Source organism: Sphingobacterium sp. KH_072 (genome assembly GCF_057837975.1).
In genome coordinates this window covers 3,767,501-3,823,562 of the sequence record NZ_CM174457.1, presented here as the reverse complement: position 1 = coordinate 3,823,562, position 56,062 = coordinate 3,767,501, and the positions used below count along the sequence as shown (strand labels likewise).

The window sequence follows — 56,062 nt, the reverse complement described above, 5'->3', positions numbered from 1 at the left end:
CGAATCGTACTGACAAACTCAGGAGAAATACCCAAATAAGAAGCAATATAATATTGCGGCACTCGCAATGGCACGGTTGGGTATAATTTAATAAAATCGAGATAGCGTTCAGTCGCCGTTTTAGAAATTGTATTGATCAATCTGTTTTGCACGGTAGAGAGATTTCGTTGTACCAACATTCGAAAAACGCGTTCGAATTTTGGTATAATGGAAAGCAGCTCTTCTTTGGTTTTTGGTGTCAGGACAAACATTTCTGTTTTTTCCATCGCTTCGATATAGAAATTGGATGGTTTTTGTTCGTGGAAGGACGCGATATCACTTACCCACCAGTCTTCCGCAGCAAATGATAATATCACTTCGATTCCCTTCTCATCTAGGTAATAGATTCGGACACATCCTTTGCGGATATATCCTTCAAATTGGCAAACTTCTCCTGCTCGCAGTAGGATCGTTTTACTCGGAACGGTTCTGCTTTCCAAGAGCTGGGTGAACGAGGACATCTCCTCGTCGGTCAGCGTGATCCATTTATTTACGTTCTGGACAATATTTTCAAACATCTAATCTGATTTTACGAACATCTGTTTTTGTATTTGTAGGGCACAAGCCAATAATGGCTAAGTTGCGGTACAATACGAGCTAAATATAGCTAGAAAACGGATAAACAGCATCAGATTACCCGCAGCGGATGCAGCACTACGGTCTTTGAAAACAGCAGAATATCTAATTGACCAGAAGAATTGAGCGAATTAACCTTACGTAAAAACTAATTTGTTGGCCCATGCAATCTCTTCTTCGTTGATCGAATGGCCAAAGTTTTCATACACTTCTACCGTTACGTCAGCATTCATTTCTGTCAAAATGCTAGCTGAATCATGCACCCGTTCTACAGGAACGTGCATATCAGGATCGCTCGTGCCGATGAATATCGGCGTTTGTGCAAAATCACCTTGATAGTTAACGCTATTTATTTTTTCTCCGATGACGCCGCCGATAATGGCTACAGCTCCACCATAGCGCTGTCCATTTCTAGCCAAGTACTCTAATGTAAGACACGCGCCCTGCGAAAAGCCAAAGAAATAAATGTTTTCCGCTTTTATTCCGTTATCCAAAACTTTTTTTGCTGTTTGTCCAACAATCCCTAGCGCCGAGCTCAGCCATGGTTCGTTTTGATCTACAGGTGCAATGAATGAATACGGATACCAAGTATGATTAGTAGCCTGGGGAGCCAATAAGGCATACTCTGAGACATTCAAATGCTGCGACAGACTCAAGATGTCTTGTGCTGAACCACCACGACCGTGCAGCATGATCAACGCTTTCTCAGCAGTGTCCAATGGCAAGCCGGCAGTCGTAATAGCTAAATTATGTGTCATTTAAGATTTTTATCGTTTGTACCAAACATCCTCAAATTCTTCGGGACGTTTTTTGAACTGTGCATTTACAAAAGGGCAGATCGGGATAATCTTTAAACTGTTTTCTCGAGCGAATGATACCAGTTTGTCGAGCAACAATTTAGAAAACCCTTTGCCAGCATACTCATCGCGCACCTCAGTATGAAATATACGTAACAAATCTCTGGAAATGGCGATGTCCATTTTACCCGCTTTTTTGTCGTTGGAGAATAACTGTATTTCTCCGCCGTTTTTTTCGTCTAATACTACTTCCGTTCTTTCCATAATGATACTTTATAATTTTGGTAAATTTTCTTCAATATCGCTTCGGATCCCTTCGTATTGTTTCGGTAATTTGAGATCTAGACCTAATTCTGCCAATGCTTCATCTTTGGTGAATCCAGGATTATCGGTGGCCAATTCGAAAAGCACCCCTCCCGGTTCGCGGAAATATAGGGAATAAAAATAATCGCGATCGATTTTTGGCGTTATTTGTAAGCCAGCAGATAGTATTTTTTCTCGAAAGTCCATCAAAATGTTGTCGTCTTTCACACGAAAAGCAATATGATGATTCGTTCCAGCCGCACCTCGTCCGTAAGGAATCGTTTCGTCGGCAATGATATCCACGATATTTGCTGTTTCTATGGCATCTGTGGATAAACGGAAGCGATTTCCTGCTTGCGTTTCGGTGCGATATCCTAAGATATCCGTCAGCACTTTGATCGTTGGATCGGCATTTTTGAGCGTCAAGATGACGTTATGAAAACCTTTCAGACCATTTTCAGCGGAAATTTCATCCGTAATCCAAGCGGTACGATTATCGGTTGTTTTTGGGGCAATGAATTGCAGCTGCAGGCCATCTGGGTCCGTGAAAGAAAGTGTTTTTTCGCCGAATATTTCTGTTTCCTCCCACGACACGTTGTTTGCGGTTAATCTATTTTTCCAAAAATCATAAGCTTCAGGATTGATTGCATAACCAATATGTGTGGCTTGTCCCGCTCCGTTGACGCCTTTTCCAATCCCTTCCCAAGGGAAGAAAGTAAGTATGGTTCCCGGAGCTCCTGTTTCATTCCCAAAATAAAAATGATAGGTGCCTGGATCATCAAAATTTACCGTTTTTTTGACCAAACGAACGCCTAATACACGGGTGTAAAAGTCTAAGTTCCTTTTCGCTTGATTGGCTATCGCGGTAATGTGATGCAATCCTAATATCTTATTTTCCATGATTTTTTCCTTTGTTATTTATACAAAGTTATGTGATTCCCAAACGCCAGAAATTGAACTGGATTAAGAAATATCTCAAAATTTATGATTAAATATTAAGAAATAAAAACTAATATAATCGAAAAAAAGTGTTTTTGAAAATGCTTTTCTAACGATGAAATCGATTTAAGAATTAGGTAGTTGTGACGGACAGAAAAATCCTACGGTCGCAAATGGCTAACAATAGCTTTGAACTTAGTGATATTTACTGAATCCAGATCATTTTCTGGATTCTCGATGTACTCTTTCATGGCATTGATATAGCTTTTACGAAATTCGTCTGTTTCCGGACTGAATTCGTATTTCTTTTTCTCCTTCTCCACCACTTTTAAGTTTTCGTTGTTAATACGGCGCTTGCCGTATTCGGATTCGTCCGACATGATCACCATATTTTTTTCGTAGCCTGGAATATACCGAACTACAAATGTCTGGTTTGGTGATGGGATCTGAATACTGTTGCGTATTGGATAGATGGATACATTGCTCGTCGTAAATTGACTTTCGACCGCTTTGCCTTCTGCAGTTTTCATCACGATGCCGTATTCCCAGATGTATTGCTCATTCATCATCGAGCTAGTTTGCTCTGCCGAAGTGATGATGGCTGTACCATTTGTGCCAAATTTTGCTAAAAACCAAGCATTTAAAATATTTCCGGCGAAGAAGTTGAGCATAGATAGGATGAAGCTAAAGACGAGGATCCTGATCTTGAATCTCCAAATAACTAGCAAAAAACCAATCAAATTGATCACCAGAATAGCGATCACCGAATGTTGGGCTAAGAAATATAATAGAGCAGATAGTACTTGCATACTGCAAAATAGTTATATATTAATGATAAATAAATATCGAGAGCATATTTTTTTGGGTCAGATGTCATTGATCTGATTGTGTTTTGAAGCTATCTATCATAAATAATATAAAGATGTTAAAATTTCTACCACTTCTATTTCTGGCTGTTGGTTTCATCAACCTTCCGGCATTACGTGAGGGTACACACGCCGTTACCCATCAGATGATCAGCTGGGATGCGCCAGGCAAGGTCACCATTAAGAAATTGGCAGATGGGCAATACAGCGTTGCGGGAGGCCAGAAAAGTAAGAAGAATGGAGACTACTTAAAGATCAATGGAACGCTGCAAGTAATGAATAGTAGAGAGCTGATCTTTCAGGGGGAGATCTTGACCAAGATTACTGGAATTAATAAAGACACGGAATGTAAAAGATCTGGAGAGTATCATTTCAAAGCCACGGGCAAAAGAAAGTATTATCGCTTGCAGGAGATGACTAATTGTGAAGGAGGGATGACCACCGAGTACGTCGATATTTACTTCTAAGAATTTACTTAATATGCGCCCATTATTGACTGTATTCGTATTTCTTTGCTGCTGCGCAAAGTCGTTTTCACAAGGGGAGCCTGCTCCTACAACAAGACTAAGCTCAGAAGAAACGACAACATTATTTCCTGCTGCTATCCGGCAGGCCTTGGATATCACATATCCCATCTTTCGAGTATATAAATATACCGATGAATTGGGCTGCTTATATACCGTTTTGACAGAAAGCAATGACCAAGTTACCGAGGAAGGCGACACGTTGAATACGAAGATTAAAGCACTGCAGCTTTTGGAAGAGCATGGTACACTCAGAAAACTATGGGAGGTGAAGGATGAAATTGGCCCCGAGGAATCTTCCATTCGATTTTGGACTAAATTTATTGATTTTGTAGATCATGACCGAGATGGTATAGTAGAACCCCTACTCATTTATGGTACATCTGCTGAAAACGGTTACGATGACGGTCATGTAAAGATTCTGATGTATTTCAAAGGGCAGAAGATCGCTATCAAGCATCAAAATGGTATTTTAGATTCCGAAAGAATAACTGTGGTCGATCGTGCATTTTACAATTTGCCAATGGCTGTACAAGATGCGGTCAAAGACAAGATAGAAATGTTGCAGGATGATAATTTAGCTATCTTTCCGTATGGTTGGCAGCAAGCCTTGAAAAAGAAAAAGTTAAGGTGGACGGAATAGTGGCAATGACGGCGACGGTATTTGAATAGATCAACGAAATCAAAAATAAAGCAAAATGAAATCATGATTAGAAAGGCTATAGAAGGTGATGTGTCGCTTTTGCAACATGTTGGAAGAAAAACTTTCTATGAGACATTTGCCTCAGCAAACTCGGAGAAAGACATGGTCGAATACTTAGAGAATGGTTTTTCTGAAAGTAAGATACTAGAGGAGTTACACGATGATGAATCGGCATTTTATCTAGCTTACGATGGGGAAATTGCGATGGGATACCTTAAATTGAATTGGGGGCATGCACAAACAGAACTTTCTAGGGAATCCTCTGCATTAGAAATTGAACGTATTTATGTTTTGCAAGAGTTTCAAGGCAAGCAGGTAGGTCAGGCCTTATATGCAAAAGCGGTGGAGATCGCGCAACAGAAACGTGTTCACTTTATTTGGTTAGGGGTTTGGGAAGAAAACTCAAAAGCGATCCGTTTCTATGAGAAAAATGGCTTTGTTGCATTCGATAAACATATCTTCCGTTTAGGACGGGATGAGCAGACAGACATTATGATGAAAAAAATGCTATAGAATCATGTTATTAGACTTACAACCAACTTTAGAAAATGATCTGATCATACTTCGGCCTTTGAAAGCAACGGACTTTGAGGAGCTGTATGCAACGGCTAACGATCCTGCTATCTGGGCAGGGCATCCTAATAAGAACCGCTGGCAACGAGAAATTTTTCAGACTTTCTTCGAAGGTGCTATGCAGAGCGGTAGCGCATTTCTCATTATAGACAAAGAGACAGAACAGGTTATTGGTAGTACACGCTATTATGATTATGATGCAGAAAGTAGAAGTATATTTGTGGGATATACTTTTTACGCTACCGCCTATTGGGGGAAAGGAATAAATCCTATTGTTAAAGCGATGATGCTGAACCACATTTTCCCTTTTGTGGATACGGTTCGATTTCATGTGGGGGCCGAAAATTTACGTTCTCAGATTGCCGTGACGCGGCTGGGCGCCGTGAAAGTCGATGAGTTGGAGATGCCGTATTTCGGAGAACCTTCGCGATTCAACTATGTGTATGAGCTCAGTAAGAGTGCGTATTTAAAGGCGAAGTCTTAATCATTAAAGGTTGATGATATAGCACATTGCTTAGTAAGACCCTAATCCTTCGGCATCACCTTATAAGTCGGGTCTTCCATGATGTTGACCTCTACAATGCCAGCTGCATTAGAAAGCAAGTGAATGCAATCGGGGCTGAGCGATTTTAGATGAACTTTCTTTCCTAATTTGGCGTATCGTTCCGTGATTTTGTGCAAAGCATCAATGGCAGACATATCCACCACGCGGCTTTCTTTAAAATTGATCACGATACTATCCGGATCTTCGCTCAGCTCAAACTTTTCCAAAAATGCAGTCGTCGAACCAAAGAACAGTGGCCCGTAAATCTCGTAATGTTTCACTCCATCATCATCCACATATTTCCGTGCTCGGATACGTTTCGCATTATCCCAAGCAAAAACCAAAGCGGAGATCACCACGCCAACGAGTACGGCCAAGGCCAGATTGTGCAATAGCACGGTGATGATGGCGACGAGTACGCCAACAAAGATATCGGACTTCGGGAACTTGTTGATAATGCGAAAGCTGAGCCACTCAAAAGTAGAAATAGCGACCATCATCATCACACCAACTAATGCCGCCATCGGAATCATCTCGATTAGCGGTCCGCCTATTAAGATCACGAATAAAATAGCGATCGCCCCGATGAAAGCAGATAAACGAGTTCGCGCACCTGCGTTGAGATTCACCAAAGATTGTGCGACCATGGCGCAACCGCCCATGCCGCCAAAAAATCCATTGACCACGTTTGCCGTTCCTTGCGCCATCGATTCTCGATTGGCTTTTCCTTTAGTGCCGGTGATCTCGTCGATCATGTTGAGCGTAAGCAACGATTCGATCAATCCGACACCCGCCATTACCAAAGCATATGGAAAAATGAGTTGTAGCGTATCTAACGTAAACGGAATTTGTGGGATATGAAAGCTCGGTAAAGAACCACTAACCGTGGCAATATCAATCACCTTTTTGGTATCTATCCCAAAATAGGTAACTAATCCGAAAACGACTAATATTGCTACAAGCGATGCCGGAACAGCTTTCGTCAATTTTGGCAATCCAATCACAATGGCGATGGTCAACAGAGTCAACCCAAGCATGTTATACAGTGGCGTGCCACTCATCCATTCGCTAGTATTGCCAGGGATTTTGAATTGCTCAACTTGTGATAAAAAGATAATAATGGCCAATCCGTTAAGAAAGCCGTACATCACCGGTTGCGGAATCAACCGCACAAATTTGCCCAGCTTAAAAAGTCCGACGGCAAACTGTAATAATCCAGCCAATACAACCGCGGCAAAAAGATATTCCACGCCGTGGGTAGAAGCTAACGCGATTAAAGTAACCACAGTAGCTCCGGCTCCGCCGGAAACCATGGCTGGTCTGCCGCCTAAGATAGAGGTGACCAAGCCCATCAGGAATGCAGCATATAATCCAGTCAATGGCGAAAGACCTGCCAAAATCGCAAAAGAGAGCGATTCGGGAATCATCGTCATCGCGACCGTGAGGCCAGCCAAGATTTCATTTTTAATGTTGATCTCTCGGACGGAGGTAAAAGGTGTCGTAATCGAAGCCAATTAATTATTTCGCTAAAGCGGCTTTCACCTTCGGAATGATCTCCGTGCCATAAATCTCGATAGATTTCATCATCTGCGCATGATCTGGGCTGCCGACATCCATGTGCGCAGCAAATCGCGTAAGGCCAAATGATTCTTGAATTTCTAAAATTTTGTCGACCATATCATTGGCTTCGCCCACCAAAAGATGACCATGTTTAGCACGTCCAAAATCGTATTGCGAGCGTTGGTACGGCGGCCAGCCGCGCGATGCGCCTACGCGATTCATCTGCGCTGCATAAAATGGATAATACCATTCTGCAATCGCTTTGGAATTTTCGCCAAAGAAAGTATGCATGTGTACGCCGACTTGGAAATTAGCCATATCGTGACCATTGTCGGTATAGGCTTGTTGATATACTTCAAACAACGATTGGAAACTCGCATAAGTTCCACCAATGATGGCAAACATGACCGGTAAACCCAGTTTGCCCGCGCGAATCACAGATTCTGTTGTGCCGCCAACAGCCACCCAAATTGGTAGTTTTTTGACGGCGCGAGGATAGACCTCCTGATTGATCAACGAAGCACGATGCTTGCCCGTCCAGTTCACGGTTTCATTGTTATTGATTTGTAAGAGCAGATTCAGCTTCTCCGTAAACAGTGAGCTGTAATCTTTCAAGTCATAACCGTACAATGGGAAGGATTCGATAAACGATCCGCGTCCGGCCATCAGTTCGGCACGTCCGTTGGACAATAAATCCACCGTCGCAAAATCTTGATATAATTTGACTGGATCACTCGAGCTGATGACCGAAACGGCACTTCCCAATTTGATGCGCTTGGTCACCGTAGATGCTGCGGCCAAAATGATTTCGGGCGAAGCTACTGCGTAGTCAGGGCGATGATGCTCGCCCATGCCGAAGAAATCTAAGCCCACTTCGTCCATCAGTTTGATCTCTTCGATAATTTCGAGTAATCGTTGCTGCGGTGCTTGTATCGCGCCAGTTTTTTGATCAATCTGTAGATCGCCAAACATGCCTATGCCTAATTCCATGCGTTGTCGTATTTATAAATGCGTACTAACCGTGTATTTGCTCTTTTGTGCCGTAGCTCTGGATCAATTCACCTTCAAATGTCAGCCATTCTTGCCAGCGCTTCTCTACATCCACGCCTTCGCTGTATTTTTTGGCGAAATTGAGGAAAGTCGTGTAATGATTGGCTTCGGAAACCATCAAGTCATAATAAAACTGGGACAGTTTCTCGTCTTGCAGATTCTTGGACAAGACGCGGAAACGCTCGCAACTGCGCGCTTCGATCATGGCAGCAAATAGCAAGCGATCAATAAAAGCCTGATTTCTGGATCCATCCTTTTTAGAAAATTTCATCAACCGCCCTACGTAATCATCTTTTTGCTCGCGCCCTAGTGTGTAACCACGTTCTTTGATGATGTCGATCACCATTTGGAAGTGCTCCATCTCTTCGATCGCTATCGCCGTGAGTTCGTGCACCAGATCCTCGTATTCTGAATTTTGCGTAATGAGCGAGATCGCATTTGATGCCGCTTTTTGCTCACACCAAGCGTGGTCTGTCAATATTTCCTCCAAGTTGGACTCCGCCACGTTGGCCCAGCGTGGATCTGTCAGTAATTTTAATCCTAACATAGCTCTGTTCGTTTGTACAAAATTACGAAAATTAAAAACACGAAGCTTAAATATCCTAACTTGCGCGATGCAACGTACCAAGCTATTTGTTATTGGCCAAGTATGGCCAGAGCCTACTTCTTCTGCCGCCGGCATGCGCATGTTGCAACTTCTTCGTTTGTTTCTAAACCAGTACGATGAAGTGCATTTTGGTTCGGCTGCGGCGCTATCTCCACACAGTCACCCGTTGGAAGAGATTGGAATCACGTGTCATCACATTTTACTAAACGATAGCTCTTTTGATGTCTTGCTGCAAGAGTTGAATCCAGATGTCGTGCTGTTTGATCGCTTTATGATCGAAGAGCAATTTGGCTGGCGAGTGGCAGATAATTGTCCGCAGGCGCTTCGCATTTTAGATACCGAAGATTTGCATTTCCTGCGTTTGGCGCGTCAGGAAGCGTATCGCCAACAGATGCCTTGGTCTGATGAGTTGTTGTATTCGCCTACGGCCATGCGCGAACTGGCGGCCATTTATCGCTGTGATCTTTCTCTTATTATTTCGCGCAGCGAATACGAGTTGCTGGTCGACCAATTCCAGGTGCCCGAATTGTTATTGTATTATCTTCCATTCTTTACAGAGCAATCGACTAGCGCTGATGACGTGCCAGTACCGACTTTTGAAGAACGAAAGCACTTCATTTTTATTGGTAATTTTTTGCACGAACCCAATTGGAAGACGGTGGAATTACTCAAAAAGAGCCACTGGCCAGAGATCCGTAAAACATTGCCGGAGGCAGAATTACATATTTATGGAGCGTATGCTTCGCAAAAAGTGGAGCAACTGCATCGACCGCAGGATGGTTTTTTGATCAAAGGTCGCGCGGATGATGCGCGGCAGACCATGCAATCGTACCGATTGTTGTTGGCGCCCATTCCGTTTGGCGCCGGACAAAAAGGAAAGTTTGTAGATGCGATGATTACGGGCACGCCATCTATCACTTCTAGCGTCGGTGCAGAAGGCATGAATCCAGAAACTTGGCCGGGAGCGGTGGCCAATTCATTGGAAAATTTTGTTTCCAAAACGGTGAAATTGTATACGAATGAGGCTTATTGGTTGGAGAAGCAAGCGCTGATCCCATCCGCTTTAAGCAATCTGATGGCTGACGATCAGGCACAATCTGCTTTTGTAAAACGAATCGTAGAACTGGTGGAAAACTTAACCCCGCATCGACATCAAAATATGATCGGTCGGATTTTGGCGCAAGAGCAGTATGCGGCCAAGAAATACATGTCGCGCTGGATAGAGGCCAAGAATATGACGGGAGAGTAATTGTTAGCCAAACCAAATGCAATTCCACCTGTTTAATAGTATATTTGTCACCATAGTAATAAAATGTTCGCGCTATTATGATACAACGCATACAATCCGTCTGGCTTTTGCTTTCAGGTCTAGTTTTGACAACACTGTTTTTATTTCCATATGTGAATTATATTGACCTAGTAGGCTTAGGGAAGCAAATTTACGTGTCAGGTATCTATACTTCCGTCAATAACGAAAGTGTGAAGCAAGAGAGCTTTATCCTACAAAGTATCGTAGCGGTGTTTATTGCCTTGATGCCGATCGTACTGATATTTTTATTCAAGGATCGTAAGCGCCAGATCAAATTTGTCTATCTGCAACTGGTACTTATCGTGCTGTTTGCTGTTTGGATGTATGTGAGCGCCAACAATATATTGTCGGCCAATAATCAATATCTGAGCGCGAACAATATTGGAATAGGTTTCTTCCTTTTGCCGGTGTCGATCATTTTTCTATCGATGGCGTTGGGAGCTATTCGTGGCGATGAGAAGTTGATCAAATCAGCAGATCGCCTCCGGTAATTCCATTTTGATACTTTCTCAGTTATCTATCCATGTTAAAGAAAATAGTTTTTTTCCTAGTTTTCAGTTTGCCTCTTTTGCTCGCTGCGCAAGAAGATACCACGGTATTGGTATTGGATGATTTGCAATTTGATTTGCGCGCTGTGAAAATGAGTAAGGATACTGCCATTGTCGATCTGTTTGTGATCTCTTCGCTACGGCAGCAGCGTGCTTTCAAAATGAATACGTATGCATCTACGGTGGTCGATCAAAAAGATAATGATATGATGTACACGCAAATACAGATGGGGCGGGTACGTATTCATATCAATGATCGACAGAATTATTTGAACCACGTGCTGTCTATGGATGTGCCAGTACCGTTGCAGTTTAAGGTCGCTGGTTGGAAAAAAGAAAACGGCCTTCCACAGGCCGTTAAGATTGTTTTTGAAGATAGTAGAGAACCCGGCCGCTTTAGGCAAATTAAGGTTCAGCTCTAGTACTTGCAGAAATCGGGATTATCTGGAGTAGCGGAATTGCTGCTTATCCATCATAGTCATTTGAGATTTCATCATCTTTATCTGCTCATCGAGCAATTTATTTTTATCTGCCTTTTTCGCTTCAGAAAGCAATTTTTCAGCACCACGCTTATCGCGTTTAGCCATCGCTATTCCGGCCAAACTCAATTTGGCAAGCGCCACGTTGTGATCCATATGTAGGCCCAATGTCAATGCTTTCTTAAAGAACTTTTCTGCTTGTAATGGCGCTTTTTGAGATTCGATTAAGCCCAATAGCATATGGTAGTAACCATGTTGAGCGGGTACTAATTCCTTCTCGAAATTATTTATTTTTTTCAACCAAAGCTCCGCTTTGGTCATGTTTTCTTTGCGCAGATGCCATTGTGCAAGCAACATTTTTTCGTTGAAAAATACGGTTACCCAAGTTAAAATTGTTACTAAAACAGCTAAGATACCCCAGCCCCATAGTCCAAACCAGAATAATGTAGCGGTGCCAATGACCAACATGCTGGCTATGATAATTCGTATTAAATTCGACATATAATTTCTAAATTTCTTTTTATGCAAATATCCGATAATTAATAGAGGTATCCAATTGTATGCCACAATTAAACGAAAATTGTACATTTGAATATGTCCAAAAGATACCACGAAAGTTGGAAGTCCGTATTTCAGCCCTTGTTTGAACAGCCTTCGATGCGCGCTTTGTCCAAATTTGTGCAACAGGAACGACAGCAAGCGCAAGTTTTTCCTCCAGAAAACTTAGTGTTTAATGCCTTTCGGTTAACGTCCTTGCCCAATGTCAAAGTGGTTATTCTAGGTCAGGATCCCTATCATAATATTGGGCAAGCGCACGGCTTATCATTTTCTGTACCAGTTGGCGTCGCCATTCCGCCTTCTTTAAAGAATATTTATGCAGAATTGGTGGATGATATTCCCGGTTTTAGTTATCCGCAGAATGGAGATTTGACAAAATGGGCAGAGCAAGGCGTGTTATTGCTCAATGCCACATTGACGGTACGTGCGCATGAGGCAGCGTCGCACCAAAAGAAAGGTTGGGAACAGTTTACTGATTCGGTTATCCAATCCATTTCTGCACAACGAATTGGTGTAGTCTTTATTCTTTGGGGCAGTTATGCGATCAAGAAGTCGGCGCTTATTGATCAAACAAAACATTTGGTATTGACGTCGGTACATCCTTCGCCTTTATCCGTCTATCGTGGTTTCTATGGCTCGAAACCATTCTCAAAAGCGAATGCGTTTCTCACTCAGCAAGGACAACAGCCCATCGACTGGCAAGTGTAAAGAGAATTAGGCGTACAACTCTTTTACGGTTTCAAACTTAAAATCGGCTATCTCCAGCTGTTTGATATGGTTAATGCGTATTTTTACCTCATTTTGCTCGATATGTGTAAACAGCAAATGGCTATCATACACCACGCGCCAAGGTACGTCTGTTTGGATCGCGATACTGGATTCGCCTTGTACGACATATTCTAGCTCGCCTTTAGAGGTAAACCGCTTGATCATAAATTGCCGATCGTCTAAATGCGTGGCCGCGTACCAAGCGCCATCACCCACGCCACCGAGGTAAGTAGCGTCTTTGGGAATGGTAATCGGTTTGGATAGGAAATCTACCGCACCGATAATCTGATCATTGGGCAAAAGATTCGATTTCTTCTGAGATACATTGTCGCCCAGCTGTTTAATCAAAAACCAAAAAGATTTCCAGCGATTCATGTGGAAATATTGAAGACCTACCGTCGGGCAAAACGAATAGATCATTCGATTATTGACCGCATTCACTACATTGCTAATGGGGCTTGCTTTAATGGTTTCTGGCAGATTTATGCCATGCCAGTAATGGTATTTCTCGGACGATTTTATCAGCATCCGTGTAATGAATCTGGAGCAGTTGTTATTGCGGCGTGCCACCGCGCCATACGGATAAGTGCCTTTCTCTACCCAATAATCCCCAAAGAGTTTGGCCACGTTGAAATTGATGTTTTCTGCCACAGAAAAATACAACTGCCCTTCGCCATGCATGGCGCTTTTTAAGGTTTCGAAGTAATGTACAATCTCCTCCAAGTTGGTAATCTTACCTTTGCTGATGTGTGCTTTGAGGTCAATAGCCAGACGAGGGTCTGATTCTTGAGAGCGTGCCCGCCCATAGCCGCGTGGCGATATGTACCGGCCAAAATCGTAGAAGAGCATCGTGCCTGTCGCTCTTTCGATCAAGACGATTCCGGTATGGCCAACCTTGAAGTTTAAGTTTTTTACCAGTCCAATTTTCTTGAAAAACATCATCCACTTTTCGTCCCCACGAATGGTAGCATCGGGCCAGGTAAGTATGATTGCAAGATCATCAAATGTATGCATACAGTTTCTCTGCTTAATATTGTAGGGGTACGATCGGTTGCTTTTTACTTGTCGACATAATCACCATCGTCTGAAAAGTTTTTACGTAAGGAATCTTCGTGATTTTCTCCATGATGACGCCCTCATATGCCTTGATATCGCGAACATACACTTTCAGAATGAAGTCGCAGTTACCCGTTACGTGATGGCATTCCGTGACTTCTGGTATTTCTAATACCGCGTCCACAAATTTAGGTATTGCATCTTGTGTATGAAAGTCGAGTGAAATCTGAATAAAAGATTTGATGCCTAAACCCAGCTTTTCCTCGTCTACGAAGGCATGATAACTCTTGATAAATCCAGAGTTTTCCAATTTACGAACGCGTTCTAACGTGGGCGCAGGCGAAAGACCGATACTCGTTGCTAGCTGTAAATTGGTTATACGACCATTCTCTTGCAACAGTTTTAAAATTTTCAGATCCGTCTTGTCAGGCTGGTAAGGCATTGCAATAAAATTTTGTGAAATGTAAATATACAATATTTTATTTGCCACCGTATTTTTTACAGTAGGTAATCGTAGTGCAATATTTTGCTTTGTGGCATATCAGCTCCTCATTCGTGCGATCATGGCTCAATTACCAACTTAATTGATTTGTAAGGCTTTATCTTCGGGTATTGGTGTGATTTTATGACGATATAAATACCGATGTTTTTGAGATATTCTCCATAATTGGTGTCTGGCGATAGTGCGTTATTCCTATTAAAGTGCTAAATTTGCAAATTGAAAACAGGGCAACAATGCGTTGCTTCCAAAGGTGAAAGAGATATGAGTACCAAAGACGACGAATTACTAAAAGAGCTTGAGCACGAGGAGTATAAATATGGGTTTACGACCGATATTGATATGGAGATCGCGCCAAAAGGTCTTAATGAAGATACTGTACGCCTGATTTCTGCAAAGAAAAATGAACCAGAATGGCTGTTGGAATGGCGTTTGAAGGCATTTCGCCATTTTCTAACGTTAGAAATGCCGACTTGGCAAAATTTTGATAATCCAGAAGTGGACCTTCAAGATCTTTCTTACTATGCGGCTCCAAAATCGAAAAAGCTGTTGGATAGTATGGACGATGTCGATCCAGAATTATTATCCACATTTGCCAAATTAGGTATTCCGTTGGATGAACAAAAGATTTTGGCGGGTGTCGTAGCGGTAGATGCTGTATTTGATTCGGTATCCGTGAAGACGACATTTCGGGAGAAACTGAAAGAAAAAGGCGTCATCTTTTGCTCTTTCGGTGAGGCGGTGCAAGAATATCCGGAGCTGATTAAGCAATATTTGGGTACGGTCGTGCCGCAAACGGACAATATATATGCAGCCCTGAACTCTGCGGTATTCTCAGATGGTTCTTTCGTGTATATTCCTAAAGGAGTTCGTTGCCCGATGGAGCTTTCGACCTATTTCCGTATCAATGCACAAAATACAGGTCAGTTTGAACGGACGTTGATCGTCGCCGATGAGGGTTCTTACGTATCCTACCTAGAAGGATGTACTGCGCCGATGCGTGATGAAAATCAATTGCATGCTGCCGTAGTAGAGCTAATCGCGATGAAAGATGCCGAAATCAAATACTCAACCGTACAAAACTGGTATCCTGGTGATAAAGATGGTAAAGGTGGTATCTTAAACTTTGTGACCAAGCGTGGTATTTGTAAAGGAGATAATTCAAAAATTTCTTGGACGCAAGTGGAAACTGGATCGGCCATCACATGGAAATATCCGGGTGTAATTTTGAAAGGTGATAATAGCGTTGGCGAATTCTATTCTGTCGCGATGACGCGTAACCGTCAAGTGGCAGATACGGGTACAAAAATGATTCACTTAGGTAAAAATACCAAGTCGAAAATCATTTCCAAAGGTATCTCGGCTGGATTGAGTCATAATAGTTATAGAGGTTTGGTGAAGATCGGGCCAAATGCAGATCAAGCGCGTAACTTCACGCAGTGTGATTCACTCCTTATTGGAGATCGTTGTGGAGCGCATACTTTCCCATATATCGAGAGTAAAAATAAATCGGCCAAATTAGAGCACGAAGCCACTACTTCGAAGATTGGAGAAGATCAAGTGTTTTACTTGAATCAGCGCGGTATTGATTCGGAGAAAGCGGTTGGGCTAATTGTGAATGGGTATGCAAAGGAAGTATTGAATCAACTTCCAATGGAGTTTGCGGTAGAAGCACAAAAACTGCTGGCTATATCGCTAGAAGGATCCGTAGGATAAGCTAATAAAAGTAATACACTATTCTGGATATCGTGCTACGCGCATATTCTGGAAGAACAAATAAAAAATAGCATGTTAAAGATTGAGAATTTACACGCCTCTGTAGAGGATAAAAACATATTAAAAGGATTAAATCTAGAAGTGAAAGCGGGGGAAGTACACGCGATCATGGGGCCAAACGGTGCAGGTAAAAGTACATTAGGAAATGTATTGGCCGGTCGTGATTCTTATGAGGTAACGGATGGTACAGCATTACTAGATGGCGTAGATTTATTGGATCTTTCGCCAGAAGATCGTGCTCGCGAAGGCTTGTTCTTGGCGTTCCAGTACCCAATCGAGATTCCTGGTGTTTCTAACATCAACTTCTTGAAAACAGCCTTAAACGATATCCGTGAATACAAAGGTTTGCCACCGTTAGAAGCGAAAGAGTTTTTACAGTTGGTAAAGGATAAACAAAAATTGGTAGAATTTTCGGCTAAGCTGACCAATAGATCGTTGAACGAAGGCTTCTCCGGTGGTGAGAAAAAACGTAATGAGATCTTTCAATTGGCTATGCTAAACCCGAAATTGTCTATTTTGGACGAAACGGATTCTGGTTTGGATATAGATGCTTTGCGCATTGTAGCTAATGGTGTAAATCAATTGCGTTCAGAAAATAATGCCTTCGTCGTGATCACGCACTACCAACGTTTGTTGGATTATATCGTGCCAGATTTCGTACACGTATTGTACAATGGTCGCATTGTAAAAACTGGGCCTAAAGAATTGGCTTTGGAATTGGAAGAAAAAGGATACGATTGGTTAAAAGAATTAGATACGCAGACGGCCTAACAAGGAAAAAAGAAAGGGAAGGTTATGAGTGTATTGACAACAAAAAATATGAGTACAATAACAGCAGAATCTCTGTTTCAACAATTGACTACGACTTTCCATGATCTGGAGAAGATCGATGAACCGGCTGCATTAGCCGCGATTCGTCAGGAAGCGTTTGCCAAGTTTGAGCAGGCAGGGTTTCCTACGGTAAAAAATGAAGATTGGAAGTATACCAATATTCACAGTCTGGTACAAGCGCCTTATGTGCTAAACAGTGATGTGGATGTGGCCGATCTTGATTTGAGGCAAGCAGATATTCCAGCATTGGATGCGCACCGTTTGGTATTGGTTAATGGCCAATACACATTAGCTTTTTCGAGCTTAGAAGACGAAGAAGGCTTGGTGGTAAAACCGATCGAGGATGCTGCGAACGATCCACAGTTTGCCCGCCATTTTGCGCAACATGCTGACAAAACGGATAATGCTTTAGTGTATCTAAATACTGCATTATACACCGCGGGTGTTTTCATTGAAGTGAAGCGTAATGCAGTAATTCGTAAGCCACTTCATTTGGTGCATGTAGCGACAGGTACAGAGTCATTTTTTGCACAAACTAGAAATCTAATTGTAGCTGGAGCAAACTCGGAGCTGGAAGTAATCGAATCTTTCATTACGATAGCCGGAAGTGCGAAAAATCTACACAACAAAGTAACGGAGATCGTATTAGAAGAAAATGCTAAAATGCAGCATTACTACTTGCAGATCTCGGATGCGACGAGCAACTACATCAACCATACGGAAGTATACCAGAATAAGCACAGTTTGTACAATAACTATAACTGTAATTTCCCGGGAGCTACTTTCGTGCGCAACAATATCAACGTGCGCTTGGATGATGAGCAAGTCGAATCACATTTGTACGGTATCAATCTGTTGGCCGACAAGCAATTGGTGGATAATCATACCATTGTCGATCATATGAAGCCGCATTGTGAATCGTACGAATGGTATAAAAATATTCCTCAAGAAAACTCTACGGCAGTGTTTAATGGAAAGATTTTCGTGCGTGAAGATGCACAGAAAACAAACGCTTTCCAGCAGAACAACAACATGTTGGTCGGCGACAAATCTACGGTGTATACTAAACCACAGTTAGAAATTTTTGCTGATGATGTGAAGTGTTCGCACGGTTGTACGATGGGTCAGTTTGATGATCAAGCTTTGTTCTATCTGCGCGCAAGAGGAATTGGAGAGGAATCAGCACGTACCTTATTGGTGCATGCATTCGCATTTGATGTGACTTCTCGTTTCTCTAACGAGTCTGTTCGTGAATACGTGGAGGCATTGGTAGCAAAAGGATTGGAAACACGCAAGAATTAGTACAAGAGTAATAATTAATATAAAGCCAAAAGCGTCTGATGTTTCATCAGGCGCTTTTTTTATACCACTTCCCGCATGATCGGAGCGGCCATTTCCGTCACGATTGCTTGCTTTACCTGATGCAAATCTGAAAGATCAAAGATAGTGGTGGATTCGTGTCTGGTGGCGATAGATAAAGTGATATCTGCACAATGCGGGACAAATGTTTCCAATACCTTGTCTACCGTGTTGTTCTGTCCGGAAAGATGACCCAAGATGAGATGTTTGAGTCGATCAGTACGTTTTTCTAAAAATAAAGCCAAAGCCATATTATTGGAGATGTGCCCTAAACCACCACGTATCCTATTCTTGAGGTAATAGGAGTAGCGTCCGTTTTGTAGCATTTCTTCATCGTAATTACTTTCCAAAAGCAACACATCAACATGCTGCACCACGTGCTTCACATTATCACAAGCATGGCCAAGGTCGGTGAGGATTCCGATATTGCTTTTACCGTCAGACACGACAAAACTGCAGGGTTCTTTGGCATCATGATATTTGGGAATCCCAATAATTTCTAATCCGCCGATACGCACGCGTTCATTGGATTTAATAATATGTACTAAATGTTCTGGTAAACGTAATTTGCATCCGTCTAAAGTGCCTTGCGTGATGTAAATCGGTAAATCGTATTTCTTGGCAAATACGGACAATCCGCAGATATGATCGGTGTGCTCGTGCGTGATGAAGATGGCTTTGACCTGTGTTGGTAGAATTCCTAACTGATCCATGCGGAGATGCATGTGCTTGTTATTGATCCCCACGTCGATTAATACAGCGGCATCATCTTTAGCGATATAATAACAGTTACCATTACTTCCAGAAGCGATCGAACAATATTTCATTGACAGCAAAAATAGAGAAAAATGAGAAGCAAATCAATGTGGTAAACACCGAGCCGGTTATTATTTGCCAATGGCTTTCCCAATCGCATACGCAATACCACCGGCTATGTGTTGCAGGAAGTCAGCGTCATCATATGCCTCTTTAGTATGCCCTAAAGCGGTATAAAAAGCACGGCCACCATCGTAGGTATGATACCAAGAAACTGGGTGGAAAGATCCCATCTTGCCGCCTTTATAACTTTCTTCATCGATCGTCATCAAGATGTTGACGTCTGGATTTAAGTTCTTGAAATCGTACCACTCATCCTTATGACGCCAAATCTCCGGCAGATGCGCTGTTGCCAAATGTGTGTGATCGTGCACATGTACATCAGCACTTTGCACTTCTGGATGGCTTTCGAAGTAGCCGCCGACCATCTTGCCGTACCACGGCCAATCGTATTCGGTGTCGCTAGCCGCATGGATGCCCACAAAGCCATTTCCAGCTTGTATAAACTCTTCAAAGGCGGCTTGCTGTGCCGGATTTAAAATATCTCCTGTGGTACTTAAAAATATGATTGCTTTGTATTTTTTGAGCTGTTCGTCTGTAAATATGGCTGCATCTTCTGTGTGGTACACGCCAAAATTATGCTGAATACCCAATTGCTGAATAGCTTCCGCACCTTTCTCAATACTGTCATGCCTAAAAGCTGCGGTTTTCGAAAACACCAATACTTGTGGCGCATGCTGAGCGATGCAGGGTAAGATAAATGATACTTGTATAAGGACAAGAAATAGCAGGTTTTTCATCATGATTAGCGGTTTATACTTAAAGGTATCATTTATTTCTCAATATGGTAAAATTCCTGTTCTAATTTGAGCCACATTAACGTAGTTTGGCGCTATATTAAGGCAATTAAAAAAAACGGTAAAAAAACAGTGATATGCTGTTACTTATCATTGCTAATAATTAAATTTGCCCGATTAGTGCCAAATTGTCTGTTTAGGAACTTTGGATTTATTATTGTGCACTAGCTGAGTACAGATTAAAAAGATTATGTTAAAATTCTTAAGTAAATTATTTGGTAGCAAGTCTGAGCGGGATATCAAAGGAATACAACCTATCGTAGATAAGATCAAGGAAGAGTATGAGAAGCTTGCTAGCTTATCAAATGATGATTTGAGAGCCAAAACAGCCAGCTTTAAAAGCCGTATTGCGGAATACCTGAAAGAGATCGATGAGGAGATCACGAGCTTGAAAGAACAGGCTGAAGCTACCGAAGATATGGAATCGAAAACGGCTTATTACGAGAAGGTAGATAAGCTGACTAAAGATAGAGATAAGAAACTAGAGGAAGTACTGTTAGAGATCTTGCCAGAAGCATTTGCTGTGGTAAAAGATACAGCAAGACGTTTCACAGAAAATAAAGAAATCTCCGTAACGGCGAGCCAATTTGACCGCGACATCGCGGCATTGAAGCCTAATGTGACGATCCAAGGCGATCAAGCGGTATGGAAAAATAGCTGGTCTGCAGCCGGTACGGATGTGACCTGGAATATGGTGCACTATGATGTACAGCTAATTGGTGGTATTGTATTGCACCAAGGTAAAATCTCGGAAATGGGTACGGGTGAAGGTAAAACCTTGGTAGGAACATTGCCTACGTATCTGAATGCATTATCTGGTCAAGGTATTCATATCATCACCGTGAATGATTACTTAGCACGTCGTGACTCCGAGTGGAATGGCCCGTTATTCGAATTTCACGGTCTGAGTGTCGATTGTATCGATAAGCATCAGCCCAACTCGCCACAACGTCGCAAAGCGTATCAATCGGATATCGTGTACGGTACCAATAACGAGTTTGGTTTTGATTACCTGCGTGACAACATGACGCAAAATCCAGAAGCCATGGTACAGCGCAAGCTGCACTTTGCGATGATTGATGAGGTGGATTCGGTGTTGATTGACGATGCGCGTACACCATTGATCATTTCTGGTCCGATACCAAAAGGCGATCAGCACGAATTTTATCAACTAAAACCAAGAATCGAACGCTTGGTAAATGCGCAAAAAGCGTATGTAAACGGCGCATTGAATCAGGCAAAGAAAGCCGTTGCAGCAGGCGATGTAGATCCAGAAGCAGGTGGTTTGGCCTTATTCCGCGCTTACCGCGGTTTGCCAAAAAATAAAGCATTGATTAAGTTCTTAAGTGAAAGCAATCATCGCCAAGTTCTACAAAAAGTAGAGAATTTCTACATGGCCGAGCAAAATCGCCAGATGCCGAAGGCAGATGAGGAATTGTTTTTCGTGATCGATGAAAAAAATAATCAAGTAGAGCTGACCGAAAAAGGTATTGAGTTGATCACCACTTCTGGTGAAGATCCGACCTTCTTCATCCTTCCTGATGTAGGTACAGAGATTGCTGCGATTGAAAACTCAAGTGATCCATTAGAAGAAAAAGCCCGTCAGAAAGAGGAATTATTGCGTGATTACTCGATAAAAGCAGAGCGTATTCACTCGATCAACCAATTGTTGAAAGCATATACCTTGTTTGAGATTGATGATCAATACATCTTGGATGAAGGAAAGGTGAAAATCGTGGATGAGCAGACGGGTCGTATCATGGATGGTCGTCGTTACTCGGATGGCTTGCACCAAGCGATTGAAGCAAAGGAGAATGTGAAGGTAGAAGATGCGACGCAGACCTATGCGACCATTACCTTGCAAAACTACTTCCGGATGTACCACAAACTATCTGGTATGACTGGTACCGCTTCTACCGAAGCAGGCGAGCTGTGGGAAATCTATAAACTAGATGTGGTAGAGATTCCGACGAACCGTGATATACAACGAGACGATCGCCAAGATTATATCTATCGGACAGCTCGTGAAAAATACAATGCAGTAGCACAGGAGATACAAACCTTGACAGATGAGCTAAGACCAGTATTGGTGGGTACTACATCGGTAGAGATCTCTGAGTTATTGAGCCGTATGTTGAAAATGCGCGGCATCAAACACAATGTCTTGAACGCAAAATTGCACCAGAAAGAAGCTGATATCGTAGCCGAAGCGGGTAAACCAGGTCAGGTAACGATCGCGACGAATATGGCTGGTCGTGGTACGGATATTAAGTTGGCTGCCGAAGTGATCAACGTAGGCGGTTTAGCAATTATAGGTACAGAGCGTCACGAGTCACGTCGTGTGGATCGTCAGTTACGTGGTCGTGCCGGTCGTCAAGGAGATCCGGGTTCATCTCAGTTTTTCGTTTCTTTGGAAGATCCATTGATGCGTTTATTCGCTTCCGAGCGTATCTCTAATTTGATGGTACGTATGGGGGTTGAAGATGGAGAGGTAATGCAACATGGCATGTTGACAAAATCTATTGAGCGTGCACAACGTAAAGTAGAGGAAAACAACTTCGGTATCCGTAAGCGCCTTTTGGAGTACGATGATGTGATGAACTCACAACGTACCGTAATCTACACCAAACGTAAAAATGCCTTGTTCGGACAACGTCTGGATGTAGATTTGAACAACACCATCTTCGACGTAGTAGAGGATGTGGTGCTTTCTTCGAAAGAAGGTGGCTCGTTCGAAGAGTTCCAAATTGAAGTGATCCGCATATTCGCGGTAGATCCAGCTATTGGGGAGGAAGAATTTAAAGCGACTAATACAGAAGGGTTAATTGATAAATTGTTTGGTCAGATCATTGCGCATTACCACGATAAGGCAGAGCATGTAGCCGCACAAACGCTACCTGTGATGACTAATGTAATGGCAGAGCGTGGCGACATGATCGATAATGTTGTCGTACCATTCTCTGATGGAACGCGCGGTATACAAGTGTCTACAAACTTGAAAAAAGCGGTAGATTCTAAAGGTAAGGAAGTATTTAGATCTTTTGAAAAAGGTATAGTTCTTGCTCTGATAGATGAAGCTTGGAAAGAGCACTTGCGTGAAATGGATGACTTGAAGCAATCGGTACAAAATGCAGTTTACGAGCAGAAAGATCCGATTGTAATCTATAAAATGGAGGCATACAATCTATTTAAAGAGATGTTAGCTTCTATGAATAAAGAAATTGTAAGCTTCTTGTTCAAAGGAGAGATTCCGGGACAACAAGGTCAGCAAGAAGAGCAGGTTAAAGAAGCACGTCCGTTGCCAGCGCAACCGGCACAGGTAACGGCTTCTAAGCAAGAGCTATCTTCGCCTACTGGTGTTAGTGAAGAAGATATAGACACCAGAGCAGCACAGGTAACGCCGCCGATTCGCAAAGAGCAAACGGTAGGTCGTAATGACGAGTGCCCTTGTGGTTCTGGTAAGAAATATAAAAACTGCCACGGCAGCAAATAAGAAATAGTAACGATGGTTAGAAAAGGATTGATTTTATGCGGATTACTTGGTGGTTTATCTGCCGGAGTACACGCTCAGGAGCAACACGTAGATGTTGTCGCAGATCCGTTGATCGCTGCATTGCAAGCGTTCAGGGCAGAGCATGAAATCAATCCTACTGCCCGTCCGACCGTGAACTTGGCCGACAAGAAGGTTGTCGACAAGCGCAATATGCGACGGGTGCGTACCAAAGGTTTTCGAGTACAGATCTTTTCTGGTGCTAACCGAACAGATGCTGTTTCGGTTCAAAATGGTTTCTTACGCCAATACAGTGATATGGCCGCGTATGTTAATTATGAAGAGCCAAACTTCCGAGTGAAGGTGGGCGATTTTCGCACGCGTACCGAGGCCAATAATTTCATGCGAAAGATCCGAGGCCAATACAGCAATGTATTTGTCTTTGTCGAAGACATCTGGGTCTGGCAATAAATCACCCTTAATCCCACTATGATGATAGAGCAGATCAAAAGCCTAGCCAATTCCTTTGCGGAAGAAACGGTAGGCATGAGACGGCATTTGCACCAAAATCCGGAGCTTTCCTTTCAAGAATACAATACCTCATCCTTTGTGAAAGAGCGATTGGACGAGTTACTTATTCCGTATACTGCGATGGCAGATACAGGTGTAGTCGCATTGATTCAAGGCGATTTGCCATCGGATAAAGTTATTGCGCTGCGCGCAGATATGGATGCGTTGCCGATTCTGGAAGTGGAAGGGCGAAGCTACGGATCGCAAAATCCGGGTGTGATGCATGCTTGTGGACATGATGTGCATACCTCCTCTTTATTAGGCGTAGCCAAGATCTTGCAAAGTCTGAAATCTGAATTTGGTGGTACCGTCAAACTGATATTCCAACCCGGTGAGGAACGCCTTCCTGGAGGAGCGTCGCTCATGATTAAAGAAGGAGTGTTGCAAAATCCTGCGCCAAATGCTATCATTGGTCAGCATGTGATGCCGTTCATTGAAAGCGGGCAAGTAGGCTTCCGTGCTGGAAAATACATGGCTTCCTGTGATGAATTATTTCTGACTGTTCGTGGAAAAGGTGGTCATGGCGCGCAGCCACATCAAAATATAGATCCTATTGCGATCACGGCACAAATCATCACCGCGATGCAACAGATCGTGAGTCGCTACGCCGACCCACGTATTCCGACAGTGCTTTCTTGGGGAAAAATCATCGGCAATGGCGCTACTAACGTAATTCCAGATGAAGTGAAGCTAGATGGTACTTTCCGTACGTTTGACGAAGCTTGGCGCGCAGAAGCGCATGAAATAATGACCAAGATGGTCGTTGGGATCGCCGAAGGTATGGGAGCTACCTGCGATTTTAAAATCGATAAAGGCTATCCTTTCTTGGTCAATGAACCAAAAACGACTGCTGCTGCGCGTGCTCATGCAGAAACATACTTGGGTAAAGAGAATGTACTAGAATTAGACCTATGGCCTGCGGCCGAAGATTTTGCCTATTATTCTCAAGAAACCAATGCATGTTTCTATCGCTTGGGTACTGGGAATAAGGCACGAGGAATCACCTCGGCCGTACACACACCTACTTTTGATATTGATGAGACGGCATTAGAAACGAGCATCGGCTTGATGTCTTATATCGCGCTGAAGTCGCTGGAAGGATAATATACATGTCATCCCATCATATCATTCGAGAGAATCAAGAACCCGCGCTACTCATCATCGATGCGGATGCTTTATCCGAAGAATCGCTCGGTCAATTACTCGAATGGAGTCCCATTGTATTGACAACGCATACCAACGTTGATTATCTGATTTCCAGAGGGATTAAGATAGATGTGGTGTTTACGGCGAAGCCAGACGTTGAGGTTGATCAAGATGGTATCTCTATCTTGCCACTACACAGCATTTTGCCAGATGCCTTGCATTATCTCACAGGTAAAAAGCAATTCGCGCTACATATTCTTTGGAACAATTTTCCGGCGGATTCCCTATTGGAACATAGCAAAGAATTTACGTTTGCAGTATATAGTAAGCAGTTTAAATACATTCTACGATCCACTTTTCATAAATGGATGCCAGAGGGCAACGTGATGAAGGTCATCGACGCCGCAGAAGGCTATACCGTCGAAAACTTGAAACCGATCGGTGATGGAGCATATAACACGATTGCAGATGGCTTTGTCAACATACATTCACGAAGCGGGAATACGCTAATTATAGGAGAAGCATTATGAATCCAAACATCAGACCGGCCTCTCCATCAGACTTTGAAGTGATATCACAGCTCGCGCAGGAGATTTGGTATCCGACGTATAGCCCAATCCTTTCTACGGCACAGATCGCCTTTATGCTGGATCAATCCTATTCCGTCGAAGGATTGTCTCAGGCTGTGGAGCAGGGCAAGATTTTCTATTTGCTATACGAGGAAGAAAAAGCAGTCGGCTTTCTCGCTGTACGACCAGTTCCAGAAAAGAAAGAGTTCCGAATAGAAAGTTTGTATTTGCTTCCTTCTACACAAGGTAAAGGATATGGACAATTGCTGATTAACTTCGCTGCTGAACTTGCAAAAGCGCAATCTTTTCAGACATTAGAACTCAATGTCAACCGTCAAAACAAGGCTTACCACTTCTACCTCAAAGTCGGCTTTGTGGTCGCTTATGAGATTGATATTCCGTACCATGGGTATGTGCTCGATGATTACGTGATGCAGAAGGCGCTTTAAGTCGCTATTTCCTGACGTTTATTCCCTTAACTTTTCTACACGTGTAGGAGTCTGTTTCCCACTTACGATACCGACAATGCCATGGGCAATGGCTTCAATACTAGAACGTATATTTTCAATATCTAGGGTTGCAACTTCGTCTTTCACCGTGTGATAATATTCATCCTTATCAATTTGCGAGGTAGAAAACGTATGAGCAGGCACACCCAATGCCGCTAATGTGGCATTATCACTACGATAGAATAGATTTTGTTGTGGGTACGGATCTGGATGGAAAGTAAAAGCGGATCCTTCGACTTGCTTCTGTACTAATTGACCTAAGTCAGATGCTTCAAATCCGGTAATGTATAACGTATTTGGACCAAACTTGGAGTCTTTGCCAATCATTTCAATATTGATCATCGCGACTACCTTATCTGGATCTATCGTATTGCCAAAATGTTTTGAACCATACATGCCGATTTCTTCTGCGGTGAACGCTACGAAAAGCAAGGTACGTTCATTGTTGTCTAAGGCTTTGAAGTGTTTTGCTAGCGCAATGACCGCGGTAGTTCCCGAAGCATCATCATCCGCGCCATTGGCAATGGAATCTTGCCCTACGGCATCGATAATGCCAATATGATCATAATGTGCAGAGAGAATTACGTACTCCTCGGGTTTGGATTTCCCGGGAAGCATACCGACCACGTTAAACAAAGGAATTTCCTTTTGGTTGCTTTTTGCCGTGAACTGAAAGTTTTGCGGTGCAGCATCCTGAATCACAAAAAATTTAGTCGCCGCTTGGGGTGCATCGGCAGATACAGGAACTAAACTTTCTTCGCCAATCATCTTTTTGAAGCGATTCAAGAGCCCTTTATGTGCTGGATGTACCCAGATAATCTCATCGTCCTTTCCTTGCAGAGCATGCGCTCTAAATGCTTGGGAGAAATCCGCATCTTCTCCAATGACACTCGTTTTGATCGCTTGGCTTTGATCCCAGTTGAGTTCCGCAGGTCTACCAAAAATCAGAAATTGATCAGGGCTTAATGTTGTGCCGTTGACCACTACATTCTGTCCTGCTGCTGAGATTCTTTTCAGGTAAAAAGTTTGGCGGTAATTCTCCTCCGCGTAGGGTTTTAAACCAATCTCTTTGAATTCTTGGGCAATAAAATCTGCCGCGCGTTCGATATCTGGAGTCAGCGCATGGCGACCACGCATCTCGTCGGACGATAAGGTATTCAATATGCGTTCCAGATAAGGTATTTCCGCCACCTGTGCAGATAACGTCAAGCTTGATAACATCAAACCAAAACCAAGACTAAGTTTTTTTATGGAGAATAATGGATGGGTCATACCGTAAAAATAAAAAAAGAAGCGGAGTTTCTAGCATGGGTTTGATTTGTAAATAGATATCAATAGACACAAAACATGACAAAGCCTTTGCTGTAAGCTATTGTTCTTTTAAGGTACAAAGTCTATATTTGAGTAGAGCCGTGGTATGGTAATTGTCTGCTGAAACAAGGTGTGTTACAGTATAGACAAACATCCTGCACTACAACATTATTAAATTTATATACGTATGAAAGAAGTAACGGTTACAGAATTAAAGCAAAAGATCGATAATAACGAGGAATTTCAATTAATAGATGTGCGAGAACCATTTGAGTATGAAACTTCAAATCTGAATGGCTTAAACATTCCTTTATCAGGCGTGGTGATCGAAGCAGACAAAATTTCGAAGGATATTCCAGTGATTGTGCAATGCCGTTCGGGCAAGAGAAGTGCGCAGGCGATTATGCTTTTGGAAAACGAAGGTTACACCAACCTATCCAACCTTAAAGGTGGAATTTTGGCCTGGAAAGAAGAAATTGATCCAGAACTGGACGTGTATTAAGCCTCCATAATGGAACAAAAAACGCCACCTGAAGAGGTGGCGTTTTTTGTTGGTTGCAATTGATAGCTTCGCACGGCATGATTTATGTGTGTTATATGACGATAAAAATCACAAGTTGAATTCGGTATTGATCGATAATATGTTAACTTTATTGTAATTATGACCAACGTAAACATAAGTATAAATTAAAAATATTTTTATGGACAATTCAATACCAAGCAATTTTGGCTTTTTTAAAGGGGTAGAAAAGAACTTCGACAAGGCCGCAAAGTATACCCGATTTTCCAAAGGGATCTTAGAGCAAATCAAAGCCTGCAATTCTGTATTACAAGTTAAGTTCCCGGTAAAAATTGGCGATAATGTTGAAGTGATCGAAGCGTATCGTATTCAACATTCTCACCACCGCACGCCATGCAAGGGCGGTATTCGCTATAGCATGGCCGTAAACCAAGATGAAGTGATGGCCTTGGCGGCGCTAATGACGTACAAATGTGCGATCGTCAATGTGCCATTTGGAGGTGCCAAAGGAGGAATTCGTATAGATCCCACTAAATATTCGGAATATGAGTTAGAGAAAATTACGCGTCGGTATACGAGTGAGCTTGTGAAGAAAAATTTCATTGGCCCAGGTGTAGATGTTCCAGCGCCAGATTACGGTACTGGTGCGCGAGAAATGGCTTGGATTGTGGATACATATCGCTCACTGCATCCCAATGAAGTGTATTCTAATGCGTGTGTAACCGGAAAACCCGTTACGCAAGGCGGTGTTCGTGGCCGCGTAGAAGCGACTGGTTTAGGTGTTTTTTATGGCGTTCGCGAAGCCTGTAATATTGAAGAAGACATGAAAAGACTTGGTTTGTCGGTCGGTATAGAAGGCAAACGCATTATTGTGCAAGGTTTGGGTAATGTAGGCTACCATGCCGCGAAGTTTTTCCAAGAAGCAGGCGCTGTTTTGGTCGGTCTGATCGAGTACGAAGGTGCAATTTACAATGAAGATGGGCTGGATTTAGAAGCTGTGGTAGCGCATCGGGCGTCGACAGGTTCTATCCTAAACTTTGAGAATGCCAAAAGTATAAAAACTTCGAACGAAGTACTCGAATATCCTTGCGATATACTGATTCCAGCAGCCTTAGAAGCGGTAATCAATGAGAGTAATGCCGATAAGATTCAAGCTAAGATCATTGGCGAGGCCGCGAATGGTCCTCTAACACCAGAAGCAGATGAAATTTTAAATAAAAAGGGAGTATTAATTATTCCTGATATTTACCTAAACGCTGGCGGTGTAACGGTTTCTTACTTCGAGTGGTTGAAGAATTTGAGTAACGTTCGCTACGGTCGTTTGGAGAAGCGTTTTGACGAAAACATGTATGCCGAAATCTTAAATATTATCGAGTCGATGACGGATAAAAAGGTGTCGAAGATAGAGAAAAAGATTCTGTTGCGGGGTCCGGACGAGATCGACCTAGTGCACTCTGGCTTGGAAGACACGATGATCGGTGCATACCGTGAAGTGTGGGATATTTGGAAAGGAGAAGATGGTGTCGAAGATTTGCGAACAGCAGCTTTTGTTTGTGCCATTAATAAAGTAGGTGTGGCCTACGAGGAGTTGGGCATTTTCCCATAGCATCTTACGACTCAAAAAAAGTTTATATTTGCAGGATGCAAAAAATGTATCGCCAGACTAAACAAGCCTTTTTGTTTAGTCTGGTTTTTTATAGTCTATCCTTGACCTTAGTTGTGTTTCAGCTGCCGATAGCACCGGTCATGATTAGTGTGTCGTTGTTAGTGTCTATGATCTGGGTGGTGTTGGTGATGCTTGAAATCATGCGGTCGTCATATATCGATAACTTAGAGCGTATAGGGCTTGCGATTTTCATTATTGTATTGAATATTTTTGCCGGCATCATCTACTTTACCTTAATCCGTCGTAAAGTGACGGGTATTTCTTAATTCGCTATAGCTATGACCAAGAAAGTAATTTTCAACGTAATACTAAATCTGGGAATCATATTGATGATCATGAGTACGGTGGCAGCGTATCGTGTGGGGCACGTGCTTTTCTTCGGACTATCTATTGCGCTGATCGTGGTATTCATCTATTTGAAGGTAGTGTTGCTCAAATACGTCAGCCGCACCGTACAAGCCAAGTCTCAGGATCAATTGGTCACCTCCCAACCTCAACGCAAGGCAAAAAAGAAAAAGAGGAACCCGTAACGAGTTCCTCTTTTGTTGTATTGTTTTTTAGAAATTTCTATTTTACAAAAGGTGGTTTCTTTACCACTGCTTTGATCGATTGATTACGTATCTGAATAAAAATCTCTGTGCCTTCTTTGGCGAATGCAGTATCTACATAACCTAAGCCTACGGATTTCTTTAAGCTAGGCGATTGCGTTCCCGAAGTCACGCGTCCTATGGTTTCTCCTTCCGCATTTATGATCGGATAATCATGGCGTGGAATACCACGGTCAATCATCTCAAATCCAACTAATTTTTGCTTTACGCCTGCGTCTTTCTCGGCTTTTAGGTTGCTGCTATTGACGAAGTCTTTTGTGAATTTCGTTACCCAGCCCAAGCCCGCCGCTAATGGCGAAGTACTATCATCAATATCATTGCCGTATAGACAGAAGCCCATTTCTAAGCGTAAGGTATCGCGCGCACCCAATCCTATCGGCTTGATGCCATATTCTGCGCCTGCTTCCATGATCGCATCCCACACTTGTTGCGCGTGCTCGTTATCTACATAAATCTCAAAACCTCCAGCACCGGTATATCCCGTAGCAGAGACCAATACATTGTCTACACCTGCGAAAGTTCCTTTAGCAAAGGTGTAGTACTCCATCGGAGCTAGGTCAATATCAGTCAATGATTGCAACGCATCAGTAGCCTTTGGGCCTTGTACGGCAAACAAAGAAGTGTCATCCGAGATGTTTTTCATATCTACACCAAAGGTGTTGTAGCGCGAGATCCAGTCCCAGTCTTTGTCGATGTTTGAAGCGTTTACAACGAGCAAATACGTCTTTTCATCTATACGGTACGTTAAAAAATCATCGACTACACCGCCGGTCTCATTTGGGATGTACCCATACTGTACCTTACCATCGTATAGCTTGGCTGCATCATTAGAAGAGATTTTTTGGATCAATTCCAAAGCGTGGTCACCTTTCAAGATGAATTCGCCCATGTGGCTCACATCAAACATACCTACTTTGGTACGTACTGTTTCATGCTCGTCGTTGATGCCCGAATATTGCACCGGCATATCAAAGCCAGCGAAAGGTACCATTTTAGCACCTAGAGAAATATGATGATTGGTTAATGCGGTGTTTTTAGTCATAAAAGTTCTTCGTTCAAAGTCGCCCAAAAATACACAAAATACGTGTAAGCCGAGAAAGATTGATCGGGTAAAATGCTAGACATCTAACGGTAGTGCCAAACTCGGCACGGGTACCACAGTGGGTGAAATGGCCAAAGTTTCCAAAACACGCGCAAACTCTGAATGTATAGGCGCTTCTATAGAAATCGTTGTGTTGAGCACAGGATGCGTAAACGATAGAGATGAAGCATGCAACATCATGGTATCCATTTCAAAAGTTTCTTTCCACAACTTGTTTTGTTTGTTGCAGCCATGTGGGCGATCGCCAATGATCGGGTGCAAGATATGCGCAAAATGCCGACGTAGCTGATGCATTCTGCCGGTTTCCGGTTGCGCTTCTACCAAGCTATAGCGCGAAGTAGGGTGCTTGCCGAAAGGCAAATCTATTTCTGCGAGTGCCAAAGTTTTATAATGTGTGATGGCGTCCTGCATCATGCCGTTTTCTTTCTTTAAGGCATAATCAATCGTGCCTTCTGCAGGAGCATGGCCGCGGAGTATCGCTACATACTTTTTGCTCATTTGCCGATTGGCAAACATAGGCTGTATGACACCATCCATCTCTCGATTCAAGCTAAAAAGCAACACACCGCTGGTCTTCCGATCCAGCCGATGCGCTGGATGCACGAATTTACCGATTTGCTGCCGCAAGATTTGTAATGCAAACTCACTAGCATCACTTGCGATAGGCGATCGGTGTACTAATAATCCGTGGGGTTTATTGACCGCAATAAGGTATTCATCTTCGTAAAGAATATCTAAATGCATTATAAGTCTTTGAGTATGCGAATAATCTTGTCGGCTTCTTCATCGATCTTTGGGCTGAGCCATACATGTCCAAATGCGCCTACGCCCACGACTTGAGCTTCAGCTTGCCATCGGACTTCAATTAGGGAAAACAAATAGTAATTCTTGATGTGAACATTGTTGATCAGGAATTCATCGATCACTCGATCTCCAAACAACATCATGCCCAATTGCATAGCATCTTCATGTTTGTAATCGAGTTGTGAAGTGAGGAGTTCTTTCGCTTTTGCGCGCAATACTTCCTCTTGTCTTTCTTGACTAGGATTGGTCAGAAAAGCCAGGACCAGCACGACTATTCCGACCAATGCAAAGATGCGTGTTTTACTCATCCTGCTTATTTGCTGTTTAGTTCGAAGACAGCGTCAATATTCGCGATCAGTTTGATCGGGCGAATGCTGATATTAATGTTACTAGCCTCATCAGCACTTTCCATCATATCGGCAGATTTTGAGTTCATAGCATACATTCGGCCTGCTGTAGGCATAATGTCATTCCAGCTAAAAGAGCTATTATCGTTAATCATAAGGGCTTTACCGATTGCCTGGCCGTCAGCACTGGCTAGTACTTCCGCATTCGTACGGGCATCTTTCACCGCTTGTGTTTTCAAGTCACGTTCAATCTGACGCTTTTGTGAATGATCATATTCGCTGATGGAAGTACTCTGCATACCACGGCTATCTACCTCATCAAATAGACTGTTTAATTTGGACAAGTCCGTTACCTTGATGCGGTATTGACGTGCTTGCAACAGCTCTAAGTTCTTATTCTTTTTGGTTTCGTAATTGTAGCTGTAAATATTTTGTATGGTTAGGTCTTCTTGTTTCACCCCGTTTTTAAGCGCGGCATCAAAAAGCTGTTTTTCTAACGTTTCGATCGTTACCTTCTTTCTAGCATTGCCATCTACTAAGTATTCGCGAAGCGATACTGCTAGATAAATGATATCTGGTGTGACTTCTTTTTCTGCATAACCTCTAGTTGCCACTCTACGGGCATTGTCAGCTGTCGTAGTTTGTGCAGTACTTGTCGATACAAGGCCGATAAGAGCCATTAAGTAAATGAATTTTTTCATGTGTTTGTCTTTTAAATATGATACGTCAAAAACTATTCAATTGTTACAGAAAGACCTGTTTTTTTTCTTTTGGTTTAAGAGCTCGTAAAAATAATTCCAAATTATTAATTATATTCAATATCTTTATGGGACAATAATATCAATACAAAATGCAAGAAGGAACAGTAAAATTTTTCAATGAAACTAAAGGTTTCGGTTTCATTATTCCAAATTCTGGCGAGAGCGAAATTTTCGTTCACGTGTCAGGTTTGGTAGACAAGGTTCGTGAGAACGACCACGTATCTTACGAAGTAGAGCAAGGACGTAAAGGCCTTAACGCGGTAAATGTAAAACTTATTTAAGACTACGATTAGATATTAAATATATTTATTGTGTCAGAAAGCCCGATATCACGCGATATCGGGCTTTTTGTGTTTTATGCAGCGAATATTTCCTCTAAAACAAACAGGGATCGCACTTCGCCAAAGTTTTCAGTATGTAGACGATAAAGATCTAATATCTTGTCCAATAGATACCGGCGATCGTCTTTAGATAAAGTGACTTGATGCATCGATTCGTAGCCACAAAGCATCAGCTGCCGAAAAGTAGAGGTATGAGGCTCGGCTATGAAATGAGCGTGAGCTGGTAAACTGTTGGTGAATATGCCTTCTAAAAGATCGAGGTATTGCTTTTGCGTCTGGATCGGATAGAAGCCCAGATGTCGACTCAGTCCGATTAGAAATAATAAATGAAAGTTTCCCAATTTTGCGGATGCCTGATCTAGCCATTGGATCGAATCTGCGATGTATTGAAATACGATGGGGTCGGGGTTTTGGTGGCGCAATACCTTGTAGAGCACCTCATTGAGAAACATCGCGATAGAACTTTTGACAATGTCTAAAGGGATGTCGCGCAGTACAGGATATTGCCGCGCTTCTTTCACGCGCTGAAGCTGGTTACTATCTTTATGATAGACTAGCATATCCAGCAGGTGAAAAGGTTGAAGAATGGCAAGTGGGATCTTCGCCTTAGGTTTTTTTGCTCCTTGGATAAGATAGGACTGTAGTCCATAATCTTTGGTGAATATCTGAGCTACAATGCTGTTCTCCGAATAATTCGTGAGCTTGAGCGCAATACCTTGTGTGCGAATAATCATGCACTTTTTATTATTTTAAACTTTGCTGATCGCGGCGATAGCGTTGCAAAGTGCTGCGGTCAATTTTACGGAATACGCTATACATAGTAAAGATAACTCCGCCGCCAAAGCACAATACGCCTATCGGCATAATTAATTTATAGATGCTACTATCAGTCTGCATCAAATTTAAACTGTAGATTGTGGTGATAGCACCGATGATGAGTAAAGCAAAGCCTCGCAGTAAATACTTGTTCATATTGTGAATTGTTGAAAACTATTTAAAGTCCATTCCATCCAATCTGTCCGCAAAATACGTTCTTTTGTGAGAAATCTGTATAGCACAATTGCCATTCCCTATGAGAAAGTGCTATACAAGGACGTTTGTTGTAACACATATTGTGTGCCAAAACCCGTGCTAAGACGGGTGAATTCCATATTTTCGAAAAAAATATTGTGCAGTCATATTGCATATCCCAAAAGAAATTTAGATATTTGCAAACTCTTTGAAAAGAGAGTATTGAACAAAATACAACATTAAAAATCAGATATCATGTCAAGAATTTGTGATTTAACAGGCAAATCAGCATTGAAAGGGAATAACGTTTCTCACTCAAACGCGAAGACCAAAAGAAGATTCTATCCGAACTTACAAACTAAACGCTTCTACATTCCAGAAGAAGATCGTTGGATTACATTGAAAGTATCTACTGCTGCGATCAAAACGATCAACAAGAACGGTATAACCGCGGTTATCGATAAATTCATAAAAAAAGGATACGTTTAGTAGTTACTACTATACAGCCTGTTGTATCAGAAGTCAATATTTATTAGAAATTACAAGCCCGTGAGGGTCTAAATAAAGCATAGGAAAATGGCTAAAAAGGGAAATAGAGTACAAGTTATTCTAGAGTGTACAGAGCACAAAGAAACTGGTCTTCCAGGAATGTCTCGCTATATCACCACTAAGAACAAGAAAAACACTACTGAGCGTTTGGAATTGAAAAAATTCAACCCAGTATTGAGAAAAGTAACGGTTCACAAAGAAATTAAGTAAGCATCTGTGATGTACTTCGTAGTAGCGTATGCTCGCGAAGGTCATCGCATAAAATATAACATACCATGGCAAAGAAGGCAGTTGCATCATTACAAAAAGGTGGTGGTAAAGAGTTTACAAAAGTAATCCTTACCGCTAAGTCTGCAAAAACAGGCGCTTATACTTTCAAAGAAAGTATGGTACACAATGACAAGGTCAAAGACGTAGTCTCTGCATCTTCTAAATAAGCATTGTACCTTTCTTTTTTAAGATCATCCTTAATAAAAGATTCATAGCCGTTTTGGTCATTGCCAAAAGGGCTTTTTTAGTATATTTGGCTTTCTTTCGCGGAGCGAAAGGTATAGAACGATAGTGATATTTCACCTTAAGTAAATATAATTCAGCATGGGATTATTCGATTTTTTTAAGAAAAAGCAAGAGACACCGGAAGCCCATGAGGCACTTGATAAAGGATTGGAGAAAACCAAAGATGGTTTCCTTTCCAAAATCACCAAAGCTGTTGTTGGAAAATCGACCATAGATGATGATGTACTTGATAATCTGGAGGAAGTATTAGTTACATCCGACGTAGGGGTCACTACCACGCTGAAGATCGTAGATCGTATTCAGAAGCGTGTAGCCAAAGATAAATATGTGAGTACGGATGATCTTCACGGATTGCTCCGGGATGAGATCCAATCCTTACTTGCTGAGAACAATAGTGACGATTTTGAGCGATTGGAATATGGCGACCACAAGCCGTACGTGATTATGGTGGTGGGCGTGAATGGTGTTGGGAAAACAACGACAATCGGTAAGTTGGCTCATCAGCTAAAAGAAGCCGGTAACAAAGTCGTGCTTGGTGCAGCAGATACCTTTCGTGCAGCAGCCGTCGATCAGATCCAGTTATGGGGAGATCGTGTTGGCGTGCGTGTTGTTGCGCAACCTATGGGTTCTGATCCAGCATCAGTTGCATTTGATACTATAAAATCCGCAGTTGCCAACGGTGATGATGTCGCCATTATCGATACGGCTGGGCGTTTGCACAATAAAGTTGGCTTGATGAATGAGCTAACAAAGATCAAAAATGTGATGCAGAAGGTAGTGCCAGACGCGCCGCATGAAATTTTATTGGTGTTAGACGCATCTACCGGGCAAAATGCCATTGAGCAATGTAAGCAATTTACAGAAGCGACAGACGTGAATGCATTAGCATTGACTAAATTAGATGGTACTGCCAAAGGTGGTGTTGTTATTGGGATATCCGATCAATTCAAAATTCCGGTAAAATACATCGGTGTCGGGGAGAAGATCGGCGATCTACAGTTGTTTCAGAAAAAAGATTTTGTAGACTCTTTATTTAAATAAGAGAGAGCCTACCCAAAATAAGGATATGCGGATGCGTGATCTACCAAAAGGTTATCGCCTAAGCATTGGAAAGAGATAGTATGAGAACGAAAGAAAAAAAGGTAGCTCCATTGATGCGTAAGCCACGTGTAAACGTAGTGACGCTCGGCTGTTCGAAAAACATCCACGACAGTGAAGTATTGATGGGGCAGTTGAAAGGAAATCGTATCGATGTGGTACACGAATCATCCAACATTCAAGCAGACGATATCGTGGTTATCAATACCTGTGGGTTTATCGACAACGCCAAGCAGGAATCTATCGATACCATTCTGCAATTCTCTGAACTTAAAGAACAAGGTAAAGTCAATAAGGTGATCGTGACCGGATGTCTTTCGGAGCGCTATAAGCCCGAGTTACAAGCCGAGATCAGCAATGTAGATGCGTACTTTGGTACTAACGACCTGCCCGATTTACTTTCCAGCATTGGAGCAGATTATCGACATGAATTAGTAGGCGAGCGTTTGCTAACGACACCTTCTCATTTCTCCTACTTTAAGATTGCCGAAGGCTGTAATCGCCCTTGTTCGTTCTGTGCGATTCCGCTGATGCGTGGTAAGCACGTATCGAAATCTATTGAAGACTTAGTGAAAGAAGCCAAATTCTTGGCCTCTAACGGGACGAAGGAATTGATCTTGATCGCCCAGGATCTTACTTATTACGGCCTAGATATCTATGGCAAACGCAATTTGTCGGATTTGATGCGTCACCTTTCTGATGTGGAGGGCATTGATTGGATTCGTATGCAGTATGCGTATCCATCTGGTTTTCCGATGGATATTCTCGATGTGATGAATGAGCGAAGCAATATCTGTAATTACTTGGATATGCCGCTTCAGCACATTACCGATAATATGTTGAAGTCCATGCGCCGAGGCATAGACAAACAAAAAACGATAGATCTTGTCAACAAGATTCGGGACAAAGTACCCGATATCGCTTTGCGTACTACGCTGATCTGTGGTTATCCGGGCGAAACCGAAGTTGACTTCGAAGAGATGTCGCGTTGGGTAGAAGATACCCAATTCGATCGTTTAGGTTGCTTTACCTATTCGCACGAAGAGAAAACGCATGCACATACCTTGATCGACGACGTGCCAGAAGAGGTAAAGGAATACCGCGTGGAGCAAATCATGGAAATCCAGCAGGGTATTTCATTTGATAAGAATCAGGACAAAGTGGGTAACGAATATCGCGTATTGATCGATAAGAAAGATGGCGATTATTTTGTAGGCCGTACCGAATATGATTCGCCTGAGGTAGATAATGAGGTGTTGGTAAACGCCACAACAGACTATGCTCGTGTGGGCGATTTTGTACAGGTGAAGATCGATCGCGCAGAAGATTTCGACTTGTACGGTACTATCGTTAGATAATTATCCTTGCCGTTCGGTATTTTTCTGGGGCTCATTTATTTGTCAAATCTTATGTTGCCGTGCCGAATAGGTGTTAAAAGCACTACTTTTGTGCAGATTAAATTTAGGGTAAGAGAATGAAAGCCACATACATCGATTATAAAGATACCAACAGTTTTTCGAAAACATTATTGGCTTACCTCGATGGGGATCCGAAATTGGCACCATTCTATGGTCATCGACCAACAGTAGAAAACTTTGGAAAGCAGATCGCCGAGAAATCCTCTTTCCCAGCAGCCACGCGTACGCTCTTGGTAGAGCAACTGCAGGCACAATACGCCGGTCTGCTAGAAACCGCTCCTTTGGTTGCGCAGCAAATTACGGCTTTAGGTGATGCGCAGACTTTCACGGTTGTTACCGGCCATCAACTCAATATCTTTACCGGCCCACTTTATTTTATTTTCAAGATTGTATCGGCCATCAGGTTGGCAAGAGATCTTAAAAAAACGTATCCCGAAAACCATTTTGTACCAGTATACTGGATGGCGACCGAGGATCACGATTTTGCGGAAATCAATCATACGCGCGTACATGGAAAAAAGGTAAGCTGGGATACGCCGACTATTGCTGCCACTGGGCGGATGTCTACGTCGGATATCGTGGAGGCGGTACGTGAATATGTCGGGATGCTAGGGTTATCTGGCCATTCTCAAGCGTTAGCTCAATTGGTAGAAGATGCGTATTTGCAAAATCGATCCTTAGCCGATGCTACTCGCAAGCTGGTGCACGAGCTGTTTAAAGAATACGGTTTACTGATCGTGGATGCGGACCGACCGGAGTTGAAGCAACTGTTTGCCCCGATTATAGAACAAGATGTCCTTTCGGAGAATAGTTTCGAAGCGATTGAAGCCACTTCTGCACAACTCAATAAAGAAGGATTTGCTACGCAGGTAAATGCGCGTGAGATCAATTTCTTTTATCTGACGGATGAATACCGTGAGCGCATCGTACGTAACGCCGATGGTAGATTTGAAGTCTTACATCAGCAACGCTATTTTACCGAGGCCGAATTACGAGAAGAGATTGCAGCACATCCCGAGCGCTTTAGTCCTAATGTCGTCATGCGTCCGCTCTATCAGGAACTTATTTTGCCTAATCTTGCCTACATCGGTGGCGGAGCCGAGATCGTATATTGGTTACAGCTAAAAGCCAACTTCGATCAGTATCAAATTCCATTTCCGATATTGGTACCGCGCAATTCGGCAATCATCACTGACGATTCAGTGGTTGGGAAGATTTTTAGGTTAGATCTTACGTTAAAAAGCATCTTTAAGCCCCTGGATGTGTTGAAGAATGATTACGTTCGGCGTTACACCAAACATCGTCTGACTTTACGAGATGAGTGGATGGAGCTCAATGCGATCTTTGGCAAGATGAAGCTGCGGACACATAAGATTGATCCAAGCTTGGGGCCAAGTACTGAGGCGGTAAAAGCGAGGCTTAAAAAGGCCATTAATAGCCTAGAGAAAAAGCTGCTGAAATCCGACAAAAGAAACCATCAGGATGGTTTAATTCAGATTGAACGGGTGAAGGATCGCCTATTTCCAGGCGGTGGATTGCAGGAGCGATCGGAGAATTTTGCCACTTTGTATGTTAAGTATGGCGATGAACTTATTGAAGAGCTTGTTACGAATTTCAATCCCTTAGATTTTAAGTTCACGATTTTATATTAAATATCTGGCTCATCAAAGATGACGCGGGCATGTTTTTTTTGATAAATTTAACAGGCCGAATAGTGAAACAACTGTTTGATTTTCAGATATAAAATTTTATCTTTGCGATTCCTTTTTTAAGGAGTTGAAGTTTAGCAACGAATATCACCATGACGGGATTATATGCCCTAACTGGCTAAAAAACGATATTTATTTTTAAACGTCAATATAAAGCGATACCTTTGCGTCCCCAAAGTGCTGTGCGCCTAGGGGTTGTAATGAAAATTCAGTATATAAGCACAATATGACTAAAGCAGAAATCATCGCAGAAATCTCAAACAAGACAGGTTTAGAGAAAGTAGATGTTCAGGAAACAGTAGAAGCATTCTTTAAGGTAGTAAAAGGAGCTATGGTAGGTGGCGAGAACGTGTACGTAAGAGGCTTTGGCAGTTTCGTAGTGAAGAAAAGAGCTGAAAAAACCGCGCGTAACATTTCTAAAAACACGGCAATCATTATTCCAGAACATTTTGTTCCAAGCTTCAAGCCGGCCAAAGTGTTTGTCGAGAAAGTAAAAAGCGGAAACAAGAAATAAGTGACCTTGAAAAATACTAAACAAATACAGGTAGTGGTTGTGTTGGCAGTAGTTCTGATTATGGGACTATTATTGGCACAGCCTATCAAAGGTTTAGTAACAGAGCCTCAGGCAACGGAGAGTGCGAGCAATGCAAGCACTATGCCGATGTTTACCATGGAAGATGTATCTGCCATGTCTAAGCAAGGTATGAATGCCGCTTTGGCCGATGAGATCACGAAATTAGAAGGGCAGTTAGCAAGTCTTGATGGCGAACAGCGCATCGCGGTATTGGAACAGCTTGCCGAGAAATGGGATGATCTAGCCAAATATGCACCACAAGGATTCGTGTATGAAGAGATGGCCAAAACCACTCCGAAATTCGAATATTGGTTGCAGGCTGGTGACGCTTATCGTAAAGCATACACGAATCTACAAGATACCGTGTTGGCGAGAGAGCTGAACCGCATGGCGATGGAATCCTATCAACAAGCGGTAGATCTGGATGGGAGCAGCTTAGCTGCGAAAACCGGACTCGGCGCTACGATGGTCACAGGGACTAACAATCCTATGGCAGGAATTGCTATATTGCGAGAAGTTGTAGCGAGTGATCCAAGAAATCTAGAGGCCAACAAAACATTAGGTTTGTTTTCTATGCAGTCAAGACAGTTTGACCGCGCTGTAGAACGCTTTCTTACCGTCATCGAGATCAAACCCGATGCAGAATCGTATTTTTATCTAGCAACAAGCTATGAGAATATTGGGTTGAAAAATGAAGCTATTGCCGCTTTTCAAAAAAGTAAGGAAATGGCTGCAGATCCGACCCTATCCCAATTCATCGAACGTAGAATCGAAGAGTTGAGCAAGTAATTAACATATTATTTTATAATCATTTAAAAACATTAAAGCTATGCCAAGCGGAAAGAAAAGAAAAAGACACAAAATGGCTACTCACAAGCGCAAAAAACGTTTAAGAAAAAATAGACATAAGAAGAAATAAGTGGATCCCTCTATTCATTGGAGGGAGACATTTATTGTCATCGTGGAACAATTCTCTTGCCTCATTATGGAGCAAGGGAATTGTCCTTTTTTAATTAAACAATTTTGTTTTATTGGACCTTGAAAAGATATGGAGCGAGTCTGTATCTGTCCATAATTGAAATAGCTGTTGGTAAAGGAATTAATCATCGATTCAACTCCCGAAAAGGGGGTGACTATTGCTTTACTACAAGACAAGCAGTTGGTAGAACTGAACACCGAAAAAGTAGATAACCACTATTCGGTGGGCGATATTTACCTCGGTCGTATAAAAAAGATCATGCCAGGGCTCAATGCGGCATTCGTAGACGTAGGATACGAAAAAGACGCATTCCTGCATTACCTCGACCTTGGTCCACAAGTCCAGTCACTACTCAAGCTTTCCCGAATAGTAAAGAACGGCAGTTATCAAGAGAAACTGCTCAGTAGTTTAAAACTCGAGAAAGATATCGATAAGGCAGGAAAGATCTCGGACGTATTGTCCAAGAATACACTCATTCCTGTGCAGATAGCCAAAGAACCTATTTCGACCAAAGGCCCTCGCCTGAGTTCGGATTTATCTATCGCAGGCCGTTTTGCGGTCCTTGTCCCTTTCTCCAGTTCTGTTTCCATCTCCAAGCGAATCAAAGGTAACGCCGAGCGTAACCGCCTAAAGAAGATTGTCGAAAGCATAAAACCACCAAATTTTGGTGTTATCGTCCGTACCGTTTCCGAAGGAAAAGGTGTAGATGAGCTACAGAAAGATCTGCAGGATTTGATTTCTAAATGGGAACGGTTTACCAAGCGCCTGAAAGATGTAGAGCCCGCACAAAAAGTGTTGGGCGAAATGGATCGTGCCTCCACCATCCTCCGAGATATATTGACCGACGAGTTCAGTCATATTTACGTGAGTGATTCTGGAATCTATGACGAAGTGAAATCCTATGTACAGGAGATCTCGCCAGATCTAGAGCAAATCGTGAAGTTCTATAAAAGCAAAGAACCTATCTTCGAGCATTATGGTGTAGAGAAGCAGATCAAAGCATCTTTTGGTAGAACGGTAAACCTACACGGTGGCGCTTATCTCGTAATCGAGCATACTGAAGCGTTGCACGTGATTGATGTAAACAGTGGAAACCGTATTGCCAGCAAAGAGAACCAAGAAGATAATGCACTCCTGGTAAACAAGGAAGCGGCCAAAGAAATTGCGCGTCAGCTTCGTTTGCGCGATATGGGCGGTATTGTGGTGATCGATTTTATCGACATGCACAAAGCGACTAATCGCAAGGATCTGTATGTATTCCTAAAGGAATGTATGGCTGGCGATCGTGCCCGACATACCATCTTGCCACCGAGCAAATTCGGATTGGTACAAATCACCCGGCAACGGGTACGCCCAGAAATGAGCATCGTAACCAACGAGAAATGTCCGGCGTGTGATGGCACAGGTGAGATCCGCTCAAGCATTGTTCTGCTAGATGATATCGAAAGTAATTTGAGCTTCATCCTGCAAGAGCAAAATGAGAAAAGCATTTCCCTTTTTGTGCATCCTTACATTGATGCATACATCAAAAAAGGTTGGATCTCTAGGCGTGTAAAATGGTTATTGAAGTACGGTAAATGGATTAAAGTCAAACCCGTGGCTTCGTATTATTTGACTGAATTTCATTTCTTCAACGCAAAAGAAGAAGAGATTAAGTTGTAGTCATCAAGACATTACAAAAAGGTCGCTATCCTATTCGGGTAGCGACCTTTTTTGTGCTTACATTTCTACAACGAACTCTTCTAATGGCTGTCGCACTTTTTTCATCTGTCCTAACCAGTCACGCTCTTTATCGGCGTAACCGATGTACATTAAGCTCACACTTTTCAAGCCCAATTCCTGCAATCCTAACACGCGATCTACAGCGGCATTATCGAAACCCTCTGCTGGTGTGCTATCAATTTTCAATTCGGCTGCTTGTGCTAAGGCCAATCCCAAAGCAATGTAAGTTTGCCGCGCGATATGCGCAAAATTTGCATCAGCAGCTTCGTCCAGATAGATCTCTTTCAGCTTATCGGTATAACTGACGAACCGTCCTCTTGGCAGATCGCGCAGATCTGTTGTGAGATCGTAGACCGTATCAATACGTTCTGCGGTGTATCTGTCCCATGCTGCAAAAACTAAGATATGTGAACACTCACGAACACAGTCTGCATTTAGGGCAGTCGGTGCAATTTGCTCACGAAGCTCTGAATCTTTCAGAACGATGACCTTGAATGGTTGCAAACCCGAGGAGGTTGGTGCTAATCTTGCCGCTTCTAAAATTTTTTCTAGATCCTCTTGACTTACTTTTTTGGTCGGATCATATGCTTTACAGGCGTGTCGCCAGTTTAGGTCTTCTATTAATGACATTTGGTGTTTATTTTAATCGTTATTATATAAGTAATGATTTTTTCTCGCGTGTAGCGTTACAGCAGAAGCCGAGAAGCAAGTACGGCTAGTATAGCCAATATGGCTGGAATACCCTGTTTAACCAGTATACTTTTAGAGGCTGTAGCGGCACCATATACTGCGGCCACGATTACACATCCTAGAAAAAACAAACGGATATTGGATGACCAAATCGGATCGGTGATCAAGAAACTCCACGCTAATCCCGCCGCCAAGAATCCGTTGTACAAACCTTGATTGGCTGCTAGGCCTTTAGTCGGTTTAAAGAGTTCTGCTGGCAGTGATTTTCCAAAAGTTTTCTTACCGACGGTCTCCCAAGCAAACATCTCCATCCATAATATATAGAGATGTTCGATAGCTACTATGGCAGTCAATATACTCGCGATGATTTCCATAGAAGTAATCTAGTCGTTGTTCGTTACCGTTAGCTTCACCTCGATATTGTTGCGTGTAGCATTGGAGTACGGACAGGTTGCATGTGCCTTTTCTACGATAGCTTGTGCTTCTTCGATGGATAAACCTGGAATGTTGACTTTCAGTTCCGCAGTTAATGCAAAACCACCACCTTCTATTTGTCCGATACCAACGATGGCTTCCACAGAAGTTTCTCCTGCAGAGATTTTATCCTGCTTGATTAAGTAATTCATCGCGCTATCAAAGCAAGCGGCATAACCTGCTGCAAATAACATTTCTGGATTGGCATAATCATCACTGCCACCGCCCATTGCTTTTGGCACTCGTACTTCTATGTCCAATACACCATTTTCACTTTTCACGTGCCCGTTTCTACCTCCGGTAGCGGTCGCACCAATGCGATACAGTTCTTTCATTGACTTAAATTTTATGAATGTTTTTACGGATTTTGCATATAATACGTTGAAGGGTCTCCAGCTCTTCTGCTGACACAGGTAGCGACTTCAGTAATGCGGCAGGAATGTTCGCTGCTTTTGTTCGCAGTAGTGATCCTGCTTCTGTTAGGGAAATCAACACACTCCGCTCGTCTGCCGTACTTCGTCGTCTGTTTAACAAACCTTTTTGTTCCATTCGCTTTAGCAAAGGCGTCAATGTCCCACTATCTAGATCTAGGTGTTCTCCCAGCTGCGAAACACTTTGCTCCTGCTTTTCCCACAGCACTAACAGTGCCAGATATTGCGGGTAGGTAAGGTCAATCGCCTCTAATAGTGGGCGATAGGCAGCGATGATATCCCGTGCCAAAGCATAAATCGGGAAACATAGCTGATTTTTCAGCTTCAACTGTTTGTTCTCTTCTACGTTAATCACATAACAAAGGTATGGTTATTTATATTGTGCACAATCTAATTGTGCAAAACTTACATTGCCATTATAATACAATCGCTAGATATAAAAGAAAGTCTTTGATGATAATCTTTAGAAGATCCAATGGATGGCAATGCAATCTTTTTCCATTTTTCGGAAGTAGGTCATTTGCCGTTTAGCATAGCGATGTATTTCAGTCGTCAGTTTTTCGACCATCGCGTTATACGATAATGTTCCTTGGAGGTGAAGGCTCACATATCGGTATTCCAATCCGTAATAATCCAGATATTCGTGATTGAGACCCAGCTGCAGCAAGTTTTGCACTTCGGCGATCAATCCTTGTTCAAAACGGTGTATCAGTCTTTGTTGGATGGCCTGGCGTCTTTGGGTAAGCGGTGGATTTAACCCAATCGCATAATAGCGTTGGATGATTCGTTGAGGTATTAAAGTAGGATTATGCTGCTTTAAATATAAGACAATCTCCAATGCACGTACTAGCCGCTTATGATTATGAAAGTCGATTTTATAATCAGGTGGGCTGCCAATTTGTTGAATGTCGGCAATTAATTGTTCTTTGGAGCGTAAAGCCAATTCGGCCTGTAGCGTGGGATCTTTTGGAATTTGTGCGTAGCGCGAACGCTGTAAGATAGATTGGATGTAAGATCCTGTGCCACCACAGAGAATGGGTTGCTTGCCACGGGAAATTATGTCATCAAAGGCGTCAAAGAAATCCTGCCGAAACCGATCTGCCTGATACCGTTCTCCGGGTTCGGCAATGTCGATCAGGTGATGCGGGATTTCGCCGTAGCTACTTAAATCTTTTCCTGTGCCGATATCCATGTGCCGGTATACCTGCCGGGAATCTGCCGAAATGATTTCGCCATTCAGCTCTGCTGCCAGAGAAACTGCCAGCGAAGTTTTGCCAGAGGCTGTGGGGCCAAGTATTATTAATAACGAATCAGGCGAAAGATTATCTTTCGCCTGATCTATCATGGTTTTCAAATTCGGCTCGCCGATCATGAATTATTCTTCAAATTTGGTCCATTTCTCATTGCTTGCATGGCTTTGTACCACGGTATCGATGAATTGCATGCCGCGAACACCATCGTTCACATTCGGGAAATCCAATTGCTCGTCTGTTGGAGTTTGTCCTTCACGTTTTGCCGATACAGTTTCCGCGAAATTGCGGTAAATATTCGCAAAAGCTTCTAATAATCCTTCTGGGTGACCGGAAGGAATACGTGTGTTGTAGGTTGCGAAAGAGCTTAATGTATACGGAGCCGCATAGGCGTTTCCGGTACGATAAATCTGTCTAGGTTGGTCAAGCATTTTAATGATTAGATTGTTGGGGTCTTCATTGGCCCATTCCAGACCACCTTTTTCGCCATAGATACGAATGCGTACCGCATTCTCTTCGCCGGCAGAAATCTGCGAAGCCATTAAGACACCTTTTGCACCATCGGTGAAACGAAGCAATACTGAACCATCGTCGTCCATGCTACGCCCTTCTACAAAAGTAGTAAGATCGGCACAGAGGTCAGTGATGCGAAGTCCGGAAACATATTCTGCCAAATGGGCAGCGTGCGTACCGATATCGCCCATTACGAGTGATTTGCCAGACTTTGTTGGGTCAGAACGCCATTCGGCACCGCTACTAAGTTCTTTTTCAGTCAATCGTGCCAACCAACCTTGAGGATATTCGACGACTATTTTTCTAATTTTTCCAAAATGTCCGTCCTTCACCATGGCTTTGGCCTGCTTAACCATCGGATAACCCGAATAAGTATGGGTAAGTGCAAGCGTACGTCCTGTGCGTTGGATAATATCTTGTAACTCCTTTGCTTCTTCAACAGATATGGTCATTGGCTTGTCTACGACAACGTCGAAACCGCTCTCCAGCGCCAATTTGGCTGGGCCAAAATGTAAAAAGTTGGGGGTAACGATACTTACGAAATCCATACGAATATCTTCGGGAAGTAGCGCCTCCTTTTGTATCATATCGATGTAATCGGTATATGTTCGGTCAGGTTGTAAAAATAAAGCCTTCCCAGATTCCGTTGCTTTTTCTGGATCAACACTAAGTGCGCCACAGACGAAATCAATTTTGCCGTCAATAAAGGCAGCTATGCGATGTACCCCGCCGATGAAACCATCCAGGCCGCCACCAATCATACCCATGCGTAGTTTTCTTGTCATGTTTTTCTGATGTTTTGAGGTCTAAATATAGCGAAAACTAATTCGTATTATCGAATTGTAACACCAATTTCGTGCTGCCGCTGTTCATCTTGTAGATCGTTGGATGATCCTTTTCTTCCGCGAGAGTAGTCGCGATTGGTGGTTTCTGAGGGACAACAACGGATTGAGGTTCTAGCGTCCCTTTCTCGACAAAGCCGATCTGCTGCAGCGAAGAATCCTGCGACCAATCCCGATCCACGTAAGTCATGAGATCGCCCGGCTTGAAATCTTTCCGAAAGGCAGCAATCAGTTTGGACAATCCGCCGATGGCAATGAAATCCCGCTTGTGGCAGAAACGAATCAGTTCAAACGAACGATGATATTCTTCTGGGTGCCCTTGCATGCGTCGGCCACCGCTAAATACGGCAATGCTTACCAGCTCACCTTGGAAATACAATCCGTACCGATATTTCCCGGGCATCGGTGCCTGCAAATGATGTTCGGTAAGAAAGGCTGTTGTAATCCGTTTGTCTACTCGGGCTACCACGGTTTGTCGTGCATAGATTCGGCGACCATAACCTGCAATCGTTCGTATTCGCGCTAGCACTTTGTACATATCTTGCGCCAGCACATGGGCATCGATATGGATGGTTTTTAGGCCATCGCTGTTCGTGATCCTATTCGGCACATCATCTGGATAGATCCATAAGCGCATCGGCATTTTTGCGGAAGCTAACTCAATGACTCCTTCATCAGATGTGATTGCGCTGACCTCGTCCATCATAATCTCGCTGAGCGCTGCCCTGAATCTGCCTAAAATTGCTTGCATAGATCAAAATTACACATTTTCCATTCGGCCTCACCGTAGGTTTTATCAAGTCTTTCGCAAATCAGACGATATCAGGTCTTGCGATCAAATCATGTACATGTTGCATGGATAATATGTACACTGACGAATAATTGGTAACTTTGCGGTGCAAAAGAAAAATAGCATGAAATTACCTATAGTAGCTTACGGAGATCCGGTATTACGTACAAAGGCAGAAGAGATAGAAGAGGATTATCCTAATCTGAAGGGATTGATTGAAAATATGTTTGATACGATGTATGCCGCCAGTGGTGTAGGTTTAGCGGCTCCGCAGGTGGGTTTACCGATTCGTTTATTCGTGATCGATGCTTCTCCATTTGGCGAAGATGATGAAGATGGCCCGGGAGATGCTACGGCAAAAGACTTTAAACATGTGTTTATCAATCCGATTATGGTGGAGCAAAGCGGCAAAGAGTGGGGCTTCAACGAAGGCTGCTTGAGTATTCCGCATATTAATGAGGAGGTGATGCGCAAAGAAAACATTATCATTAATTACTTGGATGAGAATTTCGAGGAATATGAAATGGAACTTACTGGCCTAGCCGCGCGCGTGGTGCAACACGAGTATGATCATATCGAAGGCAAACTGTTTTTAGATAAATTAAGACCATTGAAGAAGGCGATGCTAAAATCGAAGTTAGATGCGATTTCGAAAGGGGAGGTACGGACTTCGTACAAAATGCGTTTCCCTCTGCAAAAGAAAAAACGATAGCTTGCTATTGGAGCTCATAGTTCTTGTTTCGGGTATATTGGCTTGCCAATAGGTAACGACCAGTTGTAACGAACAGAGATGATCCGAATAGTAAAGACTAAACTCGCGCTGACAAATGCGTTGATCGCTGGGTCGATAGCCATATTATCTAAGATAACGAAAAGCGTCGCTCCAGCGATACATGCTGTCGCATAAATCTCGCGACGTAATATTAGTGGTGGAATTTGTAATAATACATCTCTGATCACACCGCCCATGGAGGCCGAAAACATTCCCAGTAGTACTGCCGCAAATGCATTGCTTTCATAATTCAAGGATTTCTCTACACCTACAACGGTGAAAAATCCGATACCAATAGCATCAAATAGGGTTAATGTACGCGCCAACGCGTACAATTGCCTGTTAAACGTGAGAGAAATCAATACCCCTAGTGAGATCACCATGATGTAATTGCCGTCCTCAACCCATACGGGGCGAATATTCAGAAAGATATCACGAAGCGACCCACCGCCGATAGCGGTGACAAATCCCATAAAGCCAACCCCAAATACATCGACGTTATTTCTATTGGCTGCCATGGAACCAGATATCGCAAACATCATCGTTCCTACTAAATCTAGTCCGTATATAATATCCATTTTATAATATCTTATTGCTATTGGAGATGCCGCGTATCCGTGCAGTACATCCGTGTTGTGTGCTAATAGCTTCGAATCTACCATCGACATGTAATATTTTCTAGGTCGATATAAATTCTTCTAAACGCAATGCCTAATACTGCACTTCCGCATTTATTTTTAATGCATCGTACACCGATTATGGTCGTTATGATACAAATATGCAATTTATTGATCTTAATCTGCTATCACGAAGGATGTGCTAACTTCTATATTTGTTATGGCGTCTTCTGACGCAGCAGTAAACCTTAAATATAATATAAGTATTAAAATTTTTTACCGTGAAGTTTGGCCTATCAGTCTGTGGCTGTCTTGGATCTAATGATTGTCCTATGGGGGATGTTTATATATGATTAGCAACCGGGAGGATAGACAATAATTAGGTGAATTTAAATTGATTTTGAAAAAGCAAGGAAGCGGTGGCGGAGAAAAGCACTAACTCCAAGCCTTAGCAAGTTGTATCGGACAGCTCTATCATTAGAACTGAATCGAGATATGGCTGATTTACCAATCGGCAACACACATTAACTATTGAAAAACTAGAATTATCACAACAACTATGGGTTAGTACTAACTAATAACCCGCAACTAAAACAAATCTTATGATAAAAACCATGTTCATGGTGCTGTTTTCCTTTTGCTCCCTTGCTGTCTACAGTCAAGTGGAGGTAAAAGGTAAGGTGACAGACAATGACCGAGCGGCTGTTTCAGATGTGACCGTGCGCGCGGCCAACGCAGTGACCGCCACCAATGCTAGCGGTGATTTTACAATTCGAGCATCGGCCGGAGATACTTTGTATTTTGATAAAGTTGGGCTCCAATCACAGCAATTTCTCTACACCGGTCAATCTTCTATTAATATATGATGGCAGTGGGCGACCAAAAGCTAGAAGAAGTGGTCGTAATCGGTTATCAAACGGTTCGCAAAGCGGATCTTACCGGTGCAGTATCGATCTTCAAACCCGATGAAATGAAGAATACCACGGTAACTGGAACGGTGGGCGATGCGCTAGTAACGGTGCCCGGTGTAAATGTGCGTACAGGCGGTGCGCCAGGATCTGAAGGCAAAGTAGAAATTAGAGGAACGGGAACTTTTGGGAATAGCAACCCCTTGTATGTAGTAGATGGTGTTATTTCAGGTGCGAATCGTGACTTTAACTTTAATGATATTGAAAGTATTCAAGTGCTAAAAGATGCTTCGGCTGCAGCGATTTATGGTTCTCGAGCGGGTAATGGTGTCATTATTATCACGGCGAAGCAAGGCGCGGATGGCCCTATGAAGATTGATCTTTCGTCTCGGCGTTCGATACAATGGTTGCCCAAATACAATCTCACCAACAGAGAACAATGGGTCGGGCTCAACGACATGGCCTATTCAAATGCCATAAATGACGGGAATACAGATCTACGGGGTTTGGCCAATCATTTTGACGGCAATGCGGATTGGCAAGAGGAAGTCTTTAAAACCGTAATTGTGGATGATCATAATGTCTCCTTTTCTGGTGGAGGCAAAAATAGTCGTTATTTGATTTCCGGTAACTATCAGTCCAATTCGGGTACGACAATCGGGACAAGCAGCGAGCGTTTTACGCTGCGCTCCAACACATCCGCCAGGCGCGACTTTGGAGAGCATGTTAAGTTTACTATCGGTGAAAACATGATCCTGAGTCATTATGATGTCGAAGAGTTGGATAGCAATCCCATCGTAGATGTGTACAGAATGTTGCCTACTATTCCCATTTATGATGACAGAAATTATGGAGGTTACGGTTTGGGCAATGGAGCTTATGATATCACGTTTGGAACGAATCCTTTCGCAAAGGAAGATTTTACCGATACGCGAAATGCTCGGCCCGATCAGGATCGCTGGTTAGAAAACGGCAGTTACCTACGTATTAAGCAAATGGCCATTGGATATAATTTGCCCAAATCGCTACTCGGTCAGCACATTCGCGGAGCGCGGATATATGCGATTTTTCGCGCCAATCAAGTGCTTACTCAAGTGCCCGCAATTGAGTTCGCTAGTGAAGAGAAAAAATCACACCTATTAGGGCAAGCCTATTTCTTGCACGCACTGTACTATTATAATTTGGCGGTGTTGTGGGGTAGCGAAAACAAAAGTGTGCCCATCGTATTGGAGCCATCCACGCCTGATCTACAACCTGAAGGATTTACAGAAACGGAGGTTTTCCAACAAGCTATTAATGACCTGACCGAAGCGGAGAAATTGTTGCCTCCCGGAATAGGGTGGAACGATGGCGAGTTACGTCCGTGGTTGGTGACCGAATTCAAAAAAGAGCGCGATATAAACGACGGCTTCGATGTACGTTTGAAATCTACCGCTTTTTATGAAGGTATGGAAGTCGATTTTGAGAACAATTCGCAGATTTATTCTTTAATAAGTAATGGGGCCTTGTGGCAACAGAATAATTATCAGGGGCGCGTATTCTTTCGGAAATATGCATCGACCGATCGGGGATTCGACGATTACCACAATCCGACCAACGTACGAGTGATCCGTTTTGCCGATGCATTGTTGATGTATGCTGAATGTCTTGCTGAATCTGGAGGGAGCTTATCTGATGCGGTGCGAATGGTAGATCGGGTGCGAACGCGTGCCAACATGCCTGCGCTTGCTGTTAATCACGCTGCGGCCACAACCGATCAGGCAACATTTTTGAAACGCTTGCAAATGGAACGTTTTATGGAGCTCGCCAGCGAAGGACATCGTTGGACAGATATCAAGCGTTGGGGCTTAGTGGATTCACAAACCGGCATCGATGAATTAAAATCACGCGACGCAGACTTTAATAATTTTGTCATCGGTAGACACCGCAGTTTGCCCATACCATCAGACGAAGTCAACAACAATCTTTACGCGGTTCAAAACCCGATGTATTAAATTAAGTACATTACCATATTTACAATTTATGATCAAACGAATGATTTTTATGCTAGCAATGACTTGTTTAGCTAGCTATATATTTGCCGAAAACTTGCCAAATGATTCGGAATGGCGTATCTCTTTGAAGAAACCAGGTAATCCAGCGAAAACCTTTCCCTTATCTGACAACGGTTCGGGTATACTACAATCTAAAGAGCTCTTACCACTCACGATTGTGCGAAAGGCGGAAGAGGTTGGAGATGCGGTCCGCATCTCCTTCGAAATTACAGCGAATGAGACGGTATATTATAACTTAGAGGAAGTGTATAATCTGAATGCTGTTAAGCATGCCGATTGTCAATTTTTGATGCCCGGATTTTGGTATCGACGCAACTTGAGGTCGCCAAAAGAAGCACCATCATTCGCTACCAGCGATAGTTGGCAAGTGCGTGAAGATCGCTTAAGCATACCGCTCACTGGTATTTACCATGAGCAAAATGGAGATTACTATACAGTTGTCCGTCGGGATAAGTCGGACAAAGAAACATTAACAACACATCAAAGCGGGGAAGTGATACTTTCGGGCGAAACGTCCTTGGGTTTCACGGGTTTTCGTAACAATAACGGCAACTCAGCCCTTGTATTTGGTTTCCCTTATCATGAAACACCTAAAACATACATCCGTAAGCTCACATTGGCACCTTCTGTGCAGGCATTTGAAAAGCTAGAAAAAGGAAAAACTCGAAAACTAACTTGGGAGATTAAAAAAGGGAAAGCCACCGATTATTCCGGCTTCATGGCCGACGTTTGGAATTATTCCTACGACTTATTTCAACCAGAGCCTTATGCCGAAGCAATCCCTGATGACGAGGCCAAGCACGCTTTGTCCAATTTCTTTTCAGAAAGCTATGTGGATGAGTTTGCGCTAAAATACTACTCGGGTGTACACATGCGTACCGATGATGCCGCCAGTACTGGGGTTGCAGAAGTCGGCTTTGTGGGGCGAGTATTGTTGAATGCCTACAATGCATTAGAATATGGCGAACAAGTTGGAAATACGGATCTCGTACAAAAAGCCAACGCGATATATGATTCTTATTTGCAACACGGCTTTACGGAGCAAGGGTTTTTCAAGGAGTTTGTGGATTATGGGAAACAAACGGAAACCCAAGAGTACAGTATTCGCCGTCAGTCCGAAGGACTGTTTGCTGTGTTAAACTACTTAAGTTATGAAGCTACTAAAGGCCGTAAGCACCCAGAATGGGAAGGTAAGCTGAAAAAGATCTTTCTCAATTTCCAAAAATTACAGCAGCAGGATGGTAGTTACCCACGAAAATTCAACGACAACTTCCAGATTACCGATGCTTCTGGTGGGAGTACGCCATCAGCGATCTTACCACTCACCATGGGTTATGCCTATTTTAAGAATAAAAGCTATCTGGAAGAAGTCAAGCTTTCTGCCGAGTACTTGGAGCGAGAAATAATTGCGAAAGCAGATTACTTTTCATCCACCTTAGATGCCAATTGTGAAGATAAAGAAGCTTCCTTATACGCGTCAACAGCGATGTATTACCTAGCGATGGTTACCAAAGGGAAAGAACGCGTACATTATATAGACCTGTGTCAAAAGTCAGCCTACTTCTGCTTGTCTTGGTATTACCTGTGGGATGTTCCTTTTGCGCAGGGGCAAATGCTAGGCGATGTCGGATTCAAATCGAGAGGTTGGGGCAATGTGTCGGTAGAGAATAATCATATAGATGTATTCATCTTCGAGTTTGCAACTGTGCTGGATTGGTTGGCTAAAGAAAGACAGTTGCCGCGCTTTGCTGCATTTTCAAATGTTATCAAAACAAGCATGCTTCAATTGATGCCACAAGAGGATTCTTTATTTGATATTGGGAAGAAAGGTTACTATCCGGAAGTTGTGCAACACACAAATTGGGATTATGGAAAAAATGGGAAAGGTTTTTACAACGATATTTTTGCTCCTGGGTGGACTGTTGCATCACTGTGGCAAATGCTAAGTCCGGCTCGAGTGGAGTCTTTCTTTGCCAAATATGTCGAGTAGCCAACTGATTTTATTTTAACATTAATATAATATTTACGATATGTAGCCGTTTTTTATAATACCTGAGTAAGTCACTTTAGATTTCCTATACAGGTCTAAATGGCTAGGCACAAAAGGTGGGATGGTTTAGAGTAGATTTTTATTAAAATTTTCTCATCTCGTTTCTAGGCAGTTAGGTATTGTTAAACAGAAAAGAGTTAGAAATGTTTTTGGGGTGCGAAATTTTATTCTACCTTTGCACCACTCCGCAAGGGAGGAACGATGTTGAAAAGATAGAAAAGTAGGTTTATGATGGTTTAGGCTATGATAATTTTGATTTTCGGAGCGGGGAGATCTTCAGATTATTTTCAAAATAAATTTGGAAGTTCAGAAAAGATTCCTACCTTTGCAATCCCAACCAGATAGGAAGGGTAACAAAATGAAACGTTAAGCTCGAAAGAGTAAAACATAAAGGCCAAAGCGCGATGCGGCGGCGAGCAAGTTCTTTAAAGAAATGATCATGATGCGTGGTGAGTAGTTTAGCTTAATTAGATTCTAATGAGGCGGCGAAAGTCACGGAATAAGAAAATGAGAAAGCTAGAATAAAAAATACGATTCCGGATTAGATATTAAAAAAAGACAATTTCTAATTATTTTATATAAATAGTTAGGTGTCGAACAATTCATTTTACAATGGAGAGTTTGATCCTGGCTCAGGATGAACGCTAGCGGCAGGCCTAATACATGCAAGTCGAACGGGATCTGAGGGTAGCTTGCTACCCGATTTGAGAGTGGCGCACGGGTGCGTAACGCGTGAGCAACCTACCCATATCAGGGGGATAGCCCGAAGAAATTCGGATTAACACCGCATAACAATACGTTAACACATGTTAATGTATTTAAATATTTATAGGATATGGATGGGCTCGCGTGACATTAGCTAGTTGGTAAGGTAACGGCTTACCAAGGCTACGATGTCTAGGGGCTCTGAGAGGAGAATCCCCCACACTGGTACTGAGACACGGACCAGACTCCTACGGGAGGCAGCAGTAAGGAATATTGGTCAATGGGCGCAAGCCTGAACCAGCCATGCCGCGTGCAGGATGACTGCCCTATGGGTTGTAAACTGCTTTTGTACGGGAATAACCCTTTCTATGTATAGGAAGCTGAATGTACCGTAAGAATAAGGATCGGCTAACTCCGTGCCAGCAGCCGCGGTAATACGGAGGATCCAAGCGTTATCCGGATTTATTGGGTTTAAAGGGTGCGTAGGTGGCTATTTAAGTCAGGGGTGAAAGACATCGGCTCAACCGATGCAGTGCCTTTGATACTGAATAGCTTGAATTATGTTGAAGATGGCGGAATGAGACAAGTAGCGGTGAAATGCATAGATATGTCTCAGAACACCGATTGCGAAGGCAGCTGTCTAAGCATTGATTGACACTGATGCACGAAAGCGTGGGGATCAAACAGGATTAGATACCCTGGTAGTCCA

61 protein-coding genes, 1 rRNA gene and 1 pseudogene (2 of these 63 cut by a window edge) are annotated in these 56,062 nt (G+C 42.8%); 35 read left to right on the top strand and 28 right to left on the bottom strand.

The window, feature by feature from the left end:
• The 5 genes from AC3IRT_RS17040 to AC3IRT_RS17020 all read right to left on the bottom strand — a co-directional run.
• Window positions 1–557: the 5' portion of a Crp/Fnr family transcriptional regulator gene (locus AC3IRT_RS17040; RefSeq protein ID WP_489394396.1), read on the bottom strand. Its footprint begins 22 nt before the window's first position; the window shows 557 of its 579 coding nt (coding positions 1–557); the start codon lies at window positions 555–557; its stop codon lies off the left edge, out of view.
• Between the two features lie 195 nt (window positions 558–752).
• Window positions 753–1,373, bottom strand: coding sequence for an alpha/beta hydrolase (locus AC3IRT_RS17035; RefSeq protein ID WP_489394395.1), 621 nt, complete (start codon window positions 1,371–1,373; stop codon window positions 753–755).
• A 9-nt stretch (window positions 1,374–1,382) separates the two neighbouring features.
• Entirely contained in the window at window positions 1,383–1,676 is a 294-nt protein-coding gene (locus AC3IRT_RS17030; RefSeq protein ID WP_489394394.1) for a GNAT family N-acetyltransferase, read from the bottom strand.
• Between the two features lie 9 nt (window positions 1,677–1,685).
• Window positions 1,686–2,615 carry a ring-cleaving dioxygenase gene (locus tag AC3IRT_RS17025; protein ID WP_489394393.1) on the bottom strand — a complete coding sequence of 310 codons (930 nt, stop codon included), beginning with the start codon at window positions 2,613–2,615 and terminating at the stop codon, window positions 1,686–1,688.
• Between the two features lie 200 nt (window positions 2,616–2,815).
• A complete protein-coding gene (locus AC3IRT_RS17020) occupies window positions 2,816–3,463 on the bottom strand; it encodes a hypothetical protein (protein ID WP_489394392.1) in 648 nt (215 codons plus the stop codon).
• A gap of 113 nt (window positions 3,464–3,576) precedes the next feature.
• On the opposite strand from AC3IRT_RS17020, the gene AC3IRT_RS17015 reads away from it, so the two are divergent.
• The 4 genes from AC3IRT_RS17015 (at window position 3,577) to AC3IRT_RS17000 (ending at window position 5,804) form a co-directional block, all read left to right on the top strand.
• Window positions 3,577–3,987 (top strand): hypothetical protein, encoded by a 411-nt coding sequence (locus tag AC3IRT_RS17015; RefSeq protein WP_489394391.1) that lies wholly within the window; start codon window positions 3,577–3,579, stop codon window positions 3,985–3,987.
• A 13-nt stretch (window positions 3,988–4,000) separates the two neighbouring features.
• On the top strand, window positions 4,001–4,687 hold the full coding sequence (locus tag AC3IRT_RS17010; RefSeq protein ID WP_489394390.1) for a M949_RS01915 family surface polysaccharide biosynthesis protein: 687 nt from the start codon (window positions 4,001–4,003) through the stop codon (window positions 4,685–4,687).
• 63 nt (window positions 4,688–4,750) lie between these two features.
• Complete coding sequence (locus tag AC3IRT_RS17005; RefSeq protein ID WP_489394389.1) at window positions 4,751–5,260, top strand: GNAT family N-acetyltransferase; 510 nt, start codon at window positions 4,751–4,753, stop codon at window positions 5,258–5,260.
• A gap of 4 nt (window positions 5,261–5,264) precedes the next feature.
• The gene (locus AC3IRT_RS17000; RefSeq protein ID WP_489394388.1) at window positions 5,265–5,804 is read left to right on the top strand and encodes a GNAT family N-acetyltransferase; all 540 of its coding nucleotides are present in this window, start codon (window positions 5,265–5,267) and stop codon (window positions 5,802–5,804) included.
• A 41-nt stretch (window positions 5,805–5,845) separates the two neighbouring features.
• Here AC3IRT_RS17000 and AC3IRT_RS16995 read toward each other — a convergent pair whose 3' ends face one another.
• From AC3IRT_RS16995 to AC3IRT_RS16985, 3 genes are read right to left on the bottom strand one after another with little or no spacing between them, the layout of a single operon-like run.
• Window positions 5,846–7,378, bottom strand: a complete 1,533-nt coding sequence (locus tag AC3IRT_RS16995) for a SulP family inorganic anion transporter (RefSeq protein WP_489394387.1) — start codon at window positions 7,376–7,378, stop codon at window positions 5,846–5,848.
• Window positions 7,379–7,382: 4 nt separating this feature from the next.
• Entirely contained in the window at window positions 7,383–8,414 is a 1,032-nt protein-coding gene (locus AC3IRT_RS16990) for an Atu2307/SP_0267 family LLM class monooxygenase (protein ID WP_489394386.1), read from the bottom strand.
• A 25-nt stretch (window positions 8,415–8,439) separates the two neighbouring features.
• Window positions 8,440–9,021: a MiaE family protein gene (locus AC3IRT_RS16985; protein ID WP_489394385.1), complete on the bottom strand. Its 582-nt coding sequence runs from the start codon at window positions 9,019–9,021 to the stop codon at window positions 8,440–8,442.
• Window positions 9,022–9,088: 67 nt separating this feature from the next.
• Between AC3IRT_RS16985 and AC3IRT_RS16980 the strand changes: the two genes are divergently transcribed.
• The 3 genes from AC3IRT_RS16980 (at window position 9,089) to AC3IRT_RS16970 (ending at window position 11,360) form a co-directional block, all read left to right on the top strand.
• Window positions 9,089–10,330, top strand: a complete 1,242-nt coding sequence (locus AC3IRT_RS16980; RefSeq protein WP_489394384.1) for a glycosyltransferase — start codon at window positions 9,089–9,091, stop codon at window positions 10,328–10,330.
• A gap of 77 nt (window positions 10,331–10,407) precedes the next feature.
• Window positions 10,408–10,881: a DUF4293 domain-containing protein gene (locus AC3IRT_RS16975; protein WP_489394383.1), complete on the top strand. Its 474-nt coding sequence runs from the start codon at window positions 10,408–10,410 to the stop codon at window positions 10,879–10,881.
• A 32-nt stretch (window positions 10,882–10,913) separates the two neighbouring features.
• The gene (locus tag AC3IRT_RS16970) at window positions 10,914–11,360 is read left to right on the top strand and encodes a hypothetical protein (protein WP_489394382.1); all 447 of its coding nucleotides are present in this window, start codon (window positions 10,914–10,916) and stop codon (window positions 11,358–11,360) included.
• A gap of 18 nt (window positions 11,361–11,378) precedes the next feature.
• Here the strand turns inward: AC3IRT_RS16970 and AC3IRT_RS16965 are convergent, their stop codons facing one another.
• On the bottom strand, window positions 11,379–11,918 hold the full coding sequence (locus AC3IRT_RS16965) for a tetratricopeptide repeat protein (protein WP_489394381.1): 540 nt from the start codon (window positions 11,916–11,918) through the stop codon (window positions 11,379–11,381).
• A 93-nt stretch (window positions 11,919–12,011) separates the two neighbouring features.
• Between AC3IRT_RS16965 and ung the strand changes: the two genes are divergently transcribed.
• A complete protein-coding gene (gene ung, locus AC3IRT_RS16960; protein ID WP_489394380.1) occupies window positions 12,012–12,683 on the top strand; it encodes a uracil-DNA glycosylase in 672 nt (223 codons plus the stop codon).
• A 6-nt stretch (window positions 12,684–12,689) separates the two neighbouring features.
• Here ung and AC3IRT_RS16955 read toward each other — a convergent pair whose 3' ends face one another.
• Together AC3IRT_RS16955 and AC3IRT_RS16950 are read right to left on the bottom strand one after the other, a co-directional pair.
• Window positions 12,690–13,757 (bottom strand): DUF6695 family protein, encoded by a 1,068-nt coding sequence (locus tag AC3IRT_RS16955; RefSeq protein ID WP_489394379.1) that lies wholly within the window; start codon window positions 13,755–13,757, stop codon window positions 12,690–12,692.
• 13 nt (window positions 13,758–13,770) lie between these two features.
• A complete protein-coding gene (locus tag AC3IRT_RS16950; protein WP_249992476.1) occupies window positions 13,771–14,241 on the bottom strand; it encodes an Lrp/AsnC family transcriptional regulator in 471 nt (156 codons plus the stop codon).
• A 321-nt stretch (window positions 14,242–14,562) separates the two neighbouring features.
• On the opposite strand from AC3IRT_RS16950, the gene sufB reads away from it, so the two are divergent.
• The 3 genes from sufB (at window position 14,563) to sufD (ending at window position 18,207) form a co-directional block, all read left to right on the top strand.
• On the top strand, window positions 14,563–16,014 hold the full coding sequence (gene sufB / locus AC3IRT_RS16945) for a Fe-S cluster assembly protein SufB (RefSeq protein WP_489394378.1): 1,452 nt from the start codon (window positions 14,563–14,565) through the stop codon (window positions 16,012–16,014).
• A 72-nt stretch (window positions 16,015–16,086) separates the two neighbouring features.
• Window positions 16,087–16,845: a Fe-S cluster assembly ATPase SufC gene (sufC, locus tag AC3IRT_RS16940; RefSeq protein WP_489394377.1), complete on the top strand. Its 759-nt coding sequence runs from the start codon at window positions 16,087–16,089 to the stop codon at window positions 16,843–16,845.
• A 48-nt stretch (window positions 16,846–16,893) separates the two neighbouring features.
• Entirely contained in the window at window positions 16,894–18,207 is a 1,314-nt protein-coding gene (gene sufD, locus AC3IRT_RS16935; RefSeq protein ID WP_489394376.1) for a Fe-S cluster assembly protein SufD, read from the top strand.
• Between the two features lie 59 nt (window positions 18,208–18,266).
• Here sufD and AC3IRT_RS16930 read toward each other — a convergent pair whose 3' ends face one another.
• Window positions 18,267–19,091 (bottom strand): MBL fold metallo-hydrolase, encoded by an 825-nt coding sequence (locus AC3IRT_RS16930; RefSeq protein ID WP_489394375.1) that lies wholly within the window; start codon window positions 19,089–19,091, stop codon window positions 18,267–18,269.
• A gap of 60 nt (window positions 19,092–19,151) precedes the next feature.
• Window positions 19,152–19,883 (bottom strand): ThuA domain-containing protein, encoded by a 732-nt coding sequence (locus AC3IRT_RS16925; RefSeq protein WP_489394374.1) that lies wholly within the window; start codon window positions 19,881–19,883, stop codon window positions 19,152–19,154.
• 244 nt (window positions 19,884–20,127) lie between these two features.
• On the opposite strand from AC3IRT_RS16925, the gene secA reads away from it, so the two are divergent.
• Genes secA through AC3IRT_RS16900 form a run of 5 tightly spaced genes read left to right on the top strand, consistent with a single transcriptional unit; the run spans window position 20,128 to window position 26,161 of the window.
• The gene (secA, locus tag AC3IRT_RS16920) at window positions 20,128–23,430 is read left to right on the top strand and encodes a preprotein translocase subunit SecA (RefSeq protein WP_489394373.1); all 3,303 of its coding nucleotides are present in this window, start codon (window positions 20,128–20,130) and stop codon (window positions 23,428–23,430) included.
• 12 nt (window positions 23,431–23,442) lie between these two features.
• Entirely contained in the window at window positions 23,443–23,898 is a 456-nt protein-coding gene (locus AC3IRT_RS16915; RefSeq protein ID WP_489394372.1) for an SPOR domain-containing protein, read from the top strand.
• 18 nt (window positions 23,899–23,916) lie between these two features.
• Complete coding sequence (locus AC3IRT_RS16910; RefSeq protein ID WP_489394371.1) at window positions 23,917–25,101, top strand: M20 metallopeptidase family protein; 1,185 nt, start codon at window positions 23,917–23,919, stop codon at window positions 25,099–25,101.
• Window positions 25,102–25,106: 5 nt separating this feature from the next.
• Complete coding sequence (locus AC3IRT_RS16905; protein WP_489394370.1) at window positions 25,107–25,673, top strand: hypothetical protein; 567 nt, start codon at window positions 25,107–25,109, stop codon at window positions 25,671–25,673.
• Window positions 25,670–26,161: a GNAT family N-acetyltransferase gene (locus AC3IRT_RS16900; protein WP_489394369.1), complete on the top strand. Its 492-nt coding sequence runs from the start codon at window positions 25,670–25,672 to the stop codon at window positions 26,159–26,161. The genes AC3IRT_RS16905 and AC3IRT_RS16900 overlap by 4 nt, the downstream gene beginning before the upstream one ends.
• A gap of 18 nt (window positions 26,162–26,179) precedes the next feature.
• Here AC3IRT_RS16900 and AC3IRT_RS16895 read toward each other — a convergent pair whose 3' ends face one another.
• Window positions 26,180–27,493: a M20/M25/M40 family metallo-hydrolase gene (locus AC3IRT_RS16895; protein WP_489394368.1), complete on the bottom strand. Its 1,314-nt coding sequence runs from the start codon at window positions 27,491–27,493 to the stop codon at window positions 26,180–26,182.
• A 226-nt stretch (window positions 27,494–27,719) separates the two neighbouring features.
• Between AC3IRT_RS16895 and AC3IRT_RS16890 the strand changes: the two genes are divergently transcribed.
• The 4 genes from AC3IRT_RS16890 to AC3IRT_RS16875 all read left to right on the top strand — a co-directional run bounded on the left by AC3IRT_RS16890 (window position 27,720) and on the right by AC3IRT_RS16875 (window position 30,248).
• Window positions 27,720–28,034, top strand: coding sequence for a rhodanese-like domain-containing protein (locus AC3IRT_RS16890; protein ID WP_489394367.1), 315 nt, complete (start codon window positions 27,720–27,722; stop codon window positions 28,032–28,034).
• A gap of 199 nt (window positions 28,035–28,233) precedes the next feature.
• Window positions 28,234–29,658, top strand: a complete 1,425-nt coding sequence (locus AC3IRT_RS16885; protein ID WP_489394366.1) for a Glu/Leu/Phe/Val family dehydrogenase — start codon at window positions 28,234–28,236, stop codon at window positions 29,656–29,658.
• Between the two features lie 44 nt (window positions 29,659–29,702).
• The gene (locus tag AC3IRT_RS16880; RefSeq protein ID WP_489394365.1) at window positions 29,703–29,984 is read left to right on the top strand and encodes a hypothetical protein; all 282 of its coding nucleotides are present in this window, start codon (window positions 29,703–29,705) and stop codon (window positions 29,982–29,984) included.
• Window positions 29,985–29,996: 12 nt separating this feature from the next.
• Window positions 29,997–30,248, top strand: coding sequence for a DUF6358 family protein (locus AC3IRT_RS16875; RefSeq protein WP_489394364.1), 252 nt, complete (start codon window positions 29,997–29,999; stop codon window positions 30,246–30,248).
• A gap of 37 nt (window positions 30,249–30,285) precedes the next feature.
• On the opposite strand, the gene gcvT is transcribed toward AC3IRT_RS16875, so the two are convergent.
• From gcvT to AC3IRT_RS16855, 4 genes are all read right to left on the bottom strand, one after another.
• Window positions 30,286–31,368 carry a glycine cleavage system aminomethyltransferase GcvT gene (gene gcvT / locus AC3IRT_RS16870; protein WP_489394363.1) on the bottom strand — a complete coding sequence of 361 codons (1,083 nt, stop codon included), beginning with the start codon at window positions 31,366–31,368 and terminating at the stop codon, window positions 30,286–30,288.
• A 75-nt stretch (window positions 31,369–31,443) separates the two neighbouring features.
• The gene (locus tag AC3IRT_RS16865) at window positions 31,444–32,172 is read right to left on the bottom strand and encodes a pseudouridine synthase (protein ID WP_489394362.1); all 729 of its coding nucleotides are present in this window, start codon (window positions 32,170–32,172) and stop codon (window positions 31,444–31,446) included.
• Complete coding sequence (locus AC3IRT_RS16860; RefSeq protein ID WP_489394361.1) at window positions 32,172–32,540, bottom strand: DUF4359 domain-containing protein; 369 nt, start codon at window positions 32,538–32,540, stop codon at window positions 32,172–32,174. The genes AC3IRT_RS16865 and AC3IRT_RS16860 overlap by 1 nt, the downstream gene beginning before the upstream one ends.
• A gap of 5 nt (window positions 32,541–32,545) precedes the next feature.
• Window positions 32,546–33,280, bottom strand: coding sequence for an SIMPL domain-containing protein (locus AC3IRT_RS16855; protein ID WP_489394360.1), 735 nt, complete (start codon window positions 33,278–33,280; stop codon window positions 32,546–32,548).
• 149 nt (window positions 33,281–33,429) lie between these two features.
• Between AC3IRT_RS16855 and AC3IRT_RS16850 the strand changes: the two genes are divergently transcribed.
• Window positions 33,430–33,621, top strand: a complete 192-nt coding sequence (locus AC3IRT_RS16850) for a cold-shock protein (protein WP_066755833.1) — start codon at window positions 33,430–33,432, stop codon at window positions 33,619–33,621.
• 74 nt (window positions 33,622–33,695) lie between these two features.
• Here AC3IRT_RS16850 and recO read toward each other — a convergent pair whose 3' ends face one another.
• Together recO and AC3IRT_RS16840 are read right to left on the bottom strand one after the other, a co-directional pair.
• A complete protein-coding gene (gene recO, locus AC3IRT_RS16845) occupies window positions 33,696–34,415 on the bottom strand; it encodes a DNA repair protein RecO (protein WP_489394359.1) in 720 nt (239 codons plus the stop codon).
• Between the two features lie 10 nt (window positions 34,416–34,425).
• Window positions 34,426–34,653, bottom strand: a complete 228-nt coding sequence (locus tag AC3IRT_RS16840) for a hypothetical protein (protein ID WP_489394358.1) — start codon at window positions 34,651–34,653, stop codon at window positions 34,426–34,428.
• Window positions 34,654–34,947: 294 nt separating this feature from the next.
• Between AC3IRT_RS16840 and rpmB the strand changes: the two genes are divergently transcribed.
• The 9 genes and pseudogenes from rpmB (at window position 34,948) to AC3IRT_RS16795 (ending at window position 43,197) form a co-directional block, all read left to right on the top strand.
• Window positions 34,948–35,181 carry a 50S ribosomal protein L28 gene (gene rpmB, locus AC3IRT_RS16835; protein WP_489394357.1) on the top strand — a complete coding sequence of 78 codons (234 nt, stop codon included), beginning with the start codon at window positions 34,948–34,950 and terminating at the stop codon, window positions 35,179–35,181.
• An 87-nt stretch (window positions 35,182–35,268) separates the two neighbouring features.
• On the top strand, window positions 35,269–35,451 hold the full coding sequence (gene rpmG, locus AC3IRT_RS16830) for a 50S ribosomal protein L33 (protein ID WP_066755820.1): 183 nt from the start codon (window positions 35,269–35,271) through the stop codon (window positions 35,449–35,451).
• 65 nt (window positions 35,452–35,516) lie between these two features.
• Window positions 35,517–35,678, top strand: coding sequence for a DUF4295 domain-containing protein (locus AC3IRT_RS16825; protein WP_489394356.1), 162 nt, complete (start codon window positions 35,517–35,519; stop codon window positions 35,676–35,678).
• Between the two features lie 157 nt (window positions 35,679–35,835).
• Entirely contained in the window at window positions 35,836–36,798 is a 963-nt protein-coding gene (ftsY, locus tag AC3IRT_RS16820; protein WP_489394355.1) for a signal recognition particle-docking protein FtsY, read from the top strand.
• Between the two features lie 80 nt (window positions 36,799–36,878).
• On the top strand, window positions 36,879–38,213 hold the full coding sequence (rimO, locus tag AC3IRT_RS16815) for a 30S ribosomal protein S12 methylthiotransferase RimO (RefSeq protein ID WP_489394354.1): 1,335 nt from the start codon (window positions 36,879–36,881) through the stop codon (window positions 38,211–38,213).
• 116 nt (window positions 38,214–38,329) lie between these two features.
• Complete coding sequence (gene bshC / locus AC3IRT_RS16810) at window positions 38,330–39,925, top strand: bacillithiol biosynthesis cysteine-adding enzyme BshC (RefSeq protein ID WP_489394353.1); 1,596 nt, start codon at window positions 38,330–38,332, stop codon at window positions 39,923–39,925.
• A 277-nt stretch (window positions 39,926–40,202) separates the two neighbouring features.
• Window positions 40,203–40,496: pseudogene (locus AC3IRT_RS16805) on the top strand (HU family DNA-binding protein); the annotation flags it as partial.
• A gap of 6 nt (window positions 40,497–40,502) precedes the next feature.
• A complete protein-coding gene (locus tag AC3IRT_RS16800; RefSeq protein WP_489394352.1) occupies window positions 40,503–41,345 on the top strand; it encodes a tetratricopeptide repeat protein in 843 nt (280 codons plus the stop codon).
• A 298-nt stretch (window positions 41,346–41,643) separates the two neighbouring features.
• Complete coding sequence (locus AC3IRT_RS16795; protein ID WP_489394351.1) at window positions 41,644–43,197, top strand: Rne/Rng family ribonuclease; 1,554 nt, start codon at window positions 41,644–41,646, stop codon at window positions 43,195–43,197.
• Between the two features lie 57 nt (window positions 43,198–43,254).
• Here the strand turns inward: AC3IRT_RS16795 and AC3IRT_RS16790 are convergent, their stop codons facing one another.
• The 7 genes from AC3IRT_RS16790 to AC3IRT_RS16760 all read right to left on the bottom strand — a co-directional run bounded on the left by AC3IRT_RS16790 (window position 43,255) and on the right by AC3IRT_RS16760 (window position 48,208).
• Window positions 43,255–43,887 (bottom strand): nitroreductase family protein, encoded by a 633-nt coding sequence (locus tag AC3IRT_RS16790; protein ID WP_489394350.1) that lies wholly within the window; start codon window positions 43,885–43,887, stop codon window positions 43,255–43,257.
• 56 nt (window positions 43,888–43,943) lie between these two features.
• Window positions 43,944–44,321: a DUF1304 domain-containing protein gene (locus AC3IRT_RS16785; RefSeq protein ID WP_489394349.1), complete on the bottom strand. Its 378-nt coding sequence runs from the start codon at window positions 44,319–44,321 to the stop codon at window positions 43,944–43,946.
• Window positions 44,322–44,330: 9 nt separating this feature from the next.
• The gene (locus AC3IRT_RS16780; RefSeq protein WP_489394348.1) at window positions 44,331–44,756 is read right to left on the bottom strand and encodes an organic hydroperoxide resistance protein; all 426 of its coding nucleotides are present in this window, start codon (window positions 44,754–44,756) and stop codon (window positions 44,331–44,333) included.
• A 4-nt stretch (window positions 44,757–44,760) separates the two neighbouring features.
• Window positions 44,761–45,207, bottom strand: coding sequence for a MarR family winged helix-turn-helix transcriptional regulator (locus tag AC3IRT_RS16775; protein WP_489394347.1), 447 nt, complete (start codon window positions 45,205–45,207; stop codon window positions 44,761–44,763).
• Window positions 45,208–45,315: 108 nt separating this feature from the next.
• Entirely contained in the window at window positions 45,316–46,224 is a 909-nt protein-coding gene (miaA, locus tag AC3IRT_RS16770) for a tRNA (adenosine(37)-N6)-dimethylallyltransferase MiaA (protein ID WP_489394346.1), read from the bottom strand.
• A 3-nt stretch (window positions 46,225–46,227) separates the two neighbouring features.
• Window positions 46,228–47,400, bottom strand: coding sequence for a Gfo/Idh/MocA family protein (locus AC3IRT_RS16765; protein WP_489394345.1), 1,173 nt, complete (start codon window positions 47,398–47,400; stop codon window positions 46,228–46,230).
• A 37-nt stretch (window positions 47,401–47,437) separates the two neighbouring features.
• Window positions 47,438–48,208, bottom strand: coding sequence for a hypothetical protein (locus AC3IRT_RS16760; RefSeq protein ID WP_489394344.1), 771 nt, complete (start codon window positions 48,206–48,208; stop codon window positions 47,438–47,440).
• Between the two features lie 163 nt (window positions 48,209–48,371).
• Between AC3IRT_RS16760 and def the strand changes: the two genes are divergently transcribed.
• Entirely contained in the window at window positions 48,372–48,959 is a 588-nt protein-coding gene (gene def, locus AC3IRT_RS16755; RefSeq protein WP_489394343.1) for a peptide deformylase, read from the top strand.
• 14 nt (window positions 48,960–48,973) lie between these two features.
• Here the strand turns inward: def and AC3IRT_RS16750 are convergent, their stop codons facing one another.
• On the bottom strand, window positions 48,974–49,687 hold the full coding sequence (locus AC3IRT_RS16750; protein ID WP_489394342.1) for a trimeric intracellular cation channel family protein: 714 nt from the start codon (window positions 49,685–49,687) through the stop codon (window positions 48,974–48,976).
• Between the two features lie 569 nt (window positions 49,688–50,256).
• Between AC3IRT_RS16750 and AC3IRT_RS16745 the strand changes: the two genes are divergently transcribed.
• The 4 genes from AC3IRT_RS16745 to AC3IRT_RS16730 form a co-directional block, all read left to right on the top strand.
• Window positions 50,257–50,502 (top strand): peptidase associated/transthyretin-like domain-containing protein, encoded by a 246-nt coding sequence (locus tag AC3IRT_RS16745; protein WP_489394341.1) that lies wholly within the window; start codon window positions 50,257–50,259, stop codon window positions 50,500–50,502.
• Entirely contained in the window at window positions 50,499–52,538 is a 2,040-nt protein-coding gene (locus AC3IRT_RS16740) for a RagB/SusD family nutrient uptake outer membrane protein (protein ID WP_489394340.1), read from the top strand. The genes AC3IRT_RS16745 and AC3IRT_RS16740 overlap by 4 nt, the downstream gene beginning before the upstream one ends.
• Window positions 52,539–52,587: 49 nt before the next feature.
• The gene (locus tag AC3IRT_RS16735) at window positions 52,588–54,588 is read left to right on the top strand and encodes a hypothetical protein (protein WP_489394339.1); all 2,001 of its coding nucleotides are present in this window, start codon (window positions 52,588–52,590) and stop codon (window positions 54,586–54,588) included.
• A gap of 669 nt (window positions 54,589–55,257) precedes the next feature.
• Window positions 55,258–56,062: ribosomal RNA gene (locus AC3IRT_RS16730) — 16S ribosomal RNA — on the top strand; it runs 723 nt beyond the window's last position.

Bases quoted from the DNA above. Each gene is read 5' to 3' on its own strand.
- AC3IRT_RS16850 (WP_066755833.1), top strand. From the start codon at position 33,430: ATGCAAGAAGGAACAGTAAAATTTTTCAATGAAACTAAAGGTTTCGGT.
- AC3IRT_RS16735 (WP_489394339.1), top strand. From the start codon at position 52,588: ATGCTAGCAATGACTTGTTTAGCTAGCTATATATTTGCCGAAAACTTG.
- AC3IRT_RS17025 (WP_489394393.1), bottom strand. From the start codon at position 2,615: ATGGAAAATAAGATATTAGGATTGCATCACATTACCGCGATAGCCAAT.
- miaA (WP_489394346.1), bottom strand. From the start codon at position 46,224: ATGATCGGCGAGCCGAATTTGAAAACCATGATAGATCAGGCGAAAGAT.
- AC3IRT_RS16970 (WP_489394382.1), top strand. From the start codon at position 10,914: ATGTTAAAGAAAATAGTTTTTTTCCTAGTTTTCAGTTTGCCTCTTTTG.
- AC3IRT_RS16950 (WP_249992476.1), bottom strand. From the start codon at position 14,241: ATGCCTTACCAGCCTGACAAGACGGATCTGAAAATTTTAAAACTGTTG.
- AC3IRT_RS16790 (WP_489394350.1), bottom strand. From the start codon at position 43,887: ATGTCATTAATAGAAGACCTAAACTGGCGACACGCCTGTAAAGCATAT.
- ung (WP_489394380.1), top strand. From the start codon at position 12,012: ATGTCCAAAAGATACCACGAAAGTTGGAAGTCCGTATTTCAGCCCTTG.
- AC3IRT_RS17030 (WP_489394394.1), bottom strand. From the start codon at position 1,676: ATGGAAAGAACGGAAGTAGTATTAGACGAAAAAAACGGCGGAGAAATA.
- AC3IRT_RS16980 (WP_489394384.1), top strand. From the start codon at position 9,089: ATGCAACGTACCAAGCTATTTGTTATTGGCCAAGTATGGCCAGAGCCT.
- sufC (WP_489394377.1), top strand. From the start codon at position 16,087: ATGTTAAAGATTGAGAATTTACACGCCTCTGTAGAGGATAAAAACATA.
- rpmB (WP_489394357.1), top strand. From the start codon at position 34,948: ATGTCAAGAATTTGTGATTTAACAGGCAAATCAGCATTGAAAGGGAAT.
- AC3IRT_RS16825 (WP_489394356.1), top strand. From the start codon at position 35,517: ATGGCAAAGAAGGCAGTTGCATCATTACAAAAAGGTGGTGGTAAAGAG.
- AC3IRT_RS16900 (WP_489394369.1), top strand. From the start codon at position 25,670: ATGAATCCAAACATCAGACCGGCCTCTCCATCAGACTTTGAAGTGATA.
- AC3IRT_RS16785 (WP_489394349.1), bottom strand. From the start codon at position 44,321: ATGGAAATCATCGCGAGTATATTGACTGCCATAGTAGCTATCGAACAT.
- AC3IRT_RS16990 (WP_489394386.1), bottom strand. From the start codon at position 8,414: ATGGAATTAGGCATAGGCATGTTTGGCGATCTACAGATTGATCAAAAA.
- AC3IRT_RS17020 (WP_489394392.1), bottom strand. From the start codon at position 3,463: ATGCAAGTACTATCTGCTCTATTATATTTCTTAGCCCAACATTCGGTG.
- AC3IRT_RS16930 (WP_489394375.1), bottom strand. From the start codon at position 19,091: ATGAAATATTGTTCGATCGCTTCTGGAAGTAATGGTAACTGTTATTAT.
- AC3IRT_RS17005 (WP_489394389.1), top strand. From the start codon at position 4,751: ATGATTAGAAAGGCTATAGAAGGTGATGTGTCGCTTTTGCAACATGTT.
- AC3IRT_RS16925 (WP_489394374.1), bottom strand. From the start codon at position 19,883: ATGATGAAAAACCTGCTATTTCTTGTCCTTATACAAGTATCATTTATC.
- AC3IRT_RS16745 (WP_489394341.1), top strand. From the start codon at position 50,257: ATGGTGCTGTTTTCCTTTTGCTCCCTTGCTGTCTACAGTCAAGTGGAG.
- sufD (WP_489394376.1), top strand. From the start codon at position 16,894: ATGAGTACAATAACAGCAGAATCTCTGTTTCAACAATTGACTACGACT.
- rpmG (WP_066755820.1), top strand. From the start codon at position 35,269: ATGGCTAAAAAGGGAAATAGAGTACAAGTTATTCTAGAGTGTACAGAG.
- AC3IRT_RS16760 (WP_489394344.1), bottom strand. From the start codon at position 48,208: ATGCAAGCAATTTTAGGCAGATTCAGGGCAGCGCTCAGCGAGATTATG.
- AC3IRT_RS16915 (WP_489394372.1), top strand. From the start codon at position 23,443: ATGGTTAGAAAAGGATTGATTTTATGCGGATTACTTGGTGGTTTATCT.
- AC3IRT_RS16890 (WP_489394367.1), top strand. From the start codon at position 27,720: ATGAAAGAAGTAACGGTTACAGAATTAAAGCAAAAGATCGATAATAAC.
- AC3IRT_RS16750 (WP_489394342.1), bottom strand. From the start codon at position 49,687: ATGTCGATGGTAGATTCGAAGCTATTAGCACACAACACGGATGTACTG.
- AC3IRT_RS17000 (WP_489394388.1), top strand. From the start codon at position 5,265: ATGTTATTAGACTTACAACCAACTTTAGAAAATGATCTGATCATACTT.
- AC3IRT_RS16875 (WP_489394364.1), top strand. From the start codon at position 29,997: ATGACCAAGAAAGTAATTTTCAACGTAATACTAAATCTGGGAATCATA.
- AC3IRT_RS17035 (WP_489394395.1), bottom strand. From the start codon at position 1,373: ATGACACATAATTTAGCTATTACGACTGCCGGCTTGCCATTGGACACT.
- AC3IRT_RS16910 (WP_489394371.1), top strand. From the start codon at position 23,917: ATGATGATAGAGCAGATCAAAAGCCTAGCCAATTCCTTTGCGGAAGAA.
- AC3IRT_RS16780 (WP_489394348.1), bottom strand. From the start codon at position 44,756: ATGAAAGAACTGTATCGCATTGGTGCGACCGCTACCGGAGGTAGAAAC.
- AC3IRT_RS17010 (WP_489394390.1), top strand. From the start codon at position 4,001: ATGCGCCCATTATTGACTGTATTCGTATTTCTTTGCTGCTGCGCAAAG.
- secA (WP_489394373.1), top strand. From the start codon at position 20,128: ATGTTAAAATTCTTAAGTAAATTATTTGGTAGCAAGTCTGAGCGGGAT.
- def (WP_489394343.1), top strand. From the start codon at position 48,372: ATGAAATTACCTATAGTAGCTTACGGAGATCCGGTATTACGTACAAAG.
- bshC (WP_489394353.1), top strand. From the start codon at position 38,330: ATGAAAGCCACATACATCGATTATAAAGATACCAACAGTTTTTCGAAA.
- AC3IRT_RS16885 (WP_489394366.1), top strand. From the start codon at position 28,234: ATGGACAATTCAATACCAAGCAATTTTGGCTTTTTTAAAGGGGTAGAA.
- AC3IRT_RS16985 (WP_489394385.1), bottom strand. From the start codon at position 9,021: ATGTTAGGATTAAAATTACTGACAGATCCACGCTGGGCCAACGTGGCG.
- AC3IRT_RS16895 (WP_489394368.1), bottom strand. From the start codon at position 27,493: ATGACCCATCCATTATTCTCCATAAAAAAACTTAGTCTTGGTTTTGGT.
- recO (WP_489394359.1), bottom strand. From the start codon at position 34,415: ATGATTATTCGCACACAAGGTATTGCGCTCAAGCTCACGAATTATTCG.
- AC3IRT_RS16865 (WP_489394362.1), bottom strand. From the start codon at position 32,172: ATGCATTTAGATATTCTTTACGAAGATGAATACCTTATTGCGGTCAAT.
- AC3IRT_RS16975 (WP_489394383.1), top strand. From the start codon at position 10,408: ATGATACAACGCATACAATCCGTCTGGCTTTTGCTTTCAGGTCTAGTT.
- AC3IRT_RS16880 (WP_489394365.1), top strand. From the start codon at position 29,703: ATGTATCGCCAGACTAAACAAGCCTTTTTGTTTAGTCTGGTTTTTTAT.
- AC3IRT_RS16855 (WP_489394360.1), bottom strand. From the start codon at position 33,280: ATGAAAAAATTCATTTACTTAATGGCTCTTATCGGCCTTGTATCGACA.
- AC3IRT_RS16905 (WP_489394370.1), top strand. From the start codon at position 25,107: ATGTCATCCCATCATATCATTCGAGAGAATCAAGAACCCGCGCTACTC.
- AC3IRT_RS16955 (WP_489394379.1), bottom strand. From the start codon at position 13,757: ATGCATACATTTGATGATCTTGCAATCATACTTACCTGGCCCGATGCT.
- ftsY (WP_489394355.1), top strand. From the start codon at position 35,836: ATGGGATTATTCGATTTTTTTAAGAAAAAGCAAGAGACACCGGAAGCC.
- AC3IRT_RS16965 (WP_489394381.1), bottom strand. From the start codon at position 11,918: ATGTCGAATTTAATACGAATTATCATAGCCAGCATGTTGGTCATTGGC.
- sufB (WP_489394378.1), top strand. From the start codon at position 14,563: ATGAGTACCAAAGACGACGAATTACTAAAAGAGCTTGAGCACGAGGAG.
- AC3IRT_RS16740 (WP_489394340.1), top strand. From the start codon at position 50,499: ATGATGGCAGTGGGCGACCAAAAGCTAGAAGAAGTGGTCGTAATCGGT.
- AC3IRT_RS16840 (WP_489394358.1), bottom strand. From the start codon at position 34,653: ATGAACAAGTATTTACTGCGAGGCTTTGCTTTACTCATCATCGGTGCT.
- gcvT (WP_489394363.1), bottom strand. From the start codon at position 31,368: ATGACTAAAAACACCGCATTAACCAATCATCATATTTCTCTAGGTGCT.
- rimO (WP_489394354.1), top strand. From the start codon at position 36,879: ATGAGAACGAAAGAAAAAAAGGTAGCTCCATTGATGCGTAAGCCACGT.
- AC3IRT_RS17015 (WP_489394391.1), top strand. From the start codon at position 3,577: ATGTTAAAATTTCTACCACTTCTATTTCTGGCTGTTGGTTTCATCAAC.
- AC3IRT_RS16765 (WP_489394345.1), bottom strand. From the start codon at position 47,400: ATGACAAGAAAACTACGCATGGGTATGATTGGTGGCGGCCTGGATGGT.
- AC3IRT_RS16860 (WP_489394361.1), bottom strand. From the start codon at position 32,540: ATGAGTAAAACACGCATCTTTGCATTGGTCGGAATAGTCGTGCTGGTC.